Source organism: Streptomyces sp. NPDC005784 (assembly GCF_042871525.1).
Taxonomy (GTDB): Bacteria; Actinomycetota; Actinomycetes; order Streptomycetales; family Streptomycetaceae; genus Streptomyces.
This window is the reverse complement of sequence record NZ_JBIAIQ010000030.1, coordinates 56,451-109,557: the sequence shown is the minus strand read 5'-3', so window position 1 is coordinate 109,557 and position 53,107 is coordinate 56,451. Positions and strand designations below refer to the sequence as shown.

Sequence of the window (53,107 nt, the reverse complement as noted above, 5' to 3'; positions counted from 1 at the left end):
TTTCCAGGTTCCCGCTTCCGCGTTTCCCTTTCCGGCGAGTCCGACTCTATCAGATCCTTTCGGGCCTGACTCCCAGTCAGCGGGGCTTGTCTTCGCGGCTGTTGGGCCGTTCCGACGTCTCAAACTTTAGCGGATCTTCCCGGCAGTTCCTAATCGGGCTGCCGTGCCCGAATCGAATTGAATTCGGGCACGCCGAATTCGCCCCGGTCGGGAGATCGTGCTGGTGGTTTGAGTGCCGCATCAGCGGCGGAGGTGTCGTCGCAGAACCGTTCCGGCCCCGTGGCAACTCGAAGAACCTTACGGATCCGCCAGGGCAGTGTCAACCTCTCCTGTCAAGATCTTTTAATCGAGGTCGCTGAGCCTGCCGCCCGCGTCCGGCTGGGCGTCCTCCACCCGTCGCAGCAGGCGGGTCAGGACCTCGCCCAGGACACCTCGGTCCTCGGCGGAGAGGTCCTGGAGCAGGTCCTCCTCGAAGACCGTGGCGAGGCGCATCGCCTCCAGCCACTTCTCGCGGCCCTCGTCGGTCAGCTCGACGATGACCCGCACACGGTTCGACTCGTCGCGCTCCCGGGTGACCAGCCCCTCCGCGAGCATGCGGTCGATGCGGTGGGTCATGGCGGCCGGAGTGAGGCCGAGGCGCTTGGCGAGCTCGCTCGGGCCGAGGCGGTACGGGGCGCCGGCGAGGACCAGCGCCTTGAGGACCTCCCACTCGGCGTTGCTGATGCCGAGGGCGGCGGTCTGACGGCCGTAGGCGACGTTCATCCGCCGGTTGAGGCGGGACAGCGCCGAGACGATCTTCTCGACCTGGGGGTCGAGGTCCTGGAACTCGCGCTGGTAGGCGGCGATCTGTTCTTCGAGTGCCGGCTCACTGACGCCGGGGGTGTCGCCCATGGCCCGAGTATCGCACGACGCCGCTTGATGTCGAAGTCCTTCAAGGTGTAGAGTTCAGGTTCTAACTTTAGCTTCGAAGTCTTCAGGCCTGCATCCATGCGCAGGGAACGTGTCACGGACACGGGCCCGGCACGGACGGGCCGGCACGGCTTCACGACCAAGGCAGGTGAAAGTGACCAGGGCGATGGGCGCAGCGATGCGCCGGATCCACGTGGGCAACGCACTCAGCGCGTTCGGGCTCGGCTTTACCGTCCCCTTCCTCTACGTCTATGTGGCGCAGGTGCGGGGACTCGGCTCCATGACGGCGAGCATCGTGCTCGCCGTCTTCGCCGTGGCCGCTCTCGTCGTGCTGCCGTTCGCCGGGCGGGCGATCGTCCGGCGCGGGCCGCTGCCGGTTCTGCTCACCGCCCTGGTGACCGCCGCTCTCGGTGCGCTGAGTCTCGGTCTGGCGAACAGCGCGACGACCGTGGTGCTGTCGGCGGCGGCGCTCGGTGCCGGGCAGGCCGTGATGCAGCCGTCGCTCGCGACGATGATCGTGGACTGCTCCTCGGCGGGCACCCGGTCGCGCGCCTTCGCGACACAGTTCTTCCTGCAGAACCTGGGCCTCGGTGTCGGCGGTCTCATCGGCGGTCACATCGTCGACCCCGACCGGGCGAGTTCCTTCACGCTGCTGTTCGCGATCGAGGCGGCGATGTTCCTCGTGCTCGTCGTGATCATGGCGACCGTCCGGATGCCGCACGCGCCGCGGATCCAGGGGGACACGCCCCAGTCCAGGGGCGGCAGCTGGAAGCAGCTCCTCGGCAACCGGGCCATGGTGCAGCTGTCCGTGCTGGGCTTCGTGCTGTTCTTCGCCTGCTACGGACAGTTCGAGTCGGGTCTTTCCGCGTACGGCGTCGAGGCGGCCGGGATCTCCACGTCCGCGCTCGGTACGGCGATGGCGGCGAACACGGCGATGATCGTGGTCGCGCAGTTCGCGGTGCTGAAGTTCGTCGAGCGTCGCAAGCGGTCCCGGGTGATCGCCGCGGTCGGACTCATCTGGGCCGTCGCCTGGCTGGCGGCCGGGTACGCGGGCCTCGGGCACGGCAGCCAGACCATGGCCACGGCGGCTTTCGTGTCGACGTACGCGCTCTTCGGGCTGGGTGAGGCGATGCTGTCGCCGACGATGGCTCCGCTGGTCGCCGATCTGGCGCCGTCGGGCATGGCGGGTCAGTACAACTCCGCCTTCGCCCTGGTGAAGCAGCTCGCGCTGGCGATCGGCCCGGCGGTGGGCGGCCCGATGGGGGCCTCGCTGCACGGCCCGTACATCGCGACGTTCCTGTTCTTCTCGCTCGGCATCACCGTCCTGGCCGTGCGGCTCGGGCGGCAGCTCACCCCCGTACAGAATCAGCCGTCGCTCGCGAGGAGCCGGGTGGTCGCGCAGGGCGGGACCGCGCCGGAGCCGGTGCCGGCGAGCGCCTGACGGTCCGCGCCCGACGGTCGGGCAGCCGGACGGGCGGGACACCGACGGACGTACGACGGCCGCCATCACGTCACGACGTGGTGGCGGCCGTTTCGTGTACGGACTCGGCTCCTCGAATTGGGCTCCCCGAATTCGGTACCCCGCGGGTTCCCCGGATTCAGGTCCCCGGATTCAGCTCCCGGCGCGCGGGAGCACGAACTCGCACCACACCGCCTTGCCGCCGCCCGGTGTGCGGCGGGAGCCCCAGTTCGAGGCGATCGTGGCCACGATCGCGATGCCGCGTCCGGCCTCGTCGCCGGGTTCGGCGCGGCGGCGGCGCGGGAGGTGGTCGTCGCCGTCGGTGACCTCGATGATCAGGCGACGGTCGGTGCGGCGCAGGCGCAGCCGCATCGGCGGGGTGCCGTGCTGGAGGGAGTTGGCGACGAGTTCGCTGGCGGCCAGGACGCCGAGATCGTGCAGATCGCCGGGGAAGCGCCAGCTGGCCAGCACGCCGGAGGCGAAGGCACGGGCGCGCGGGGCCGCCTCCATGCCGCCGAGCAGTTCCAGGGCGGCATTGCGGAAGAGCTCGCCCTCGGGGCCCGTACGGGATGGGTGCTGGAGGACGAGGACGGCGACGTCGTCGTCGTGGTCGGCGGTGACGCCGGCCGCGCGGACCAGGCGGTCGCAGATGACCTGGGGACTGCCCGTGGCGCCTGCCAGGGCGCGCTCCAGGGAGGCGATGCCCTCGTCTAGGTCCTCGTCGCGGCGCTCGACCAGACCGTCCGTGTACAGGACGGCGGTGGAGCCTGGGCCCAAAGGCACCGAGCCGGAGGCATGCAGCCAGCCGCCGGTGCCGAGCGGCGGCCCGGTCGGCTCGTCGGCGCGGTGGATGATGCCGTTCTCGTCGCGGACCAGGATGGGCAGGTGGCCGGCGGAGGCGTACACCAGCCGGCCCTCGTTCGGGTCGTGGATGGCGTACACGCACGTGGCGATCTGGTTGGCGTCGATCTCGGTGGCGAGGCCGTCGAGGAGCTGCAGGACCTCGTGCGGCGGCAGATCGAGACGGGCGTACGCGCGGACGGCCGTACGCAGCTGGCCCATGACGGCCGCCGCGCGGATCCCGCGGCCCATCACGTCGCCGATGACGAGCGCGGTGCGCCCGCCGCCGAGGGTGATGACGTCGTACCAGTCGCCGCCGACCGCCGCCTCCGTGCCGCCCGGCAGGTAGGTCGCGGCGATGCGCAGGTCGTCGGGCTCCTCCAACTCCTGCGGGAGCAGGGAGCGCTGGAGCGTGACGGCGGTCTCGCGCTGGCGGCGCTCGCTGGCGCGCAGCCGTTCGGCCGCCTCCGCATGATCGGTGACGTCGGTGGCGAAGACGAGCACGCCGCGGCCGTCGCCCTCCGGGGAGGTGTCGACGGGGGTGCAGGTGAACGTGTAGGAGCGGCCGGTCGACACCTTGCGGGACTTGACGGTGCGGGGCTTGGCGCTGCGCAGGACCTGGTCGAGGAGCGGCAGCAGGCCGAGTTCGTCCAGTTCGGGCAGCGCCTCGCGCGCCGGCTCGCCGACGGGGCGCGCGCCGAAGGCCGCCGTGTAGGCGTCGTTGACGTACGAGACGCGGTGCTCGGGGCCCTGCACGAGGGCGACGAGCGCGGGGACGCGGTCGAGAACCGCGCGCACCGGGAGTTCATCGACGGCGAGCCCGGGAGGGGCGTCGTCGGTCAACCGCTCGACGCGGGCCGCCGGCACGGAGCCTTCCCCGCGCCGGTCCGGGGCGGCCGTGTGCGCGGCCCTGTGCTCGGTCCGCGCTGCGGCGCGGCGCTGCGTTCCGGGGAGCCGGGCGCTCCAGCGCGTGAAGTTCACAGTGGGGAAAGCCTCGTGTTAGAAGGGCGAGCGGTTCACCCGCCCAAAGTCGTGGACCTGTCTGGCAGTCTGACCGACCGGGCCGACAACCTTCAGACGCCGTCCCTGCCGGTGGAGTTCCTCGGTCCGGTCAGGACGACCCCTTCGGGTCGGTCGGAGGCTTTCCCCCGGCCGCCAGTTCGAACTCCGCACGGGGGTGTTCGAGCGAGCCGAGGGACACGATCTCCCGCTTGAAGAGTCCCGCCAGGGTCCATTCGGCGAGCACACGGGCCTTGCGGTTGAAGGTCGGCACCCTGCTGAGGTGGTAGACGCGGTGCATGAACCAGGCAGGATAGCCCCTCAGCTTGCGCCCGTAGACGTGTGCGACTCCCTTGTGGAGTCCGAGGGACGCGACCGAGCCGACGTACTTGTGGGAGTACGTCTCCAGGGGCTCGCCGCGCAGGGTGTGCGCGAGGTTGTCGCCGAGGACCTTCGCCTGGCGCACGGCGTGCTGGGCGTTGGGCGCGGTCTCCTTGCCGGGTTCCGCGGTCACGTCGGGGACGGCCGCAGCGTCTCCCGCGGCCCACGCGTGCGCGGCGCCGTCGACGGTGAGCTGGGGAGTGCACTTGAGCCGGCCGCGCCCGTTCAGGGGGAGGTCGGTCGCGGCGAGGATCGGGTGCGGTTTCACGCCGGCCGTCCACACGACGGTGCGCGTCGGGAAGCGCGCGCCGTCACTGAGGACGGCGACCCGGTCCGCGCAGGAGTTGAGGCGGGTCTCCAGGCGTACCTCGATGTTGCGCCGGCGCAGCTGGGTGACCGTGTACTTGCCCATCTCCTCGCCGACCTCGGGCAGGATGCGGTCCGAGGCCTCGACGAGGATCCATTTCATGTCCTCGGGCTTGAGGTTGTGGTAGTACCGCGCCGTGTAGCGGGCCATGTCCTCCAGCTCGCCGAGCGCCTCGACGCCGGCGTATCCGCCTCCTACGAAGACGAAGGTCAGGGCCGCGTCACGGATCGCGGGGTCGCGGGTGGAGGAGGCGATGTCCATCTGCTCGATGACGTGGTTGCGCAGGCCGATGGCCTCTTCGACCGTCTTGAAGCCGATGGCGTACTCGGCGAGTCCGGGGATCGGCAGGGTGCGCGAGATCGAGCCGGGGGCGAGCACGAGTTCGTCGTACGTGACCTGTTCCGCGCCCGCGCCCTCCTCCTCGGTGGCGAGCGTGGTGAGCGTCGCGGTGCGCTTGGCGTGGTCGATCGACCGGACCTCTCCGATGACGATCCGGCACCGGTCCAGGACCCGGCGCAGCGGAACGACCACGTGGCGCGGAGAGATCGAGCCCGCGGCGGCCTCGGGAAGGAACGGCTGATACGTCATATATGGGTCGGGCGAGACGACCGTGATCTCGACCTCGCCCCGCTTCAGTTCGGGCTTCAGCTTCCGCTGGAGGCGCAGAGCGGTGTACATCCCGACGTAGCCACCGCCGACAATGAGAATGCGCGCACGTTCCTTCACCACCCCATGACGCACTCCGCTCCGGAGTTTGTCCACAGCCCCGACAATTTGTGTGACCGGTCGCCGACAACGTGCAGAGTTGGCCGATTTGCCGGAGTTCAGGGAAAAACTGCAGGTCAAGGTGGGTGAGGGGGGTACTCGGAGGGGGCGCAACCGGGACGTACCCGGCCCGTACTCCGATCGGGGGGCGCTCTGTGCGGAACCTGCCCCTTCTGAATTGACCCCCTCTCAACTATGTTCGTGTGTCGACGGGGTGTAGGGGGATGCGCTCAGCGGGTCGGTACGACGGGCTCGCGCACAAGCTGTTCCGCACGCTCCGGTCTGTCGATGGCGGGGAGTGTCTCCGGGGGGAGACGTCATTACCGGGGGAACGCTTATGCACATTCAGGACTCTCATTGGTCTTCCGCGTCGGCCATCGCACCTGGTGGTGCGATCGGCGCGGCGACGAGCGGCAACGGCCGCGGTCCGGTGGACGGATCGCGCACGACGCCGCTGCGTGTGGACGCACAGCGCAATCTGGAACATGTACTGCGCGCGGCGCGCGAGGTCTTCGGCGAGCTGGGGTACGGCGCGCCGATGGAGGACGTCGCCCGACGCGCGAGGGTCGGTGTCGGCACGGTGTACCGGCGCTTCCCGAGCAAAGACGTCCTGGTGCGCCGGATAGCCGAGGAGGAGACCTCCCGGCTGACCGACCAGGCCCGCGCCGCGCTCGGCCAGGAGGACGAGCCGTGGTCGGCGCTCTCGCGCTTCCTGCGGACGTCGGTGGCCTCGGGCGCCGGACGGCTGCTGCCGCCGCAGGTGCTGCGGGTCGGCGTCGCGGAGGACGAGCCCGAGGCGGACGAGGCACGGGTGCCGCAGCAGCGGTCCCAGCTCGCGCCCGAGTTGCGGCTCGTCGAGCAGCGACCCGCTCCCGAGGACGAGCCGGTGATCGCCGCGGTGGACGACGCCGGCGCGGCGGCGCTGCTCGAAGTGGTGGGCCGACTCGTCGACCGGGCGCGCGCGGCGGGCGAGTTGCGCGCGGATGTCACCGTGGCGGACGTCCTGCTGGTCATCGCGACGGCGGCACCCTCGCTGCCGGACGCGGCGCAGCAGGCGGCGGCCTCGGCCCGGCTCCTCGACATCCTGCTGGAGGGCCTGCGCTCGCGTCCGGCGTGAACCGGACCGAACTGTTCCGAGTACGCGGGTGCTCCGAGTACACGGGTGCTCCCGGGCGTGGGTGCGATGCCACTCGCGTACCGGGAGCCTCTCTCGTTCATGCCGCCTTGCACCCCTGCACCTGTGCCGTCATGCCTTCACCGCGTCACCTCAAAGCAGAACGGCAACTTCCCCGCATGCGGCGACGGTTGACCGTTGAGCATTCCCCGAACAAGTGACAGTTAGTACTGCTGAGCGATAACTCCCCTCGGACGAGTGGTTGGTCCGTACGAGGAGGCTCCGATCGGGGAGCCTGTGGCAATCTGTCCCGGTATTCGGGTCCGAGTGTGCAGGCGGGGGCTTTCCGCGATGAGCGTTGACGGGCGGGACGAGTCACTCGGTGACGGTGGCGCCGACGGCGGCACGGAAACCGGCGGCCCACCGTCGGGGCAGGTACCGAGCCAGGGCGGCCCGCACGGTGGAAGCCCACACGGTGGAAGCCCGGAGAGCGGAAACCCGGACGGTGACGCGGCCGACCCCGGCGTACCTTCGCAGCGCGACCGGTGGGATCGGCGCGAGGGCAGCGTTCTGCCGCCCCCGCCGGACCTGGTGCCCCAGCCGGACCTGGTGCCCCCGGTGGACCTGCCGCCCCCCGACGCCGGTCTGATCGAACGGATGCGCGCGGGCGACGACACGGCGTACGAGGAGCTGTACCGCCGGCACGCCGGGGCCGTCCGCCGCTATGCCCGTACCTGCTGCCGCGACTCGCACACCGCCGACGACCTCACGGCCGAGGTGTTCGCCCGCATGCTCCAGGCCGTACGCGGCGGCAGCGGCCCCGAGCACGCCGTGCGCGCGTATCTCCTCACCACCGTCCGCCGGGTCGCCGCGAACTGGACGAAGACGGCCAGACGCGAGCAACTGGTCGACGACTTCGCGGTGTTCGCCGCACAGGCCGTCCGTGGATCCGAGATCTCCGGCGGCGACACCCTCGACCTCGGCGCGGACGTACGCGCCATGCACGAGGCCGAGCAGTCCATGGCCATGCGGGCCTTCCGCTCGCTGCCGGAGCGCTGGCAGGCCGTGCTGTGGCACACCGAGGTCGAGGACGAGTCCCCGAGCGAGGTCGCCACGCTCTTCGGCCTCGACGCCAACGGCACCCGTGTGCTCGCCAGCCGCGCCCGCGAAGGCCTCAAGCAGGCCTACCTCCAGGCGCACGTCAGCACCACGCTCACCATGGACGAGGAGTGCGCGCGCTACGCCGACCGGCTCGGCGCCTACGCCCGGGGCGGCCTGCGCACCCGTGCCGAACGGGGGCTGCGCAAGCACCTGGAGGAGTGCGCCAGGTGCCGCCTGGCCGCCGGCCAGATCAAGGAAGTAGCCGGCGGGATCCCCGCCGTCGTGCCGGTCGCGGTCATCGGCTGGTTCGGTGCCGCCGGATACGCGAAGGCCGTCGCGCTCATCGCCGGTGGCGCCGGAGCGGGAGCCGCGGGCGCGGCAGCCGCGGCGGGCGGCGGCTCCGGTGGGGCGAGCGCCGGAGGCGGCGCCGCGCTTTCCGAGGGGATCGGCGCGCCGGTCAAAGCCGGTGTCGCGGCGGGTGTCGTCGCGGTGGCCGCTGCGGTGGTGGCACTCGCCCTGGTCGGCAACGAGAGCCCCGCCCGGCGGCCCGAGGCAGGACCGGCCGCCTCACCCGCCGTCGAAGCGCCGGTGCCGTCGCCGACTCCGCCCAGGACATCCCCCGCGCCCAGTCCACCGACGGTGGTTCACAGGCCGGCGCCGACCCCGCCCCTCAAACCGGGGCTGAGGCCCGCCCCGAAGCCGACACCCAGGGCGAGCCCGAGCCCGCCCCCCACACCGGCTCCGGCTCCGACTCCCGCTCAGCCGCCGAAACCCACCCCGACGAAGGCCGGCCCGAAGCCCACGCCGGCCCCGCCGCCTCCCCCGCCCGCCCCGGTCGTCTACCAGTGGAGCGAGCTGGAGTACGACGTCATCGGCGACCACACCAAGCCGGAGATGAGGCTGGGCGAGAGCAGCTGGGTCTGGCAGCGCGACGGAATGAGGATCGCGGACACCCGGTACGCGCCCGGAGTGACCGTCCACGGCCGGTCCTCCGTCACCATCGAGTTCAACCGCAGTTGCAGCTCGTACGACGCGATGGTCGGTGTCGACGACCTGATGCTGGGCCTGGGCAAGGTGCGGTTCTCCGTCTACGCGGACGGGTCCCCCTTGTGGCAGTCGCCGCTGATCGAGGGCGGCGACCGGGCGGTCCCCGTCCATGTGAACCTCACCGGCCACCGGACGATCCGGCTCGTCGTCGAACCCCACAGCCCGTTCGACTCGGCGTCGCTGGGGGATTGGGCCGAGTCGAAGTTCCTGTGCCGATGACAGTTCCTGTGCCGATGACACCTACTCGGCGGGGAACTCCTTGAGCGCCTCGGTCAAGTCACTCAGCGCGTCCTCCTGCGTATAGCCGGCCCCCCGGGCGCGCTCAGAGTCGTAGCGGTCCTGGCCGAGCGCCGCGAGGGCTGCGGCTTCGGTGCGCCGGGCCTCGGCGCTCTCACGGGCGGGACGCAGATCCCCGCCGCGCCAGCGGGTGCCGGCGGCGAGCAGCCGGGTCGCGACCGGGTGGGCGCCCACCTCCGTGAGGAGCCGCGCCGCGACCTCGACGAGGCCCGACGCCACCACGTCGGCGCACCGCCCGTCCATCGCGTCCCGCAGCGCGGCGTTCAGCTTCCGCAGGCCCCGCGCAGGGCCGGACTCGGCGGCCGTGACAATGGCGTCGACCCAGTCCAGCGCCGCCATGAACTGCGGCGGCGGAGTGCCCCGGCGACTCTCCTCACGCGCGCTCTCGCACAGTTCGCGCGCGCGGGCGACGTCCCCGTCGTCCAGGACCACTTGGGCGCGCAGCAGATGGACGAACGCCCGGGAATCCATCACCCCGTACAGGTCGGCTGCGGCGCTCGCCTCGTCCAGGGTGGCCAGGGCCACGGACCGCTCGCCCGCGCGGTAGGCGATCTCGGCCAGCCGCGCCATCAGGAACGGCACCTCGGCGTACGCCCCCACCTCGTAGGCGAGTCGCAGCGCCTCCTCGTACTCGCCCTTCGCCTCGTCGAACCGGCTGCGCGCCATCGCCGCCTCACCGGCCGCGCTGCACACCTGGGCCCGCATCCAGCGGTCCCCCACCCGTCGGCTGAGCCCGCGCAGTTCCGCCAGGTCCTCGTCCACCCCGGGCATACCGCCCGGGGCGTCGACGGCCACGTGCGTATGGAACATCAGGGCGACACCGATCTCCCATTCGCCGCCGTACTCACGGCAGTTGGCGACCGCCTTGTCCATCGCGGGCCGTGCGTCGTCCGGATCGCCCAGGAAGTGCGAGGCCATCGGCCAGATGATCCCCGGCATGCGCGCCGCGTCCGGACCGCCCTTCTCGAAGGCGGCCCGCACCCGCCCCACGTACTCCCGCAACCGCACGTCCCCCCACTCGTCCAGCGGGACGACGTCCACCTTCATGAACAGGTGGAGCATGCGCAGCCGCATCCGCATGGCGCGCAGCGGGTGCCGCTCGTCGCGCTCGGGATGATCGAGAAGTGCGCCGACCGGATCTACGCCCTCGAGCTCGGAGAAAAGGCTTTCACCGGCGGCGGACGCGACACCGACGGCGGTCTCCGGGCCGGCGGCGGTCGACGCGCCACCGCTCGCGGCATGAGGCCCGCTGCCACCACGGCCACTGCTCGCGCCATGAAGCCCACTGCCACCACCGCCACCGCCGCGAATGCCGTTTCGGCCACCGCCACCGATTCCACCGACGCCATGGCTGCCACTGCCGGCTTGGCTGCCGCTGCCCGTGTCGCCGCCGGTCGCCGTCGCGCAGTCGCCGGCGGTCGTCGCACGGTCCCCGGCCGGCGCGTCGAGCAACGCGCCCAGTCTCAGGACGAGTTCCGTCCATTCGGCGCCCTCGCGATGGAAGTTGCGCAGCCACCAGAACCAGCCCATGTCGAGGACCAGGGCACCCGCCTCCTCCTCGTCATGGGCGGCGAGCGTGCGGTGGAGGGCCGCCCGGATGTTGTCGAGCTCGGTCTCCAGGCGCCGGATCCAGGGGAGTTGGCCGGCGGAGCGCAGCTGGGGCTCGGCCTCCTCCGTCAGGGCGCGCACCCACGCGCGGTGGCGCCGCTCGGCGGCGGCGCGCAGTTCGGGAACTTCAGCGGCGCGCTCGGTGGCGTACTCGTGGATGGTCTCCAGCATGCGGTAGCGCATCCCGCCGCCGGCACCGTCCTCAAGGGTCCCCGCGCCCCCCGCGGTCCCGGTGCCACCGCCGCCTTCCCCACTGCCCTCGCTCCGGCCGCCGCTCTCTCCGCCGTGCCGGCCACGCCCGCCGTGTTCGCCGTACCCGTCGCCGTATCCGCCGCCGCATGTTCCAGCCGTACCGTCCATGGCCGCCGTGCCGACCATGCCGTCCGGGGTGGCGACCAGGAGGGACTTGTCGACGAGCGCGCCGATGAGGTCGGCCGCGGGACCCGTGCACACGGCCTCCGCGGCCGCCAGGTCCCAGCCGCCCGCGAACACCGACGCCTCGCACAACACGGTCCGCTCCCGCTCGTCGAGCAGATCCCAGGACCAGTCGACGACGGCACGCAGGGTCTGCTGGCGGGGCAGCACCGTACGGCTTCCGGAGGTGAGCAGCCGGAAACGGTCGTCGAGCCGGTCGGCGATCTGCCGGGGGGTGAGCAGCCGCAGCCGGGCGGCGGCCAGCTCGATGGCCAGCGGCAGGCCGTCGAGCCGTCGGCAGATCTCGTCCACGGCGGCGGAGTCGTGGAGCGCGGTGCCGGCGTCGGGGCGGACGACCGAGGCCCGCTCCATGAAGAGGCGGCGCGCGGAATCGGGCGGGAGCGGCTCGACCGGGCGCACCAACTCGCCTGGGACGCCGAGGGGTTCACGACTGGTGGCGAGGATCGTGAGCCCCGGGCAGCGGGTCAGCAGCGTCTCGGCGAGTTCGGCCGCCGCGTCGATGACGTGCTCGCAGTTGTCAAGGATCAGGAGCTCGCTGCGCGGGGCGCAGTACTCCACGAGCAGGGCGACCGGGTCGTCCTGCGGAACCGCCATCTCGTTGGTGATCAGCGCGGTCTCACGCAGACCGAGGGCGCTGACCACCGCGCCCGGGACCGCCTCGGGCCGGTCGAGCGGGGCCAGCTCGACCAGCCACGCCCGCGAAAGCCCGGCGGCGGCTTCCTCGGCGAGGCGGGTCTTTCCCGAACCACCTGGTCCGGTCAGCGTGACCAGGCGTGCCCCCTGCACATCCGAACGGATGGCCCCGAGCTCGCGTTCCCGCCCGACGAACGAGTTCAAACGGGGACGAATGTTCCCGGTTCGCTGAGCACGGGAGGGGTCCCCGGAACTGAGACCGGCGGTCGGCCCGGACGGCGCGGCAGCACCCGTGCCGGATCGGGGCCCCTGCGGCCCGCGAGCATCCGACGGGTCCAGCAGCGCGGCGTGCAGGGCCCGGAGTTCGGGCCCTGGATCCGCGCCGAGACCGTCCATCAGCCCACGGCGCACGTCCTCGAACGCGGCCAGCGCGTCGGCGCCGCGGCCGGTCTCGCGCAGCGCGCGGATGAGCAGAACGTGCAGCGCCTCGTCGTACGGGTGGGCCGTCGTCAGTTCCTTCAACTCCGGTACGACGTCGGAGGCGCGGCCGAGTCGCAGGTCCGCCTCGACGCGACTGCGCGTCGCCTCCAGACGCAGGGCCTCCGGGCGGGTCGCGGCGGTGCGGTCGGGGAGGTCCGCGAGGGCGGGGCCGCGCCACAGGGCGAGGGCTTCGCGCAGTCGGGCGGCGGCGGTACGGGCGTCGTCGTGGTCGAGCGCGGTCCTGCCCTCCGTGACGAGCCGTTCGAACACGAACAGGTCCACGTCGTCCTTGGCGGCCCGGAGCCGGTAGCCGCCGGCCTCCGAGGCGACCGCGTCCTTCCCGATGGCCCGGCGGAGGCGGCCGACCAGTGCATGCAGCGCGGCCGGAGCGTCCTGGGGACGATCGTCCGCCCACACCTCGTCGATCAGGGTGTCCGGGGTGATCGTGCGGGCGGGGTGGCAGGCCAGGGCCGTGAGCAGCGCGCGTACCCGGGGGCCGCCCACAGTGACCAGGGCCCCCCGGTCGTCCTTTACCTGGGCAACCCCCAGAATCCTGTACCGCACGCCCCTATTCTCACCGTCTCACCCCGGCGAGGACACCGCGTTACCCCGGCGAGCCCACCACGACCGCCCTCACCTTCCCGAGTCCCCCTGCCCCCGGCACAGCCACAGCCTTTTTCGCCCCCTCCGCCCCTGCCCTTCCCGTACCTGGGGCTCCGCCCCGGACCCCGCTCCTCGAACGCCGGAGGGGCTGAATCCTGCCCCGCTGTCGAAACCGGAGCCGGGCGCCCGAAGGGATCAGGCCCGCTGAGCCCCCGCCCCCAACGCCCTCCCCTGCGGAACGATCCCTGCAGGAACGGCCCGCTGCCGCGCCGGCGTGCCCGTCCAGCAGGTCCCGCGCCGGGCCAGCAACCGCCGCAGCCACAGTTCGAGCGAGACGAGATCGGCCAGCCCGTCGAGGGGCAGCGGTGCCCCCTCCGCGGCCGCGCGCAGCGCCTTGCGGACGACTCGCGCCTCGACCAGCCCCGCCTGCGCGAGCAACGGTGTGTCGAACAGGGAGATCAGGGAATCGGCCGCCACCCGCAGCCCCGTACGGGCCGCCGCCGCGGAGGACGCGTGGGACGGCGCCCCCCACCCGGGAGGCAGCTCGGCGACACCGGCCCCCTCCAGCACCGTGCGCAGAATCGCCCCCCGCGCCCCCGGCTGCACCCGCAGCGCCTCCGGCAACGCACGGCACGCCCGGACGACCTGGTTGTCCAGGAAGGGCGTGTGCAGCCGCTGGAAGCGGATTTCGGCGGCCTGCTCCAGGACGCGTACGTCCGCCGCGTGGCGGGCCAGCGCGGCACGCGCGCGGAAGTCCCCCGGCCGTTGCCCGGGACCGACGTTCGGCCGCCCCCCGCCGGCCTGGAGGCGAACCGATACTTCAGCCAGCGCCTCCCCGGTCAGCCAGCGCGCCGCGGGCCCGGGTCCGGCCCAGCTGAGCGCGGCCAGCGACGCGCCCACCGCACCTCCGGGGTCCTCGAACCGCCGCTGCAGCAGCTGCTCGGCGAGGACGTCGACTCCGGTGCGGTAGGGCGTACGGGCGAGCTTGCGCGCCGCGCCGTAAACGCGCGCGGGGACCATCACCGACCCGTCGGCCTTCGTCAACGCGGCGACGGGCCGCACCAGATGGCGCCGCTTGCGGTCCATGAGCAGGTCGGCGAGGCGGGCCGGATGGGCGTCCAGCACCTGCCGCGCGCCGTAGCCCGTGAAGTGGTCCGCGCTGCCGGAGGCGAGCCGCGCGCGGTGGCGTGCCGCCGTCACCAGGGACGGCCCCGGCTCGTCGGTCAGCGGCCCCTCCAGGTCGGCGTAGGGAAGGGTCTCCTCGCCTCCGGTGACGACCACGTGGTGCAGCCGGGGATTCGCGGCCAGCGTCCCGGCCCGCTCCAGTTCCGCCTCGCGTCCCCGCACGGCGAGGTCGTTGAAGGTCACCGCCAGGAGCCGTTCCCCGGCGCCGGTGCCGTGTCCGAGGACCGTGCCGGGCGCTCCGGGAAGCCCTGCGGCGAGCAGTGCGAGGGTCCCCGAGGCGGGCCCTCCGGAGAGGTCGGCTCCGATGCCCGGCACCGGCGTCCCGCGCGCGGCGCGCCGCTCGGCGGGTCCCATTCCGGGCACGGGCCCGGGGTCCACATCGGCACCGGGCACATGGCGGGGAGCGGACAGGCGTGCGCGGACGGCCTCCACGAGGGCGTCCCGTACGGCGTCCACGGCGATCGTGGGATCGGCGGTGGGCGCGGCGACGGCGAGGGAGGCGACGGGCTCGTACCCGGCGATCTCGCGCGCCCCGGCCCTCAGGATGAGTGTGTGTCCCGGCGGAATGCGGCGCACGCCCTCGTACGGGGTGGAGTCGTGCACCGCGGCCGGTACGTCGGGGGCGGCGAGCATCGCGGCCAGGTGCCCGAAGTCGAGGTTGGCCTCGATGAGGTCGGCGAGCGGGAGCGCGGCGGTCGCGTAGGCCGTACCGCCCGCCCAGGGGGTGTAGAACACGGGCCGCGCGCCGGCGAGATCACCGCAGACGGTCACCCGGCGGCCGACCTGGACGACCGCGGTGTAGCTGCCGGACCAGTTGGTGAGATGGCGAAGTGCTCCGCCGCGCGCGGCGAACAGTCCGACCCGCAGTTCCTCGTCGGAGGCACCGCAGATGCCGAGGACGGCGATGCGGTTCTGCGCGTCGGCCTTCACCACGCGGACCTCGTCGGGGCGCCAGTCGCCGACGGCCCACAGCGGATCGGGATCGCCCCACAGGAGTTGGGAACCCACCGGGTGCACGGTCTCGCCGTCGTTCCCCGTGGCGCCCGCCGAGCCGATCGCGGACGCTTTGGCGACGGTGCTGCTCCACCCCACCAACCATCGCATCGCCGCCTCCACAGGCTGTGGACAACCAGTGCACCGTACGAACTCGGCACCATGCTGCCACGAAGGAGGCGTGTGGGAGGGTTCCTGCGGCGGCTTGTGCTCCCCGAAGTGCGCCCCCGTGCGAACGTCCGCGCCGCCGCGAGACGGCCGCACAACCGGCAAATGCCGTGCAGGCAGGGCCTGTTGGGGCACTCGGGTGCCACCGCGCGCACCCAAGGGGAATCACCCCCGAACGGCCCAGGAACCGCAGCCGATCTGCCGCCGAACACCCCCGAGCCGCCGCCGATCCGTCGCCGAACAACCCCTGAACCGTCCCCCGCCCGGCAGTTGACCCGCCGCTTGACGGAGCAGGGCGACCACGACACCGCCGTCACCCGCCCCGACACCGCGTGCGAAGCGATCGGATGCAACGCGAGGCAACGAGACATCAACTCGGCCGCGGAGAAGGCTCCCGGCACCCCGCGGCACCCAACTGTCGACGCGACCGGCGGCCGGTCCGGCACCCGGGCCGACAACGCGGCCGACGCGCCCGCCGACACCCGACCTGCGCGCCGACGCCCCCCGCGACCACCTCTCCCGCATCACCCGACCCCCAACGGGTCGACGCGAATGCGCCCCCGATACGCTCCCTCAGGACGCCCTTAGCGCCCTCAACTGACGTGGTGGGAGCCCTAATCACCCTCAGGGGTGGCCATCGATTTTCGGCCAAATCGGTGATGGACGGACAGGCGCGGACACGCTCCGTACAGGCCTTGCGCACCGCTTCGGCAACGCACAGTCCGGGAGGCGGAGTTCGCCTCCCGGACCGGTCCGCCGCCCGCGGGGATGTAGGCGGCGGTGTCCCCCAGCCCACTGGATCCAGTACAGCGGGCCGACCCACGCACGTTCCATGGAAGCGCTCCCCACCGTGGCCGGAGAAGAGCGCACGGACGGGCGCACGGCCACACAACAGGAGCACGCCGCGACAGTCCGTACAGTCGTACGGACCACAATCCCGCCAACCGGACGTACGCCCCTTAACGCTGGGGATCGGGCGAACTACGCTGGGTTTACGAATGCCGCGTGGTTATGCCATTGCGGCAGCCGTCTGTGTCGAGGGGTGGCGCATGTCCAGGGAGCAACGCGGGCCGAACGAAAAACTCGGCGCCGTTCTCGCCCTCGCGGGAATCAGCAACGCAGGACTCGCGCGTCGCGTCAACGATCTTGGCGCTCAACGCGGGTTGACTCTTCGCTACGACAAGACGTCGGTGGCGCGCTGGGTGTCGAAAGGCATGGTGCCGCAGGGCGCCGCGCCGCACCTCATCGCGGCCGCCATCGGCCAGAAGCTCGGCCGTCCGGTGCCGCTCCACGAGATCGGGCTGGCCGACGCGGATCCCGCGCCGGAAGTGGGCCTCGCCTTCCCCCGTGACGTCGGGCAGGCGGTGCGGTCGGCGACGGAGCTGTACCGCCTCGACCTCGCCGGGCGCCGGGCCGGCGGCGGCATCTGGCAGTCGCTGGCCGGCTCCTTCGCCGTGAGCGCCTACGCGACTCCCGCCTCACGCTGGCTGATAACCCCGGCCGACAGTTCGGTGGCGCGCGAGGTGAGCCCCGGTGAGGGCTCCGGAGCACCGCTGAAGGTCGGCCACAGCGATGTGCTGAAGCTCCGCGAGGCGGCGGAGGACGCCAGGCGCTGGGACTCCAAGTACGGGGGCGGTGACTGGCGTTCGTCCATGGTGCCGGAGTGCCTGCGGGTCGAGGCGGCACCCCTGCTGCTCGGCTCGTACACCGACGAGGTCGGCAGAGCGCTGTTCGGCGCGTCGGCGGAGCTCACCCGTCTCGCGGGCTGGATGGCCTTCGACACGGGCCAGCAGGAGGCCGCGCAGCGCTACTACATCCAGGCGCTGCGGCTGGCCCGCGCGGCCGCCGACGTGCCCCTCGGGGGCTACGTCCTGGCGTCCATGTCCCTCCAGGCGACCTACCGCGGCTTCGGCGACGAGGGCGTCGACCTCGCCCAGGCCGCCCTGGAACGCAACCGCGGACTCGCCACCGCCCGCACCATGAGCTTCTTCCGGCTCGTCGAGGCACGTGCCCACGCGCGCGCGAGCGACGCCCAGGCGGCCGGCGCGGCGCTGAAGGCGGCCGAGGGCTGGCTGGAACGGGCCCGTGACGGCGACAACGACCCGTCCTGGCTCGGCTTCTACGGGTACGACCGCTTCGCGGCCGACGCCGCCGAGTGCTACCGCGACCTGAAGGCACCGCGCCAGGTACGCCGGTTCACCGAACAGGCGCTGTCGAAGCCGACGGAGGAGTTCGTGCGTTCGCACGGACTGCGCCTGGTGGTGTCGGCGGTCGCCGAACTGGAGTCCGGCAACCTGGACGCGGCGTGCGAGCAGGGCGTGCGAGCGGTGGAGGTCGCGGGGCGCATCTCCTCCGCGCGCACCACCGAATATGTGAAGGACCTGCTGCACCGGCTGGAGCCCTACGGCGACGAACCGCGCGTGGTGGAGCTGCGGGAGCGGGCGCGTCCGCTGCTGATGGCCCCGGCCTAGAGGCTGACGGCGCCGGCCCAGAACCGACGGGTCCGGGGTGGACAGGGCGCCACGGCCCCGCGGCGCAAAAAAAGCGCGGGGCGCGGTTCTCGGGTTTGAGGGCATTGTCAGTGGCGCAGTGCACTATCGAAGCCGGGAGGTGGTGCAGATGCGGAGCGCGTACGACTGCGATGTGCTGGTGATCGGCGGCGGGATCGTCGGCCTGTCGACGGCGTATGCCATCACGCGCGCGGCGCCGGGCACCCGGGTGACGGTGCTGGAGAAGGAGCGGGGGCCCGCCCGGCACCAGACCGGGCGCAACAGCGGGGTGATCCACAGCGGGATCTACTACCGCCCCGGCTCCCTGAAGGCGCGGTACGCGGTGCGGGGCGCCGCCGAGATGGTCAAGTTCTGCGCGGAGTACGACATCGCACACGCCGTCACCGGCAAGCTGATCGTCGCGACGGAGAAGTCGGAGCTCCCCCGGCTGCACAGCCTGGTGCAGCGCGGCCGGGAGAACGGCATTCCGGTCAAGGAGCTGGGCCCCGCCCAGCTCGCCGAGCACGAGCCCGAGGTCCGCGGCCTCGCCGCCATCCATGTCGGCACCACGGGCGTCTGCGACTTCGTGGCGGTGGCGCGCAGGCTCGCGGAGGCCTCCGGGGCGGAGATCCGGTACGGGGCGCACGTGGTGCGCGCCGACCGCCGCCCCCGCCTCGGTGTCGCCGTGCGCACGTCCGACGGGACGATCGTCCGCGGACGGGTGCTCGTCAACTGCGCGGGACTGCACTGCGACGAGACGGCCCGGCTCATGGGGGACGACCCCGGAATGCGGATCGTGCCCTTCCGCGGCGAGTACTACACGCTGGCGCGGCCGGAGCTGGTGCGGGGCCTGGTGTACCCGGTTCCGGACCCCGCGTTCCCGTTCCTCGGCGTCCATCTCACCCGGGGCATCGACGGCGGCGTCCACATCGGCCCCAACGCGGTGCCCGCGCTCGCCCGGGAGGGATACGGGTGGGGGGTCGTCCGGCCCCGGGAGCTGGGCGCGACCCTGTCCTGGCCGGGTTCCTGGCGGATAGCGCGACGGCACTGGCGCTACGGAGCCGGGGAGCTGCGCCGGTCGCTGTCCAAGGCCGCGTTCACGGAGGCGGTGCGGCGGCTGCTGCCCGCGGTGACCCCGGAGGACCTGATTCCCGCCGCCGCCGGGGTCCGCGCCCAGGCGGTCCTGCGGGACGGCACCCTGGTCGACGACTTCCTGATCAAGGAGGGCCCGAGGACGGTGCACGTACTGAACGCACCGTCCCCCGCGGCCACGGCCTCCCTGCCGATCGGCCGGGAGGTCGCCCGCCGTGCCCTGGCGGCCCTGGCAGCGGCCTGAGCGACCCACCCGGCGACGACGGGCCACTCCTGGACCCCGGCGCCGCAAGGGACCGCCCACCACCACCGACCCGCCCGCACTGCGACCGGGCACCCGGCGCCGCAAGGGCCCACTCATCATCACGATGAGCCGCCCGACGGCCGCCCGCCCGGCCCGCGACGGACCGCCGTCCACCGTCACGGGCCTCCCGGCACCACGACGAGGCACCGCGACAGGTGTCCGGCGTCCGGGTCCGACGACCGACGAGCGGCGACCGGCGACCGGCGACCGGCGCCAGGTTCAGGCGTTCGGCGACCGGCGACAATCGACGGGCATCGGGCGACAGGGGCACCTGACGTCACCAGGGCTGCCCCCAGGCCCCCGCCACCCGAGGGGGCCGGCCCCCGCACCACGCACCCCGCGACAGGCGTCAGGCGTCGTGGGCACCCGGCGTCACCAGGGCTGCCCCCAGGCCCCCGCCACCACGAGGGGGCCGGCCCCCGCACCCCGCGACAGGCGTCCGGCGTCCGGCGTCCGGCGTCCGGCGTCCGGCGCCAGGGTCAGGCGCTCGGCGACAAGCGACGGGCATCAGGTGTCAGGGGCACCCGGCGTCACCAGGGCTCCCCCCGGGCCCCCGCCACCACGAGGGGGCCGGCCCGCACCCCGGCGCCCGTAAAATCGACCCCACTGTGTCTGACTTCCTCGACTCCACCGAAGAGACCCGGCCCGCCTCCGCCGAGGACGGCCCGCCGCGTCACCACCGCGCCAAGGGCGGGCCCCGCTTCCCCGACGGTCCTCAGGCGGATCCCGCCGGCTCGCACTTCGAGCGGCGGATCCGGAGCTTCCAGCCGCGGCGGAGCCGGGTGACGACCGGGCAGGCGGACGCGTTGCAGCGGCTGTGGCCCAAATGGGGCCTGGACATCGACGGGCAGCGGACGCTCGACCTGGCGGAACTGTTCGGGACGGACGGCCCCGTCGTGCTGGAGATCGGCTTCGGCATGGGAGAGGCCACCGCGCAGATGGCGGCCGAGGACCAGGAGACCGGAATCCTCGCCGTGGACGTGCACACCCCGGGCCAGGGCAACCTGCTCAACCTCGCCGAGCGGAGCGGCCTGACCAACGTCCGGGTCGCGAACGGCGACGCGATCATCCTGCTCCGCGAGATGCTCCCGCCCGCGTCCCTGAACGGCCTGCGCGTCTACTTCCCCGACCCCTGGCCCAAGAAGCGGCACCACAAGCGGCGGCTGATCCAGCCGGAGTTCCTGGATCTCGCCGCGACCCGTCTCGAGCCGGGCGCGCTCGTGCACTGCGCGACGGACTGGGAGCCGTACGCCGAACAGATGCTCGAAGTGCTGAGCGCGCACCCCGACTTCGAGAACACCCGGCCGGACGGCGGTTTCGCGCCCCGTCCGGAGTTCCGGCCCCTCACCCGTTTCGAGGGCCAGGGACTGGACAAGGGTCATGTGGTGAACGACCTCCTGTTCCGGCGCGTACAGCATCGAGACCAGCACACTCAGGGCGACTGACCCGCACACACCCTCCGGCGTCCCACGGGAATTCCCGTGACCTCCGGTTACTCTCGCGGGCCACGCCCTCCCTCGTTAGGGTCAATGCCGTGGCCATCCATCCTCCGTACCCGACACAGCCCGGCGGCCCCGCCGGACGTGCGCCGATACATCCGCACTGGTGGCAGCGCAGATGGGTCCGGTACGGAGCGCTGATCACCCTGCTCTCGATGTCGGGTCTGGTGATCCTCGCCCTCGTCCGCGAACAGACCGGAACCGAGGGCTTCCTGGTCGGCCTCGGACTGGCCGTGTTCCCCGTGCCGCTGCTCGTAGCCGCCTTCCGGTGGCTGGACCGGGTCGAGCCGGGCCCCTGGCGCAACCTGCTCTTCGCCTTCGCCTGGGGCGCCTGCGCGGCCGCGCTCATAGCGATCGTCGCCAACAGTTTCGCGACCCGGTGGATCGCGATGGCGACCGCGGATCCGTCCAGCGCCGACACGCTCGGCGCCACCGTCATAGCGCCCGTGGTCGAGGAGTCGGCGAAGGCGGCGGCCGTCCTGCTGGTCTTCCTCTTCCGCAGACGGGACTTCACCGGGATCGTCGACGGTGTCGTCATCGCCGGGATCACCGCCACCGGCTTCGCGTTCACCGAGAACATCCTCTACCTCGGCACCGCCTTCGGCTCCGACCAGCTCAGCGGGGAGAGCGGGCTCACCTCCGTCACCGCCGCGACCTTCTTCGTCCGCGTGGTGATGTCGCCCTTCGCGCATCCGCTGTTCACCGTGCTGACCGGCATCGGGTTCGGCGTCGCGGCGCTGTCCGCCGAGCGCCAGCATGTGCGCCGTGTGCTGCTCCCGCTCACCGGACTGCTCCTCGCGATGGGCATGCACGCGATCTGGAACAGCTCGTCGGACTTCGGCGAGTTCGGGTTCTTCGGGGTGTACGCCGCGTTCATGGTGCCCGCGTTCGGGCTGCTGACCTGGCTGGTCGTCTGGACCCGGCAGCGCGAACTGCACACTGTGCGCACGGAGCTGCCCGCGTACACCGTCGCCGGGTGGCTGGGCCCGACCGAACCGTGGGCCCTCGGCTCGATGCGGGCACGACGGCTCGCCCGCGAGTACGCGGGCCACCACTTCGGGAGGACCGCAGCACGCTCGGTGGCGGAGTACGAGGCGTACGCGACCTCGCTCGCGTTCCTGCGCCGCCGGGGGCGCAGCGGCCGGGCGGGCGCCGATTTCGTCGTACGGGAGCGCGAGTTGCTCGCCGAACTGTGGCGCCGCCGGGAGATCGCCCGTCCGGCCCTCGCCTACGCGGCCCGCGCGACAACACCGCTGCCCGCGCCACCGCCCTGGCCGGCCCACGGATACGGGTACATCGCCCCGCCCGCGCAGCCATACGGACCACCGGCACAGGCGTCGGCGCCGGCTCCGTATCCCGCGTACAACCCGTACCGCACGTAGGCGCGGAACGGCGGCCCCGGCAGGCCCGGAAGACGCCACCCCGGCGCGGGGCACCACCGTCATTCACCGGCGGTGTCGCGCCGTCGGCACGGCCCCTGCTTACGCCGAGGCCTTCGACAGCCGCGTCAGTTCCTCGTCCGTCAGCACCAGGTCCGCGACCCCCAGCAGCGCCGGGAGCTGCTCCACCGTGCGGGCTGAGGCGATCGGCGCGCCGACCGTCGGCTGTGCGGCCAGCCAGGCGAGGGCGACCGTCGGCACCGCGACGCCATGGGCCCCGGCGATCTCGTCGAGGGCGGCGAGGACCCGCGGCCCGCGTTCCGTACCGAGGTGCTTGGCCGCGCCCGCCGCCCGGGGCGAGTCGACCGTCGTTCCGGGGCGGTACTTGCCGGTGAGGAAACCGGAGGCGAGAGCGAAGTACGGGACGGCGGCCAGACCGGCCCGGGAGGCGACGTCCCGCAGGGCGCCCTCGTAGGTGTCGCGCGAGACCAGGTTGTACTGCGGCTGGAGCGCGACATACCGCGCGAGGCCCTCGCGGTCGGAGAACTCCAGGGACTCCTGGAGCCGCTCCGGCGAGATGTTGGAGGCGGCGATGTGCCGCACCTTGCCGGCCCTCACCAGTTCGTCGAGGGCGCCGATGATCTCGTCGACCGGCACCTCGGGCTTGTCGAAGTGGGTGTAGTAGAGGTCGATGTGGTCGGTGCCCAGGCGGCGCAGCGACGCGTCGGCCGCGGCCTTGATGTTGGCACCGGACAGCCCCGGGTACGCGGGGTGCTGGCTGACCTTGGTGGCGACCACGATGTCCGCACGGTTGCCGCGGGTCCTCAGCCACTTGCCGATGATGGTCTCGGACTCGCCGCCCTCGTTGCCCTCGACCCACGCCGAGTAGGAGTCGGCGGTATCGAGGAAGTTGCCGCCGGCGGCCGCGTAGGCGTCGAGCACGGCGAAGGACCGGGTCTCGTCGGCCGTCCAGCCGAAGACGTTGCCGCCGAGGGAGAGCGGGAAGACCTCGAGGTCGGACGAACCGAGCTTGCGAAGAGAAGTCATGTACGACGTCAACACCCGTGCCGGATGCACGTATTCCGGACTCACCCGGGACGGGCCGGTGCGCGCAAGCGTCCGCGTCTGAATGACCGGCGGTCCTGACGTCGGGGGGATGACGTCAGGACCGCCGGAGATCGGGGAGGACACGCGTACGGCACGCGTCAGGGGTCACACCCGTCCGCGTCGGACGCCGTACGGCTCATACGGCTCAGGAGCCCGTACGGATCAGGGGTTGAGGCCCTTGCTCTGGAGCCACGCCATCGGGTCGATGCCGGTGGCGGCGCCGCCGGGGTGCACTTCGAGGTGCAGGTGCGGCCCGGTGACATTGCCCGTCGCGCCCACGCGTCCGATGACATCGCCCGTGGCGACCTTCTGGCCCACGCTGACACTGATCGACGACTGGTGGCAGAACCACAGCTCCGTACCGTCGTCGAGGGTGAGGATCGTGCGGTAGCCGTACGATCCGGCCCAGCCGGCCTCGGTGATGGTGCCGCTGTGGATCGCCTTGATGAGCGTGCCGGTGGGCGCCGCGAAGTCGAGACCGGTGTGGTAGCCGGAGGACCACATGGAGCCGGCCTCGCCGAAGCGCGAGGTCAGGGTGTACGAGGAGGTCGGCAGCGAGTAGCTCTTGGCGAGCTCGGCGAGGCGCTCGGTCTCGGCCTTCGCCTTGGCCGCGTCCTCCGCCTTCTGCTTCGCGGCGGCGGCCTTGGCCTCCGCGTCGTCCTGCTGCTTGGCGGCAAGCGCGACGGCCTTCTTGGCGGCGGCAGTCTGGGCTGCCTGCTGAGTGGCGCTGTCGGCCTGGTTCTGCTGCGACTGGGCCTGCTGCATGATGCGGGAGCGCAGCGCCTCACCCGCGTCCGTGGCACCCTGCGCCGCGTCGGCGCTGGTCAGACCGGCGCTGGTGAGCGGAGTCGTGGAGCCCTTGGGGGCGCTGGATCCGCCGTCCGATATCAGGGCCTTGGCGGACTGGGTGACCGACGACAGGTCGGGCAGCGAGATCGAGACGGGCGGCTTGCCCGGCGCGGCGCTGGCGATGCCACCCGCGCCGACGGCGGCTATGACGCCGACGCCGAGAACCGTGGAGCTGCGGGCGAGTCCTCCGCCGCGCTGCTTGCCCGTGCGGTGCCGGCCGCGGACGGGAAGAACGGAATCCTCGGTGGGGTTCCACTCCTCCCAGGGGCCCTCGTCCTTGCCGTAGCCGAAGGTATGCGTGTCATTCGGCGCGAACGAGGTCGGCTGAGCGGGCCGGTCGGATGCCACGTGGGCGCACTCCTTTGCTTCCTTGCCGCCTACCGGGTTAGCTGACGGGTTCGGAGCAGGAAGGTCTCCTACGCGCGTATAGCCACCGCGTTCCCACGGCGGAATACGCTCGATTCACCCCAAGTTGATGGTTCCCCGGTTCCCTTGCGGGATTCGGCGCGTGCGCACGGAGCCACCTCTTGTGACGGCTGTAACGACCGCGCTGCGTTATCGAACGTTAATAGACCCAGGCACCGAATTCCAAGCTGTTCGGACTGATCATTAACGGCTTTTGGCCAGGACTTTGGGGTCATGAGCGGTGAAAAACGGGCGAGTTGACCTTATTCCGTCGACACGGGTTTCCTTGACGGTATGTCAGTTTCTATGCGGAGGGAGACGGTCCGGTCACCGTTCGTGACCGCGGCTGAAAAGGCTGTACATGTTGCGCGCGAAGGGCCTCCCGAGCTCTGCGGAATTCCCCTCGACGAACACCCGTCGACGAGCACGCGTCAAAAGCGCCGGACGGCGAGCAGCGCCATGTCGTCCGTCAAGGCGCGCCCGTATGCCGGCGGACCGCCTCGGAGAGGGCGGTCAGCAGCGCTTCGGGGCCGGGAAGGACCCGTCCGGCCAGCCACGCGGCCGGATCGTAGAACTTCCCGCGCGAATCACGGGCCTCGGAGAGCCCGTCGGTGTGCAGGAGCAGCATCGCCCCGCGCGGAAAGCGGCTCTGCACCGCCCGGTCGGGCCAGGTTCCCAGCTCGCTCATCCCGAGCGGCAGCGCGAAGGGCTCGGCGGTGAGCGTGACGAGCGTGCCGTCCGGATGCAGGAGCAGGGGCGGCGGATGGCCGCGGTTGACGATGCGGACGACGTCGTCGTCGGGCGGGATCTCCGCCAGGACGGCGGTGGTGAACTCCTCGAACGCGTCGGGGCTCTCGTGCAGGGTGCCCGGGCGCGTCAGCGCCCGCTCCAGGCGCCGTGCGACCGCCTCCTGCTCGGCCGCCTCCCGGAACGCGCCGACCACCACGGCGACGGCGGCCACCGCGGTCATCCCCTTCCCCCGTACGTCCCCGACGACCAGCCGCACGCCGTACGGGGAGTCCTGCACCGCGTACAGGTCGCCGCCGATGAACGCGTCCTCCTGTGCCGCCTCGTAGCGGGCCGCGACATCGAGGCCGTCGATCCGCGCCGCGGGCTCGGGCAGCACGGCGCGCTGCGCGAACTCGGCGATCTCCCGGACGGAGGCGAGCCGTTCGTCACCGCGCCGGACGACGATGTTGAGGAGGACGGCGAGGACGGCGGCGGTCGCCACGGTGACCGTCTCGGTGACCGCGTCGACCTGCAGGACGATGCCGAGCAGACAGTGGACCAGGAGCACGGCGCCGACGGCGCCGGCGCCGGTGAGGAGGGTGCCGCGCAGCGAGTAGAGGGGCGCGGCGACCAGGGGTGCGGCCGTGAAGAGGGGTGCCGCGGTGAATTCCGACGGCGTGAAGTAGTCGTAGAGGATCCCGGCGGCCACGAACAGCGCCGGCAGGGTGCGGACGAAGGCGCGCGCGAAGAAGATCCTGCGGGAACCCGCTCCCGCCGGACCGGGCGGCGCGGGCGGCGCGGCGTTCCCGGGCCCGCGGCCACCACCGGACGACGGCCCGTCGGCCCGGTCATGGAGTTCTCCGGTCCGCTGCTCACCTCCTGGCTGCCCCACCCGTCCAGAAGACCCGGAGCGCGGACGGCGGGCGACCGGTGTGGCCCGACCGGGGGATGCCGCCGACTGCCGGAGGAAACCCGCCCGGGGACAAACACCAAGGGCCGGAACTCGTTTCCGAGTTCCGGCCCTTGGCCTTGAGTAGCGGGGACAGGATTTGAACCTGCGACCTCTGGGTTATGAGCCCAGCGAGCTACCGAGCTGCTCCACCCCGCGTCGTTAAGACCAGTGTACGCCATCCGCGGGACCCGAAGCACACACGTTTAAACGCACCGCTTCAGCGGCTGGTCCGGCAGATGCCCGTTGGGTGCCTTGGCCCGGTCCGCGTACTCGGGGAGGACGACGACGTCGGCGCCCGCGGCGGCGAGGAGCCCGTTCCCGTCTGCGTCCGTGACGAAGGTGTCGGGCTCGCGCCAGGCGGTGACGACCCGGCACACACCGGCGTCGAGGATGAGCCGGGCGCACGGCGCGGGCCGGGAGGCGCGGTGGGCGCACGGCTCCAGGCTGCTGTAGACGGTGGCGGCGGCCAGTCGCGGATCGGCGGGGTCGATCTTGGCGAGGGCGGCCTCCTCCGCGTGCACGACGGGGTCGTCGCCCTCGCGGGAGTGGCCCCGGGCCAGCTCGGTCCCGTCGGCCGCGACCACCACGGCGCCCACGCTGAACGCGGTCTTCGACGGCGGGCACAGTGCCGCCAGCTCGCAGGCGAGCTCCAGCCAGCGCCGGTCCGCCGCGGAGGCGAGGGGGCCGGTGCCGGGCGCGGTGGGGACGTACCGGATGAGCACGACGTCCCCGACGGGCCGTGTCTCCACCAGCCGCAGCCGGCCCAGGGGATACGCGCCGGGCCCGAACAGCCGCGGCGCGTCCGGCTGCCCGACGAAGAGGGGGGCGACGGCGAGCTGCAGTTCGTCGGCGAGTCCCTCGCGCACGAGCTGGGTGTGGACCTTCCCGCCGCCTTCGACCATGAGGCGGCGCACCCCCCGTACGTCGTGAAGGTGTTCCAGCAGCACACGCCAGTCGAGGTCGGGCCCGGTCGGGACGACGTCGACGCCGACGAGGCCGTGCAGCAGGGCGGCTGCCCGCGGCGCGCCCTTGTCCGTCGTGTAGACGACCTTCTCGCCGCCCGTGTGCCAGAACTGCGCCTGCGGGTCGAGATCACCGGAACCGCTGACGGTGACCTTCAGCGGGTACTCGGGACGGCCGCCGGCGACGCGGGCCGCACGTCGTTCGGCGGAGTTGACCAGGAGCCGTGGATTGTCCGTGCGCAGCGTGCCGGCGCCCACCAGGATCGCGTCGCTGGACGCCCGCACCTCGTCGACCCGGTCGAAGTCGGCCGGGCCGGAGAGCAGCAGCCGCTCGGGGCCGATGTCGTCCAGGAAGCCGTCGAGGGAGACGGCGGCGGACAGCAGGACGTAGGGACGGGGCATCGGGACGCATCCTCCGGTCACACGGGCACAGTGGTTCAAGTTTTAAACAATACCTAGACTGGTCTCATGACGACCCGCTGGCTCTCCGCCGCCGAACAGCGCGCCTGGCGCTCGTACCTCTCCGCGACCTCCCTCCTGGAGGACGCCATCGACCGCCGACTGCAGGCCGAGGCGGGGATGCCCCACCTTTACTACTCCATCCTGGCCAAGTTGTCCGAGGCACCGGACCGGCGGCTGCGGATGACCGACCTCGCCGAGGCCCAGAAAATCACCCGCAGCCGTCTGACGTACGCGGTGACCCGGCTGGAAAAGGACGGCACCGTACGCCGGGAGGGCTGCCCCACCGACAAGCGCGGGCACATGGCCGTCCTCACCGACGAGGGCTTGGCCCTCCTGGAGCGGGTGGCGCCGGGACACGTCGAGACGGTGCGAACGGCGATCTTCGACCATCTGACGCCTGAGCAGGTGGAACAGCTGGATGAGATCTGCGGAACCATCACACGGGCGATCCAGGACGGGAATTCCGGGGCGGCCGGGGAAGATCTGCCGTGGCGGCGGCGTTCCTGCTCCTCGTGAAGGACGCGCGCGAGGCGTGAACCCCATTGCTTGAAGTTTGAAGCAGATGTAGGGTCTCCTCCCGAGACAGTGCTTCAAATCTGAAGCACAATCTCGTACGGACCCGCTGGACGGAGAGACAAGATGCGCGACCACCCCACCGCCACCGTGCGCACCCGCGTCCGCGTGCCCCTGCGCTTCGGCGACGGCTACTCCGTCGACGCGGAACTCGTGACCTTCCACGGCCTCGACGACAACAAGGAGCACCTGGCCGTCGTCCTCGGCGAGCCCGGCGAGAACCCACTGGTGCGGCTGCACTCCGAGTGCCTGACCGGCGATGTGTTCGGCTCGGCCCGCTGCGACTGCGGACCCCAGCTGCGCGAGGCGGTGGAGCAGATCGCGGACCGGGGCGGTGTCCTGCTGTACCTGCGCCAGGAGGGCCGCGGCATCGGCCTCTACAACAAGCTCGACGCGTACGCCCTCCAGGACCAGGGTCTCGACACCTACGCCGCCAACGCGGCTCTCGGCCTGCCCGAGGACGACCGCGACTACACGGCGGCCGCCCAGATGCTCCGGGCCCTCGGCATCGACTCCCTCGACCTGCTCTCCAACAACCCGGACAAGGCCGAGCAGCTCCGCGACCTCGGCATCACGGTCTCCCGCCGTGTCCCGACGGGCGTCTTCACCACCGCCCACAACGTCCGCTACCTGCGCGCCAAGGTCCTCCAGACCCAGCACACGCTCCCACTGCCGGAACTCACGGAGACCACGGAACTCACGGGACTCACGGGACTCACGGCGGGCTGACACCCCGGCACCCCGACTCGCGGGCCTGCGCCACACGTTCCCTCGGGCCGGCAGCGGTCCAGTAGGTCGGCGTGAGACCCCCCGGAACGAAACTAGCCCCCGGCTCAGATCGCTCTGAGCCGGGGGCTCTTCCGTAGACCCTGTGGGACTCGAACCCACAACCAATGGATTAAAAGTCCACTGCTCTGCCAATTGAGCTAAGGGTCCCCGCACCGGACAACACCGACACGGCGCACCGGCCCGCGCCGATGCATCCCCGAGCATAGCGGGACGTGGCCGGGACGCCGATCGGGTATCGGGTCCCGGCCGCGCCAAAAGCGCACAAGGTCAGGGATCGACCGGTTCGGGCGCACCCTTGCGGGCGGCCTCGCGGGCGATCGTGCGCTGGTGGTCGGGGTTGAGGAACCAGTGCCGGGCCGAGGCCAGCCACCAGGCCGCGGCGAAGCCGAGGACGACGAGGACGGCGATCGGGGCGTAGTTGAACGTCTCCCAGGTGACCGGGGAGACCTGGGGCAGCATGAACAGGATCGTGATGACGGCCACCCAGACGATCGCGATCACCCCCACGGGGCGGGACCAGCGGCCCAGATGCCAGGGCCCGCGCTCGAAGGCGTCGCCCTTGCGCACCCTCAGCAGCGTCGGGATGACGTAGGCGACATAGAGGCCGATCACCGCGATCGACGTCACGGCCGCGTAGGCCGCGTAGTTGATCAGGTACGGCAGGCCGAGCAGCAGGGCGCCCAGCGCGGCCAGCCAGACCGCCGCCACGGGGGTCCGCGTGCGCGGGTTCACCGTGTGCCACACCTTCGAGAACGGCAGCGCTCCGTCGCGCGAAAAGGCGTAGATCATGCGGCTGTTGGCGGTCACCGACGCCATGCCGCAGAAGAGCTGGGCGCCGATCACGACCAGCAGCAGGAGCTTCCCGGTCGTCGCCCCGAGCGCGTCGAGCAGGATCTGCGCCGGGGGCGCGCCCGTCGCCGAGCCCAGCTCCTTGTCGTACGACTGGATGGCGAAGTTGAAGCCGAGGAGCAGGACGAATCCGGCGATCCACGAGGTCCAGATGGACTGCACGATGCCCTTCGGGCCGGCCGTGGAGGCGTCGTGGGTCTCCTCCGTCATATGGGCGGAGGCGTCGTACCCGGTGAACGTGTACTGGGCCATGAGCAGCCCGATGAGGACGACATAGACCCCGCTGCCCCAGCCCGTGTTGTTGACGAACTTCGTGAACACGAAGTCCGCCGACTGGTGGTGGTCCGGTACGAAGGTCAGCGCGCCGACGATGACGGCGACACCGATGACGTGCCACCACACGCTGATGCTGTTGAGCAGGGCGACGATCCCCACGCCGAAGGTGTTGAGCAGGCCGTGCAGGACCAGGATTCCGGCGAACAGGAGGACCGTGCGGCCCGGCGTCACCACGAAGTCGAACTGGAGGTTCAGATAGGCGCCGAGGAAGGACGCGGCGCCGAAGTCGATGCCCGCGGTCACCGCGACCTGGCCGAGGACGTTGAACCAGCCCGTGAACCACGCCCAGGCTGCCGCGCTGCGCTCCGGGGCGAGCCGGTGCGCCCAGAAGTACAGCCCGGCGGAGGTCGGGTAGGCCGAACAGATCTCGGCCATCGCGAGTCCGACGAACAGCGTCATCAGACCGACCGCGACCCAGCCCCAGGTGATCACGGCGGGACCACCGGTGTTCATGCCGAACAGATACAGCGTCAGACAGCCCGACAGGACCGAGATGATCGTGAAGGAGACCGCGTAGTTGGAGAACGCCGACATGCGGCGGGCGAGAACCTGTGTGTAGCCGAGCTGGGCGAGCCGCTCTTCGTCCGACAGCCCAGTCGCTCTGGCGTCATCTGTCATGCCCCCAGCGATTCCCTCGCCGGGGGCATGACATGCGCTACGGGGAGAGCAAGCTGGCCAGAAAAGGCCCTTGTAGCCCTGCCAGCCACCGACGATCTTCACGCGCGGGCCGAACGAGCTGGTTCCCGTACCGGCGTTGCGGTAGACGTTCCCCGAGGTGTCGCGCTCGACCAGGTCGTTCTTGCCGTCGCCGGTGATGTCGCCGACCCCGACGATCGCGTTGCACGACGCGCCCCAGCCGCAGAACACCTTCACCCGGTCCTTCAACAGACCCGCCCTGGTGCCGTCGTGGCGGTACAGCGTCTCCGCCCTGTCCCGCGCGAGGACGTCGCCGATCCCGTCACCGTTCAGGTCCCCGGCGCCGACGATCTTCGTGGGGAGCAGGAACGCGTTTCCCACGGCTCGCCCCCGGAAACGACGATGTGGCCCCCATCCGAACCGGGTGGGGGCCACATCACTTCACTGAGCTACTGGGCGTCAGCCGTTGCGCTTCCAGCGCGGCTTCTCGTCACGGCGGAAGGTACCGGTGCCGGTGCCGGTGCCCGTCGTGCGGTGGTCGTCGCGACGCGCGGCCGGGCGGTCGTGGCCCGAGCGGAAGCTGCCGCCCGCGGGACGGTCGCCCTGACGGTCACGGTTGAAGGGGCGGTCGCTGCCCCGGTGGCCGCCACGGTCGTCACGGTTGAAGCCGCCACCACGGTTGTCGTCACGACGCTCGAAGGAACGGCCACCGCGGTCGTCGCGGTTGAAGCTGCCACCACTGCGGTTGTCGTCACGACGCTCGAAAGAACGGCCGCCACGGTCATCGCGGTTGAAGCTGCCACCACTGCGGTTGTCGCGGTTGAAGCCACCACCACTGCGGTTGTCGTCACGACGCTCGAAAGAACGGCCGCCACGGTCGTCACGGTTGAAGCTGCCACCACTGCGGTTGTCGCGGTTGAAGCCACCACCACTGCGGTTGTCGTCACGACGCTCGAAAGAACGGCCGCCACGGTCGTCACGGTTGAAGCTGCCACCACTGCGGTTGTCGCGGTTGAAGCCACCACCACTGCGGTTGTCGTCACGACGCTCGGAGGAACGGCCACCGCGGTCGTCGCGGTTGAAGCCGCCACCACGGTTGTCGTCACGGCGGAAGCCGCCACGGTCGTTGTCGCGACGCTCGTAGTTGCCCCGCTCGTCGCGGCGCTGACGCGGCTCGTACGCGGGACGCTCGGCCGACTCGGCGACAACGGCCTCGGCGGCCGGGGTCTCGGCGACGGCCTGCTCGGCAACGGCCTCGGCGGCAGCGGCGACGGCCACCTCCGGGTCCTCGCCCCGCTCACGCGCGGCACGGGCGACCAGACGGTCGGCCTCACCGCGCAGCTCTGCGGCACGACGCTGCGCGCGCTCCAGCTCCTTGGTGAGCTGGGTGACCTCACGCTCGGCCTGCTGGGCGGCGTCGCCCGCGGACTGGGCCTGGACCTCGGTCATGGACCGGGCGCCGGTGATCTCGGCGACCTCGGGCTCGAAGGCCGTACCCGAGTTGATGATGTGACGTGCGGCGTCGACGCCCGCGTCCTCCATCAGCCGGAAGATCTGGCGGCGCTGGTGCGGCAGCGACAGCGAGACGACGGTGCCGGAGCGGCCCGCGCGAGCGGTACGGCCGGAGCGGTGCAGGTAGTCCTTGTGGTCGCCGGCCGGGTCCACGTTCAGGACCAGGTCGATGCCGTCGACGTGGATACCGCGGGCGGCGACGTCGGTCGCGACGAGCGCGTTGACGTAACCGTCCTTGAAGTCGGCCAGCGTCCGGGTCCGCGCGCCCTGCGTCATGCCGCCGTGCAGCGCGTCGGCCTTCACACCCGCGTCGCGCAGCTGCTCGGCGATGCGGTCGGCGCCCAGCTGGGTGCGGACGAAGATGATCGTGCGGCCCTTGCGGGAGGCGATCGCGGCGGTGACCGGCGCCTTGTCCTTGGGCTTCACGATGAGGATGTGGTGCGACATGGTCGTGACGTTGCCCTGGGCGCTGTCGACCTCGTGCGTGACCGGGTTGGTCAGGTAACGCTTGACCAGCGTGGAGATCTCGTTCTCCATCGTGGCCGAGAACAGCATGCGCTGGCCGCCGGCCGGGATCTGGTCGAGCAGCTCGGTGACCTCGGGCAGGAAGCCCAGGTCCGACATCTGGTCGGCCTCGTCGAGGACGGCGATCTGGGTGTTCTCCAGCGAGCAGGCGCCGCGGTTGATGATGTCGCGCAGACGGCCCGGGGTGGCGACGAGGACGTCGACGCCGCGCTCCAGGGCGTAGATCTGGTTGCCCATCGACGTACCGCCGCAGACGACCTTCATCTTCAGGCCGAGGACGTCGCCGTACGGCTGCAGCGCGTCGGCGACCTGCATGGCCAGCTCACGGGTCGGCGTGAGGATGACGGCGCGCGGCTTCTTCTTCTCGGTGTGACCGCCGGCGAGCTGCGCGAGGGTCGGCAGACCGAAGGAGAGGGTCTTGCCGGAGCCGGTGCGGCCGCGGCCGAGGATGTCCTTGCCGGCCAGGGCGTCCGGGATGGTCGCGGCCTGGATCGGGAAGGGGCTGGTCACGCCGTTCTGGGCGAGCTTGCGGACGATGCCCTCGGGGAGACCGAGGTCTTCGAAGGTCATCTCGGGGGCGGTCTCGACGGCCTCGACTGCCTCGATGACCTCGACGGCCTCTACGGACTCGATGGCCTCGATGACCTCGACCGCGTCGTTGTTCTCGTTGTTCTCGGGCACGACGACGTGATCAGTACTGGAAACAGACATGCGAAATGCGAACCTTCCGGAGTTCTTCGGCACGCGCCCAAACTCCGTGAAGTCGCAAGCGACCGCCTCTATGCGGTCCGGCCACGGCAAGGGAGAGTACGCGCCACGCGGCGCTCTCTGCGGCGGCGCCGGGCAAATGGGATCAAACGATCTACTACCATACGCACCCTTCCCCCATGAAGGCAAACTGAGCCCCATACGACCAGGTGAGGATGCGTTCTTAGCCACCCGCTCGCATCAACAAAGCTACCTCGGCCGCGCCGATCGCGCTGTTGAACGGGCCACATCCACGGCCCCGATCGCCGTGAACCCCGCCACATCCGGCACGTCCACCACATCCACGAGACCCGGCACGGCGGCCCCGCGGCGGCCCTACGACGTCCACAGCGACCGGCACCACCGGCTCACGCCATCCACAGTGGCCGACTGCGGCCGGCACCGGCGCCCCTGCGACGCCCATGCGACCGACACCGAAGCCCCCGTGTGGCCCCTGTCCCCACCTGGGCCCCGACCCCGCCCCCGCTACACGGGTAAGCCCGCCTCGGGGGCGGGTTCCCGCTGGACGAGCTGCGTCACCGGCTGCTCGTGTGCCGACGACGACGGCTCCGCCGAGCCGGGGTCGGGCACCGGCGGCGACGACACGGGCGGGGGCTCGGGGGTCGGGTCCGCCGTCGTCCGCGTGGGACTCGGTTCGCCGGCCGGCGGCACGGAGTCCGTGGACGGCCCCCCGCCCTTCTCCGGCACCTTCACGGACGGCTTCGCACCCGGGGACGCCGACTCCGACGCGCCGTCGGACGCGGACTCCCCCGGCTTCGCCGAGGCCTTGTCGCCCTTGCCGCCCTGTCGGCTCTTCCCGCCGTACGACCCGACTCCGCCGCCTCCCGCCACGGTCCCGCCGCCGGGCGCCTCGCCGGCCCGTCGCCCGGCCGAGTGCGAGGGCCCCGGACGCCCCGCGTCGTCGCCGACGCTCATGCAACCGGCGGCGGCGGCAACGGCCATGACGGTGGCGACCAGACGGACGGGTACGTACAAGGCGCGCACGGGCGGCCACCTCCGAACGGGGTGTCCCCCGCTCTGGAGGAGCCGGGAGCGTGGGGAGAAACGGGAGTTCCCTCTGTCCAACTCCCGCCGCCCGCAAGAGGACACGCGCCCCCCGGGCCCAACCGGGCCCGAGGGGCGTACGGGAAGCTCGTACTTCCTGCGCGGCGAGTGCGATCCGGGAGGTGCCTCGGGTCAGCCGACCGCCAGCGGGGCCTCCGGGGCCAGCGCGGCCGCGATGCGCTGGGCGACCACTTCGGCCATGTTGCCGTCGGGCGTGTCCTTCGTCTTGGTGGCGTTGACCGCGATGGCCAGACGGTCGGACGGGAGATACGCCTGGATCGCCGCATAGCCCGAGAACGACGGGTTCTGCAGGACCCATCCGTTGATCACGATGACACCGAGCCCGAAGTGCCTGGCCTCGGTCTGCTCCAGGCAGATCGTGGCGGGACAGGTGGCGGTCGCGTGCCCGAGGCCGACCGTCCCCGGGTTGATCAGGGTGCGGTAGGAGCGGTGCGAGAGGAGTTCGCCGCTGCCGATGGCCGCCGCCGAGCGGGCCAGGTCACAGACGTGCGTGGTGATGACCGCGCCGGGCGCGGTGGTCCACGACGGGTTCCAGAAGGTGGACTCCTCGTACAGGCCGCGCTCGGACGTGAAGGCGTGCAGGACCGGACGCGGGATGTCGGGGGTGAAGTTGTTCCGGGTGTTGTCGAGACCCAGCGGACCCGTGACCCGCTCCCTCAGGAACCTGTCGATCCGAGTGCCGGTGATCTTCTCCAGAGCCTGGATCAGAAGCAGGTAATTGGCGTGGGAATAGCTCCAGTTGGTGCCCGGCTCGTACCAGAACGGGTGGCTGTAGGGGTACGCGAGCAACTGCTTCGGGGTCCACTGGCGGAACGGGTGGGCCTCCAGCTCGGCCAGGAAGGCCGGGTCGGTGACGTAGTCGTGCAGCCCGGTGGTGTTGGTGGCCAGCATCCGCAGGGTGATCCGGTTCGCCTTGGGCAGAGTGGGCAGCCAGCGCTCCACGGTGTCGTCGAGGCGGACCTTCCCCTCCTCGACCAGTTGGAGGAGGGCCGTGCCGACGTAGGAGAAGGCCACGGAACCGGCACGGAAGTGCATGTCCGGCTGGGCCGGGACACCGGTCATGGACTCTCCGAGCGCATCGGTGAGTACCTCGCGCCCGTCGCTGGTGACCTTCAGCTCCACGGACTTCAGATGGAGTTCGGCCTTCGCCTTGCGGGTGATGTCGAGAACCTCACGGGCCTCGCCGTCGAGAGGTCTCGCGGTCCTCACGCAGTCGCTTCTGTCAGAGCGTCCGGGCCCCCCGGCGAACGCCGGTGCGGCGGCGGTGCTCTGGACCGTGACGGCGAGGAGGGCGGCGCAGAGGAGGGCCCTGCGGGCAGCGCGCACACGCGTCCGCGGTCGCGTCGGGATAGGGATGCGGGTCATGCCCGCACTATGTCCGGATGATTGACGGCAATTCGACAGAACACTCCGGAACTGGTATGAGACACCCCATGTGGGGCAGGCGACCGGCTTCGCCTCCACCGGATCCGGCCCTTCGGACCCTCCGTCGCACGCCGCCGGTGGCGCGCTGTCCCCGACAATGGCCTTGTGCTGGAGATGACGCGCGAAACCTTCGAAGAGCTCGTGAGCCAGGCGCTCGACCGGATCCCGCCCGAGCTGACCCGGGTCATGGACAACGTCGCCGTGTTCGTCGAGGACGAGCCGCCGGCGGACGACCCCGAACTGCTGGGCCTCTACGAGGGCACCCCGCTGACCGACCGCGGCGAGTGGTACGCCGGGGTGCTCCCCGACCGCATCTCGATCTACATGGGCCCCACGCTGCGCATGTGCGAGACCTCGGACGCCGTGGTCCACGAGGTCGCGGTGACCGTGATCCACGAGATCGCCCACCACTTCGGCATCGACGACGACCGGCTGCACGAGCTGGGCTGGGGCTGACCGAAGCACGAACGGGCCTGCGCCCGAGCGCAGCCCGCCTCCCCTCACAAACCCGGCCCCACCCCGCCCCCGCCCCCGACCTCGAACCCGGACCCCGCCCGCCCTGCCTCAGACCCGGCCCCGGCACGCCCGGCCTCTAACCGGCCACGGACCGCCCCCGGCTTCGCACCCGGACCCCGCCCGGCCTCAGACCCGGCCCCGGACCGCCGCGCCTCGGACCCGGACCCGGCACGCCCCGGCCTCAGACCCGGACCGGCACGACCACGCCCTCGGACCCCGCCCGGCCTCGAACCCGAAGCCGGCACGAGTACGACCGCGGGGCGCCCGCACACCCGTTCCGCAAGGGCGATGGAACTTCGCATACCCGCCCCAACCCTTGGGCATACGGGACCAATGGCCCGCGTCCGCGTTGCCGCAACCACCACCGTCCGCCGTATGACCGACCGCGCCCGCCCGGCGCTGCACGCGCTCACCCGCCGCCGCCACGGCCGCCGCAAGGGCCCGGTGCTCGAGCTCGCCGCCCGGCCGAACCCGTACGCCCGCGCCCTCGGACTTCTCTGCGTGGTGCTGCTCGGCGCCTGGCTGGGACTGCTGGTCGTGGGCGACGTCCGCGTCCCGGTCGGCCCCATGAACACCACCATGACCCTGCGCCCCTCCCTCACCGGCGGCACGAAGATCAACATCTCCCCGCTCGGCGCACTGGAACTGCGCAGCCACGAGGCCCCGCTGCGTCTCGACGTGGACGTGGACCGGCTGGACCCGGAGCGCTCCCAGGCCCTCGTCGACCACCCGGAGCGCCTCGCCGGACTCCAGGACGAAGTCGTGCGGGACGTCGAGCACGGCACCCTCGACCTGGCCGTCCGCTCCTGCATAGCGGTGGTCGCCGGCGCCTCCGCCCTCGGTCTCGCGGTCTACCGCCGCCCGCGCCGGGCCCTCACCGCGGGCGGCCTCGCCCTCGCCCTGCTGACCGCCTCGGGAGCGACCGCCTTCGCCACCTGGAACCCCGAGTCGGTCCTGGAGCCGAAATACTCCGGACTCCTCGCCTCCGCGCCCTCCCTGGTCGGCGACGCCCGCAACATAGTCAGCGAATTCGACGTCTACCAGAAGGAGTTGGCGCGTCTGGTGACGAACGTGACGAAGCTGTACGACGTCACCTCCACCCTCCCCGTCTACGAGCCCGACCCGACCACGATCCGGGTCCTGCACGTCTCCGACATCCACCTGAACCCGGCGAGCTGGAAGATCATCGCCTCGCTCGTGACGCAGTACTCCATCAATGTGATCGTCGACTCCGGCGACACCATGGACCACGGATCGGCGGCCGAGAACGGCTTCCTGGACCCGATCCGGGACCTGGGCGCCCCGTACGTCTGGGTCCGCGGCAACCACGACTCGCGCGAGACACAGCGCTACCTGGAACGCATGAAGAACGTGCACGTCCTCGACGACGGCCGCGCGGTCACCATCGCGGGCCTGCGCTTCGCCGGCATCGGCGACCCCCAGTTCACCCCGGACCGCGCGGTCGCGCCGGGCGGCGACGCGGCGGAGGATCTCGCGGGCGCCCGGCTGGCCTCGGCCCTGCGCGACCAGCTCGCCGCGGGCACCCCGGTGGACATCGCCGTCGCCCACGAACCGTCGGCCGCGCGCGGGACGGACGGCCAGGTGCCCCTGGCGCTGGCCGGTCATCTGCACCACGAAGGGATGGAGGTCATGAAGTACGGCACACGGCTGCGCGTCGAGGGCTCGACGGGCGGCAGCGGGCTGCGCGCGGTCGAGGGCGCGTACCCGGACCCGATCGAGGCCTCCGTCCTCTACGTGGACCGGGACACCCGCCGGCTCCAGGCCTGGGACGAGATCAGACTGGGCGGGCTGGGGCTGACGACGGCCGAGGTCAGCCGCCATCTCGTGAAGGAGAACCAGCCCGGGGCCACCTCGTCGCCGACGCCTTCTCCGAGCCCCTCCGGGACCTCCCCGTAAACCGTTTTGGCGATACCCGCCGCCATCCCATATGCTCATGACGTCCCCGACGCGCTGCAAAGCGCGCAGGCGGGCCGATAGCCCTCATCGTCTAGCGGCCTAGGACGCCGCCCTTTCAAGGCGGTAGCACGGGTTCGAATCCCGTTGGGGGCACGTAACACCGTGTGCGACACTTGCTTCGCTTGTTCGCACACAACAGCTTGGTCCTGTGGAGCAGTTTGGAGTGCTCGCCACCCTGTCAAGGTGGAGGCCGCGGGTTCAAATCCCGTCAGGACCGCTGAGGTTTCTCCGGAAACCTCGTGGCTGGGTAGCTCAGTTGGTACGAGCGATCGCCTGAAAAGCGATAGGTCGCCGGTTCGACCCCGGCCCCAGCCACAGCAAAGGCCTCGATCTTCGGATCGGGGCCTTTTTTCGTATGCCCCGAAGCTGTCCGGCTCGCGCGCCGCCGGTGTCCCGCCCGGCCCGTCGTCGACTTGGCATGCCTCACGCATGGCGCTACGTTCTGGCCGGCGGACGCGACCGCGCGGACGCCATGTCTCGGACGGGGGAACGAGTGGTATCGAACGGTGACAGGTCGAGACCGGTGCACGAGCTGGATCTGGAGCGCTACCGCGCCCGCTACGGGCTGACGGCGGTCGTCATGAGCAACCTCGCGATCGTCGGCGTCGCGGTCTTCGGGGTCTGGCAGCTCCACGGCAACGATGCGGTGAGCGTCGGCGTGCTGACCGCCGCCTTCACCGCGGTGAGCGGCACGACCACGGCCTACCTGGGCATCAAGGCGGTCTCGAACACGGCCAGGGCCATGGCGCAACCGCAGGCCCCCGCCCCAGCAGCAGTCCCGGGAGCGGCAGCAGCCTCGGAAAAGGTCCCGGGATCAGCCGCGACCTCAGCCGCAGTCCCAGCGCCGGCGGCGTCCCCGGACGCGGCCCGTCAACAGCCGCAACTCCAGGAGTAGCCCCGGGGCCGACAGCCCGCCAGGCCTCGCGCGTACCGCGGCCGGGGCCGCCGGACCGGGTTCCGCACCACGACGCCCGCTCCGCCGTGCCCGCCGAGATCGGTGCGGGTCACCAGGGGCGAAGCCCGGATGGCCGAGCGCGTACCCGGCGTCTCATCCGTACGACCTTCCGCCGTACAACCTTTCGCCCCACTGATCGATCTTGCGTGGCGGGACGTTCGGTAATCCGCCGACACGACCTGGTGAGAGGGAGTGGATATGCGGAGAACCCGGTTGGCGATCGGGCTGGTCACGTCACTGGTCGCCGGCATCACCGCCATCGGCGTGGGCGGTCCGACCGAGGCCGCCGCCGCACCGGTGGCGGCACCGCGCGTCGATTTCAACGGCGACGGCTACGGGGACATGGTGGTCACCGGAGGCGGCGCGGCGTCCGTGCTCTACGGCGGGCCGGGGGGACTCAGCACCGCGCGGAAGGTCAGGATCACCAAGGACTTCCCCGGCCTCCCCGCCTCGGTCGCCACGGCGCCGGGCTTCGCCGGGAACGTCACCCCGGGTGACCTGGACGGCGACGGCTACGACGACCTCGTGATCACGGTCTCCTACCGGGCGCCCGTCGTGGTGTGGGGCGGCCCGCGCGGTCTGTCCGGCGGCACCCTCTTGGCCGACGGCAGTGCGGACGACGTGATGGTCTCCGGGGACTTCGACGGGGACGGGCACGAGGACCTCGCGGTCCACGACAACTACGCCGGTTTCCACATCGCCAGGGGCCCGTACTCCCGGGCCGGCGAACCGGCCGCGGTCGACTCGTACACATACCAGGACATCGACGCCGACTTCGGGGGCCAGAACCTGGTCGCGGGCGAGGTGAACGGCGACGGCGCGACCGACCTCATCCTGCTCGGTTCGATCCACCGGACGCCTCCGAAGGAGGGGTACTACGTCGGGGCGGTCCTGCTGCTCGGTTCACCCGGCGGGCTGCACAGCCCGCGCCGGGTCTCGGGCCTGGGCGGGAGCGCGACGATCGGCGACGTGGACGGGGACGGCTTCGGCGACGTGATCCTGGGCGCATTCCTGGAGGGCTACAACCCCGCGGGCGTGGTGGGCGGTTCCATCGTCGTCAACTACGGCAGCGCCACCGGCCTGAGCACGACCCGTCCGGCGGTGCGGATCAGCCAGGACACCCAGGGCGTCCCGGGCACGGGCGAGGAGTACGACCGCTTCGGCTTCGCCCTCGCCACCGGTGACATCGACCACGACGGTTACGCCGACGTCGCGGTCAGCTCCCAGCAGGAGAGCATCTCCGGAGTCTCGACGACCGGCGGGGTGACGGTGCTGCGCGGCTCCGCGAAGGGCCTGACCGCCACCGGCGCGGTCGCCTACAACCAGAACTCCCCCGGCGTGCCGGGCGCGAACGAGCCCTACGACAGGTGGGGGAGCAATCTGCTGCTCACCGACATGAACCGGGACGGCCGCAGCGAACTCGTGGTGGGCACGGAGTTCGAGAACCAGGACGTCGGCAACGTCTGGTACTTCCCGTCCAACGGTTCGGCCCCCACCGCCAAGGGCCTGGTGTCCTTCAGCTACCGCACCCTCGGCGGCACGGACAAGAGGAGCACCTATTTCTCCCGGGACATGGCGTCCTGACGGCACGGCTCGCACGGCACCGTGCGGCAAAGAAGGGGCGGACCCAAAAGGGTTCGCCCCTTCTTTGCCCGAGGTGAGATCCTGGACCGCGTATGTCTACGCACCCTGCCCCCGCCCTCGGCGATCTCGCCGCCCGTCTGGCCCAGCTGTCCCTGCGCGACGCGCACCGACTCGGGCGCAGGCTCGAAGGCGCGCGCAAGATCCACAAGCCCGAGGCCCGCTCCGCCGTGTTCGCCGAGATCGAGGCGGAGGTCGCCAGGGGCGAGGTCCGTATGGCCGAGCGCCGCGCCCGCGTTCCCGCCATCACGTATCCCGAGCAGCTGCCTGTCAGCCAGAAGAAGGACGTGATCGCGGAGGCCATCCGCGACAACCAGGTGGTGATCGTCGCCGGTGAGACCGGGTCCGGCAAGACCACCCAGATCCCGAAGATCTGCATGGAGCTGGGCCGTGGCGTCCGCGGCATGATCGGGCACACCCAGCCCCGTCGTATCGCCGCCCGTACCGTCGCCGAGCGGGTCGCGGACGAGCTGGACACACCGCTCGGCGAGGCCGTCGGCTGGAAGGTCCGCTTCACCGACCAGGTGAACCCGGACGCCACCTTCGTCAAGCTCATGACGGACGGCATCCTGCTCGCGGAGATCCAGACGGACCGCGAGCTGCGCGCGTACGACACGATCATCATCGACGAGGCCCACGAGCGGTCCCTCAACATCGACTTCCTGCTCGGCTACCTCGCCCAGCTGCTGCCCAAGCGCCCCGACCTCAAGGTCGTGATCACCTCCGCGACCATCGACCCGGAGCGTTTCTCCCGGCACTTCGGCGAGGCCCCGATCGTCGAGGTGAGCGGCCGGACGTACCCCGTGGAGGTGCGCTACCGCCCGCTCCTGGAGGAGGACTCCGAAGACTCCGACCGCGACCAGATCACCGCGATCTGCGACGCCGTCGAGGAGCTCCAGGCCGAGGGCAAGGGCGACATCCTCGTCTTCCTGTCGGGAGAGCGCGAGATCCGCGACACGGCCGACGCGCTGACGAAGAAGAACTACCCCCGCGCCGGAGGCGCTCATGGGCAGGGCACCGAGGTGTTGCCTCTGTACGCCCGGCTGTCGCACGCCGAGCAGCACCGCGTCTTCCAGGCGCACACCGGGCGCAGGATCGTTCTGGCGACCAACGTCGCCGAAACCTCCCTGACCGTCCCGGGCATCAAGTACGTCATCGACCCGGGCACCGCGCGCATCTCCCGGTACAGCCACCGCACGAAGGTGCAGCGGCTGCCCATCGAGCCGGTCTCGCAGGCCAGCGCCAATCAGCGCAAGGGCCGCTGCGGCCGTACGTCCGACGGCATCTGCATCCGGCTGTACTCCGAGGACGACTTCGTCGCCCGCCCGGAGTTCACCGACGCCGAGATCCTCCGTACGAACCTCGCCTCCGTCATCCTCCAGATGACCGCGGCCGGCCTCGGCGACATCGAGAAGTTCCCGTTCATCGACCCGCCGGACCACCGCAACATCCGCGACGGCGTCCAGCTCCTCCAGGAACTGAACGCGCTGGACCCGACGGAGAAGGACGCACGCAAGCGGCTCACGCCGACCGGCCGCAAGCTCGCCCAGCTGCCCGTCGACCCCCGGCTCGCCCGGATGGTCCTGGAGGCCGACAAGAACGGCTGTGCCCGAGAGGTCATGGTGATCGCGGCCGCGCTCTCCATCCAGGACCCGCGCGAGCGGCCGTCGGAGAAGCAGGCGCAGGCCGACCAGCAGCACGCCCGCTTCAAGGACGAGACCTCCGACTTCCTCGCCTTCCTCAACCTGTGGCGCTACGTCCGCGAGCAGCAGACGGAGCGCGGCTCGTCCGCGTTCCGCCGGATGTGCAAGCAGGAGTACCTGAACTTCCTGCGCATCCGCGAGTGGCAGGACATCTACAGCCAGCTCCGGACCGTCGCCAAGCAGATGGGCATCCACCTCAACGAGGAGGACGCGCCCGAGCAGAGCGTCCATGTGTCCCTGCTCGCCGGTCTGCTCTCGCACGTCGGCATGAAGGACGTGAAGGAGACCGGCGGGGAGAGCGGGAAGAGCACGGGGAAGAACGAGTACCTGGGCGCGCGCAGCGCCAAGTTCGCGATCTTCCCGGGTTCGGCGCTGTTCAAGAAGCCCCCGCGTTTCGTGATGTCCGCCGAGCTCGTCGAGACCTCGCGGCTCTGGGCGCGCGTCAACGCCCGCATCGAGCCGGAGTGGGTCGAACCGCTGGCCGGCCATCTCCTCAAGCGGACGTACAGCGAACCGCACTGGGAGAAGGACCAGGCCGCCGTGATGGCGTACGAGAAGGTCACGCTGTACGGCGTGCCGATCGTCGCGCAGCGGAAGGTGAACTACGGGCGGATCGACCCGGAGGCCAGCCGTGAGCTGTTCATCCGCAACGCGCTCGTCGAGGGCGACTGGCGTACGCACCACAAGTTCTTCGCCGACAACCGCAAGCTCCTCACCGAGGTCGAGGAGCTGGAACACCGGGCCCGCCGCCGGGACATCCTGGTCGACGACGAGACCCTGTACGACTTCTACGACCAGCGGGTGCCCGAACACGTCGTGTCCGGGGCGCACTTCGACTCCTGGTGGAAGCACAAGCGCCACGAGGAGCCCGAGCTCCTCGACTTCGAGCGCTCGATGCTCATCAACGACCGGGCCGGGGCGGTCTCGAAGGACGACTACCCCGACTCCTGGCTCCAGGGACGGCTGAAGTTCCGGGTGACCTACCAGTTCGAGCCGGGCGCGGACGCGGACGGCGTGACCGTCCACGTCCCGCTCCAGGTCCTGAACCAGGTCACGGACGAGGGCTTCGACTGGCAGATCCCGGGGCTGCGGGAGGAAGTGGTGACGGAGCTGATCCGTTCCCTCCCCAAGCCGATCCGGCGGAACTACGTTCCCGCCCCGAACTTCGCCCAGAAGTTCCTGGAGCGGGCCGTACCGCTCCAGGAACCGCTGACGCTGACCATGGCGCGCGAGCTCAAACGCATGGTCGGAGTGCCGCTGACGGCCGACGACTTCGACTGGTCACGGCTCCCCGACCATTTGAAGATCACCTTCCGGATCGTCGACGAGCGACGCCGCAAGCTCGCCGAGGACAAGGACCTGGAGGCCCTGAAGGTCCGGCTGAAGCCGAAGGCGCGCCAGGCGATCTCGCAGGCCGCCGCGGCGACGGCGGAGCGCGAGGGCGGCGAGTCCCTGGAACGCACGGGGCTGACGGACTGGACGATCGGCTCGCTCAAGCGTGTCTTCGAGACACGCCGGGCGGGCCAGCCGGTGAAGGCGTACCCCGCGCTGGTCGACGACGGACCGGCGGCGAACACCGTCTCCGTGCGGCTCTTCGACACGGAGGCCGAGCAGGCCGAGGCCATGTGGAGGGGAACCCGCCGGCTGATCCTGCGGAACATCCCGGTGAACCCGGGCAAGTTCGCCTCGGACAAGCTGACCAACGCCCAGAAGCTCGCGCTGTCCGCGAATCCGCACGGCTCGGTCCAGGCCCTCTTCGACGACTGCGCGATGGCCGCCGCGGACAAGCTGATCGCGGACTTCGGCGGCCCGGCGTGGGACGAGGAGTCCTACCGGAAGCTGTACGACAGGGTGCGCGCCGACATCGTCGACACGACCGTGCGCACCGTCGGGCAGGTGCAGCAGGTGCTCGCCGCCTGGCAGGCCTGTGAGCGCCGCCTGAAGGGCGTCAGGAGCCCGACGCTGCTCGCGAACCTCACGGACGTACGGGGGCAGCTGGACGCCCTTGTGAAGCCCGGTTTCGTCACGGCGACGGGGCTGCGGCGGCTGCCGGACCTGATGCGCTATCTGGTCGCCGCGGACCGCCGTCTCCAGCAGATGCCGACCGGCGTCCAGCGGGACACCAGCCGCATGGAGAAGGTCCACGAGATGCAGGACGAGTACGCCTGGCTCCTGGAGCAGCTGCCGCAGGGCCGGCCGGTGCCCTCGTCGGTCCTGGACATCCGCTGGATGATCGAGGAGCTCCGGGTCAGCTATTTCGCCCACGCGCTCGGCACGGCGTACCCCGTCTCCGACAAGCGGATCGTGAAGGCGATCGACGCCGCCGTCCCGTAACGACGCCTGCGCGTGTGGTGAGTTCGACCCCGGGCCCGCCCTCCTGTACAGTCTCTTTTCGCAGCACAGCGCAAGAAAAAGTCGCTGCGAAACCAGGTCCTGTGGAGCAGTTTGGAGTGCTCGCCACCCTGTCAAGGTGGAGGCCGCGGGTTCAAATCCCGTCAGGACCGCGTGAAGAAAGGCCCGGAGCTTCGGCTCCGGGCCTTTTCGCATGTCCGCCCCCGGCCGCTTTTGCATGTGCGGTGCGGCCCGCGGCCCGGGACCACGCGCGCACGGTCTTCCGCCTGTCCGGGGCGTCGGGGCCGGTTCGTTCGGTCGTTCGCGTCCGCGCATCCGTCCGCGTCGGCGTCCGTGCGTCCGTCCGGGTTCGCGTGCGCACCGGTCCGCGTACCGCCCCCAGGGCCTCCGGGGGCGCCCCTGGGGCGCGTTCGCGTCCCTTGACGGCGTCACATTCCGCCGGTACCCCGGAATCCAGGGCCCTCGCCCTGCCGGCCCCCTGGAGGTGCGTATGGCGGTGTCCGCTCGGCACGAGACCCGGGCTCTGCTCCGAGCCCATCTGGCGGCCGCCTCCGGGTATCGCCACCTGACGCGGCACTGCCCGATCTGCCACCAGCTCGCGCGGCTGGCCATGGAACCCACTCCGCACGACGAGCAGGACCCCGAGAGCACTCCGGAGGACGAGAATCCCTCAACGTCGTGACCGGGGACCGCCGCCACGACCGTCACGCGGTGCGCGCCCGGGCGCGACACGACCTCTCGCGGCCCCAACTCCTCTAGCGTAGAAGGCTCGTGGGCGACAAGGACTGTGGCATGTGACAGGAGTCACCGCATATGTTTTCAGAAGTGTGGAACTTACCCCCCTCATACAACCAGTCAATTTAATATGTGCAATTGCACCCCTCGTCGAGGACATCCACAGCTGATCCGACACCCGCCCCCAGACTCCGACAAGGCCGCTCACAGGTCGGCCGTCGAGACGCGCGGACCGCACAAAAAAGATCGCGCTGGACCCGGCGGAGTCCAGCGCGATCTACGACGCACCCTGTTCAAGTGGCAATAAAGCTTGGGCGTGAGCTCTGTTGGGGCAGAACCCGCGTCGCTTGGAGCTGTGGTGTGGACGCCTCGACGGGTTGGGGGATCCGTTGACTTGTCCGGTTATGCGATGGTTCAGGCTTCGCTGCGCTGCTGCGGGATACCCGCAAGCAGTGCGCGGACCTCAGCCTCGCGGTAACGGCGGTGTCCGCCGAGCGTGCGGATGGACGTAAGCTTGCCGGCCTTCGCCCACCGTGTGACCGTCTTGGGGTCGACGCGGAACATCGTGGCGACCTCAGCCGGGGTCAGCAGCGGCTCGGCATCAGGGGTGCGAGCGGTCATGAGCGGCCTCCTCGGGAGAACCGAACCTTCTCGGTTCTTTCCTCTAAATTCTGCACCTTGACCCGCGTTGCCCGAAATGGCGGACGCGAGTCGAGTCGGTTATAGGACGAACGGCTTGTCCTCGGCACTACAACTACACCATCCGTCCAGCCGCGTCGGCCAAACCGATGGAATTGCCCTCCCAGGTGTTCATCAGCGACGGAAGCCGATGGACCATGCCATAGCGGACAGTCACGCCACTGTGACGATCAGTCACAGGGGCGATCAGGAGTCACCAGACCCCCCAAAGCGTGCAATGCCGAGATTCCCCCCCAAACGTGGGCGGAGGGAGCCCTCCCCCGGGCTCCTTGTCCTATTTTGACACGAGGAGGGGGAAGCGATGCAAGAGCCGGGTAAGTGCCGTCCGTCACGCTTGGCACCCGTTGACGTATAAGCCCGGATCGGGACCTACGTCCTGGAGTGAGGGTTCTTCAGCGTGTGAGGACCATACGCGAGTTCGAAAAGAACCTGTGAGAAGCAGATCACACCGAACAAAGGGGCTCAGCACCCCCTCCCGCCCCACACGTCCCCTGCGTACAGCCCGCACCGGCCCCGCCCGCCCGCGGCGTGCCTCAGTTCGACGAACGCCGGTCCCTGACCGACCGCCAGCGCTCCACCAGCCGGCCGTACGCCTCGCCCGCCTTCGCCCCGTCCCCGGTACGCAGCGCCTCGATGCCCTCGGCGACGTCCGCGGCGGAGTGGTCGTCCTCCAGCTCCCCGGCCGGCAGTGTGTGCACGAGCCCGCCGTAGTCCAGCTCGACCAGTGAGCGCGGATGGAACTCCTCCAGCCAGCGCCCCACGTCCACCAGGCCCTCGATGAGCGGTCCTTCGTCCAGTGCGTCCCTGAGCGTCCGCAGAGCCCGCGCCGTGCGCCGCCGCGCCTGCACCATCGGCGTCCGGTAGCGCAGCAGCGGCGCGGCTCCGCCGGGGCCCGTCCCCTTCTCGTACTCCCGCTCCTCGTCGGTGACGAGAACGAACCAGTTCAGCGGCACCTGCCAGGTCGAGGTACGGATCCACGGGCGGGCGTCGGGATTGCGCACCAGCCAGCGCTCGTAGTCCAGCGCGGCCTGACGGCGCACCAGCGGCGGCAGCACCGCGTCCAGCACGGACGCCGGGAGCTCCTCGCCCAGCTCGTCCAGGGCCTGCCAGCCGCGCAGCCGGGTGCGCCAGGGGCAGACGCACACCACACCGTCCACCTCGGCGACGAACGCGTCGCCGCTCTCGTGCACCGGCACGGGGACCGGCGGGGTGGGCAGCAAGTCGGCCAGCGAGCGGCGCAGTTCGTCCTGGTACGAGGGGCGCTCGGCGCGCCGGGCGTAGCGCGTCCAGTGGGCGCGCTCCGACTCGGGGAACGCGGCCAGTGGCTCGTACACCCGCAGATACGACGTGTACGGGACGATCACCGCGGACACCTTGGGCACGCCTGCTCCCTCCCCCGTCGACCACCGGGAAAACCAGCGAAAACCGCTCACGACCTGAATTGAAATCTATGCAAATCGAACCATGGCCGTACCCCGCCCGTAGGTGATCCTGAACACTGCGCCGAGGGCGGGTCGGCGCAGGCTCTAGTCTCATTCACACGGAGCCCGCCATCCGCACGGGCCCCGCACCCAACCGCCGTTTTTTACCTGGGAGTCACCACCGTGACCGACGTAACCGGCGCGCCTGCTGATGTACTGCACACCCTTTTCCGTTCGGATCAGGGGGGTCATGAGCAAGTCGTGCTCTGCCAGGACCGCGCCAGCGGCCTCAAGGCCGTCATCGCCATCCACTCCACCGCCCTGGGCCCGGCCCTCGGCGGCACGCGCTTCTACCCGTACGCGAGCGAGCAGGAGGCCGTCGCCGACGCCCTCAACCTCGCGCGCGGGATGTCGTACAAGAACGCCATGGCCGGTCTCGACCACGGCGGCGGCAAGGCCGTCATCATCGGCGACCCCGAGCAGATCAAGACCGAGGAGCTGCTCCTCGCCTACGGCCGGTTCGTCGCCTCGCTCGGCGGCCGGTACGTCACCGCGTGCGACGTCGGCACCTATGTCGCCGACATGGACGTCGTGGCGCGCGAGTGCCGGTGGACGACCGGCCGCTCCCCGGAGAACGGCGGCGCGGGCGACTCGTCGGTCCTGACCGCCTTCGGTGTCTTCCAGGGCATGCGGGCCTCCGCCCAGCACCTGTGGGGCGACCCGACACTGCGCGGCCGCAAGGTCGGCGTCGCCGGCGTCGGCAAGGTGGGCCACCACCTGGTCGAGCACCTGCGCGCGGACGGCGCAGAGGTCGTGATCACGGACGTGCGGGCGGACTCCGTACAGCGGATCCTGGACCGGCACCCCGTGGGCGTCACGGCCGTCGCGGACACCGAGGCGCTCATCCGTACCGAGGGCCTCGACATCTACGCGCCGTGCGCGCTGGGCGGGGCGCTCAACGACGACTCCGTTCCGGCGCTCACGGCCCGGATTGTGTGCGGTGCCGCCAACAACCAGCTGGCGCACCCGGGCGTGGAGAAGGACCTCGCGGACCGCGGGATCCTGTACGCCCCCGACTACGTGGTGAACGCGGGCGGTGTCATCCAGGTCGCCGACGAGCTGCACGGCTTCGACTTCGACCGGTGCAAGGCGAAGGCCGCGAAGATCTTCGACACCACGCTGGCCATATTCGCACGTGCGAAGCAGGACGGGATTCCGCCGGCCGCGGCGGCCGACCGGATCGCCGAGCAGCGGATGGCGGAGGCGCGGCGTCACTGACGCCTTCCAGGGCCATAGGCGCTTGTCAGGGACCCGTCGGCAGCCGGTTGGGAGAGAACTCTCACGTCTGTCGGCGGGTCGTGCGCCAAGAAGAGGTTAAAATCGCGGTTGACCAGCGAGGACAGGGCACCTCGCGGGTTCTGGGCGAAGGCGCGTGCTGCGGGCGACGTACCGTATGGGCGCGGGCTCAGGTACCGTGGAAGCCCTACGGACCGGTCTCTCCACGGAGAGTCCGTTCCAGATCATGAACGCGTGTCAAGACTCTGGGGCCGTCGAGCCCCGTATCCGAGGGGGTCGAGCCATGGGGCGCGGCCGGGCAAAGGCCAAGCAGACGAAGGTCGCCCGCCAGCTGAAGTACAGCAGCGGCGGGACTGACCTCTCGCGTCTGGCCAATGAGCTGGGCGCTTCGACTTCGAGCCAGCCGCCGAATGGCGAGCCGTTCGAAGACGACGACGAGGAAGACGACCCGTACGCACAGTACGCGGATCTCTACAACGACGACGATGAGGACGAGGACGACCAGTCCGGTCCTCAGTCGCAACGTCGCGGCGCTTGACGCAACAGCGTCCCTCGCAGTTTCCGCGATCTCTCTCGTAGCGGATCTCTCGGCGTGGGTTTCTGGTAGATCTCGCCTGGCGGATTTCTCGTAGCGACTGCACTTCACCCGGTCCGGGGCCTCAGCGCCGGACCGGGTTTCGTGCTGCTTCGGGGGCTTCGGCCCGCGTGGTCGCCGGCTTCGGCCCCCGTAGTCGGCTGCTTCAGCTCGCGTAGTCGCCGATGAGCGCCGCGCCCGTGGTGTGGTCCCCGCGCTCGGTGATCTCACCGGCGATCCAGGCGTCCACTCCGCGGTCCGCGAGGACGGCGAGGGCGACCTCGGCGGACTCCTCGGGCACGATCGCCATCATGCCGACGCCCATGTTCAGCGTCTTCTCCAGCTCCAGGCGCTCGACGCCACCGGTCCTGCCGACCAGGTCGAAGACCGGCGCCGGGGTCCAGGTCTCGCGGTCGACCACGGCGTGCAGACCGTCCGGGACGACACGGGCCAGGTTGGCCGCCAGTCCGCCGCCGGTGATGTGGCTGAAGGCGTGCACCTCGGTGCTCTTCGTCAGCGTCAGGCAGTCCAGCGAGTAGATCTTGGTGGGCTCCAGGAGCTCCTCGCCGAGCGTGCGGCCGAACTCCTCGATGTGCTGGTCCAGGCGCAGGTTCGCCCGGTCGAAGAGGACGTGCCGGACGAGCGAGTACCCGTTCGAGTGAAGACCGGAGGCCGCCATGGCGATCACCGCGTCACCCGTACGGATGCGATCCGGGCCGAGGAGCTGGTCGGCCTCGACGACGCCCGTACCGGCGCCCGCGACGTCGAAGTCGTCCGGACCGAGCAGACCGGGGTGTTCGGCCGTCTCACCGCCCACCAGGGCGCAGCCGGCGAGGACACAGCCCTCGGCGATGCCCTTCACGATGGCCGCGACCCGTTCCGGGTGAACCTTGCCCACACAGATGTAGTCGGTCATGAAGAGCGGCTCGGCGCCGCACACCACGATGTCGTCCATGACCATCGCGACGAGGTCGTGGCCGATGGTGTCGTACACGCCCAGCTGCCGGGCGATGTCGACCTTGGTGCCCACACCGTCGGTGGCGGAGGCGAGCAGCGGACGCTCGAACCGCTTGAGGGCGGAGGCGTCGAAGAGGCCGGCGAAGCCGCCGAGGCCGCCGAGGACCTCGGGGCGCTGCGTCTTCTTCACCCACTCCTTCATCAGCTCTACGGCGCGGTCGCCCGCCTCGATGTCGACTCCGGCAGCCGCGTAGGACGCGCCGGAGTCACTGCCCGTGGCAGGAGGGGACTGATCGGAGACAGAAGCCATTGCCTGGGATCTTTCGGGTTGGTGAAACGGGGCTCTGCGGCGCTACGGGCGACGGATGGCGTCAGCCGCGGCCGTGGCTGCGGGACCCGCGGCCAGCTCGGTCTCCAGGAGCTGCTTGCCGAGCAGTTCGGGGTCCGGAAGCTCCATCGGGTACTCGCCGTCGAAGCAGGCGCGGCACAGATTCGGCTTGTCGATCGTCGTGGCCTCGATCATCCCGTCGAGGGAGATGTACGAGAGGGAGTCGGCGCCGAGTGAGATGCCGATCTCCTCGATGGTCATGCCGTTGGCGATCAGCTCGGCGCGGGTCGCGAAGTCGATGCCGAAGAAGCACGGCCACTTCACGGGCGGGGAGGAGATCCGGATGTGGACCTCGGCCGCACCGGCCTCGCGCAGCATCCGGACCAGGGCGCGCTGGGTGTTGCCGCGCACGATCGAGTCGTCGACGACGACCAGGCGCTTGCCCTTGATGACTTCCTTGAGCGGATTCAGCTTCAGGCGGATTCCGAGCTGGCGGATCGTCTGCGACGGCTGGATGAAGGTCCGGCCGACATAGGCGTTCTTGACCAGGCCGGCGCCGAACGGGATGCCGGAGGCCTCCGCGTAACCGATCGCGGCGGGCGTCCCGGACTCCGGGGTCGCTATCACCAGGTCGGCCTCCACAGGGGCTTCCTTGGCGAGTTTGCGGCCCATCTCGACGCGCGAGAGGTACACGTTCCGACCGGCGATGTCCGTGTCGGGGCGGGCCAGATAGACGTACTCGAAGATGCAGCCCTTGGGCTTCGCTTCCGCGAATCGCGAGGTCCGCAGACCGTTCTCGTCGATGGCGACGAACTCGCCCGGCTCGATCTCGCGCACATAGCTGGCGCCGCAGATGTCGAGGGCCGCGGACTCGGAGGCCACCACCCAGCCGCGCTCCAGGCGGCCGAGGACCAATGGGCGGATGCCCTGTGGGTCACGGGCCGCGTAGAGGGTGTGCTCGTTCATGAAGACGAGCGAGAAGGCCCCCTTGACCTGGGGGAGGATCTTGGCGGAAGCCTCTTCTATGGTCAGCGGCTTGCCGTCGTCGTCGACCTGGGCCGCGAGGAGCGCGGTGAGCAGGTCGGTGTCATTGGTGGCCGCCACGCGAGTGGTGCGGCCTTCCTGCTTGGGGAGGTCGGCGACCATCTCGGCGAGCTGCGCCGTGTTGACCAGGTTGCCGTTGTGGCCGAGCGCGATGGAACCGTGCGCGGTTGCACGGAACGTCGGCTGGGCGTTCTCCCACACGGAGGCACCGGTGGTCGAGTAGCGGGCGTGACCGACCGCGATATGACCCTGGAGCGAACCGAGCGAGGTCTCGTCGAAGACCTGGGACACAAGGCCCATGTCCTTGAAGACGAGGATCTGGGAGCCGTTGCTGACCGCGATTCCCGCGGATTCCTGACCCCGATGCTGGAGGGCGTAGAGCCCGAAGTAAGTGAGCTTGGCGACCTCTTCGCCCGGAGCCCAGACACCGAAGACGCCACAAGCGTCCTGGGGGCCTTTCTCACCGGGGAGCAGATCATGATTGAGTCGACCGTCACCACGTGGCACGGCTCCGAGTGTAGGCGAGATCGACCACTGGTCCGAATTGGGGATACGGGCCCTCAATGGATCATTCGTCGGCCACCGCGCTGACGACAGTGCCATTCGCGCTGGTCAGCGCGATGCCGCGATGATCCAACGCGTAGGCGACCTTGCCGTCGAAGAGCCCCAGAAGCGTCTTCTCGGTCCTCATGAGTGAGTCTTGGCACATCATGCGGGTGGTCCTGGCCGGACCGAGGGTGATATGTCCGTCGCCGACGGTGGCCTGGGCGGACGCGTGGTTGCAGCCGAGCCGGCCGTCGAAGGTGCCGTCCGCGCGG

General features: G+C 70.9%; 34 protein-coding genes, 6 tRNA genes, 1 pseudogene and 1 riboswitch (1 of these 42 running past the window's edge). Of the genes and pseudogenes, 21 read left to right on the top strand and 20 right to left on the bottom strand.

Annotation, left to right across the window (positions count from 1 at the left end):
• Positions 1-342 precede the first annotated feature (342 nt).
• Complete coding sequence (locus ACFYR3_RS34100) at positions 343-891, bottom strand: MarR family transcriptional regulator (RefSeq protein ID WP_355858679.1); 549 nt, start codon at positions 889-891, stop codon at positions 343-345.
• Between the two features lie 184 nt (positions 892-1,075).
• Here ACFYR3_RS34100 and ACFYR3_RS34095 point away from each other — a divergent pair, with 184 nt between their 5' ends.
• The gene (locus ACFYR3_RS34095; RefSeq protein WP_355858676.1) at positions 1,076-2,350 is read left to right on the top strand and encodes an MFS transporter; all 1,275 of its coding nucleotides are present in this window, start codon (positions 1,076-1,078) and stop codon (positions 2,348-2,350) included.
• Between the two features lie 171 nt (positions 2,351-2,521).
• Here the strand turns inward: ACFYR3_RS34095 and ACFYR3_RS34090 are convergent, their stop codons facing one another.
• Both ACFYR3_RS34090 and ACFYR3_RS34085 read right to left on the bottom strand, forming a co-directional pair.
• Positions 2,522-4,189 (bottom strand): SpoIIE family protein phosphatase, encoded by a 1,668-nt coding sequence (locus tag ACFYR3_RS34090; RefSeq protein WP_355858673.1) that lies wholly within the window; start codon positions 4,187-4,189, stop codon positions 2,522-2,524.
• A 130-nt stretch (positions 4,190-4,319) separates the two neighbouring features.
• A complete protein-coding gene (locus tag ACFYR3_RS34085; protein WP_389285781.1) occupies positions 4,320-5,684 on the bottom strand; it encodes an NAD(P)/FAD-dependent oxidoreductase in 1,365 nt (454 codons plus the stop codon).
• A 373-nt stretch (positions 5,685-6,057) separates the two neighbouring features.
• Here ACFYR3_RS34085 and ACFYR3_RS34080 point away from each other — a divergent pair, with 373 nt between their 5' ends.
• The gene (locus tag ACFYR3_RS34080; protein WP_355858667.1) at positions 6,058-6,837 is read left to right on the top strand and encodes a helix-turn-helix domain-containing protein; all 780 of its coding nucleotides are present in this window, start codon (positions 6,058-6,060) and stop codon (positions 6,835-6,837) included.
• A gap of 348 nt (positions 6,838-7,185) precedes the next feature.
• On the top strand, positions 7,186-9,201 hold the full coding sequence (locus tag ACFYR3_RS34075) for a sigma-70 family RNA polymerase sigma factor (RefSeq protein WP_389285779.1): 2,016 nt from the start codon (positions 7,186-7,188) through the stop codon (positions 9,199-9,201).
• 21 nt (positions 9,202-9,222) lie between these two features.
• Here the strand turns inward: ACFYR3_RS34075 and ACFYR3_RS34070 are convergent, their stop codons facing one another.
• Together ACFYR3_RS34070 and ACFYR3_RS34065 are read right to left on the bottom strand one after the other, a co-directional pair.
• Positions 9,223-12,999 carry a BTAD domain-containing putative transcriptional regulator gene (locus tag ACFYR3_RS34070; protein WP_389285777.1) on the bottom strand — a complete coding sequence of 1,259 codons (3,777 nt, stop codon included), beginning with the start codon at positions 12,997-12,999 and terminating at the stop codon, positions 9,223-9,225.
• A 234-nt stretch (positions 13,000-13,233) separates the two neighbouring features.
• Positions 13,234-15,327, bottom strand: coding sequence for an asparagine synthase-related protein (locus tag ACFYR3_RS34065; RefSeq protein WP_355852844.1), 2,094 nt, complete (start codon positions 15,325-15,327; stop codon positions 13,234-13,236).
• 1,106 nt (positions 15,328-16,433) lie between these two features.
• Between ACFYR3_RS34065 and ACFYR3_RS34060 the strand changes: the two genes are divergently transcribed.
• The 4 genes from ACFYR3_RS34060 to ACFYR3_RS34045 all read left to right on the top strand — a co-directional run bounded on the left by ACFYR3_RS34060 (position 16,434) and on the right by ACFYR3_RS34045 (position 22,150).
• Positions 16,434-17,855 carry an MFS transporter gene (locus ACFYR3_RS34060; protein WP_355852847.1) on the top strand — a complete coding sequence of 474 codons (1,422 nt, stop codon included), beginning with the start codon at positions 16,434-16,436 and terminating at the stop codon, positions 17,853-17,855.
• 148 nt (positions 17,856-18,003) lie between these two features.
• Complete coding sequence (lhgO, locus tag ACFYR3_RS34055; RefSeq protein ID WP_355852850.1) at positions 18,004-19,209, top strand: L-2-hydroxyglutarate oxidase; 1,206 nt, start codon at positions 18,004-18,006, stop codon at positions 19,207-19,209.
• 668 nt (positions 19,210-19,877) lie between these two features.
• Positions 19,878-20,714: a tRNA (guanosine(46)-N7)-methyltransferase TrmB gene (gene trmB, locus ACFYR3_RS34050; protein WP_355852853.1), complete on the top strand. Its 837-nt coding sequence runs from the start codon at positions 19,878-19,880 to the stop codon at positions 20,712-20,714.
• 89 nt (positions 20,715-20,803) lie between these two features.
• The gene (locus ACFYR3_RS34045; protein ID WP_355852856.1) at positions 20,804-22,150 is read left to right on the top strand and encodes a PrsW family intramembrane metalloprotease; all 1,347 of its coding nucleotides are present in this window, start codon (positions 20,804-20,806) and stop codon (positions 22,148-22,150) included.
• 99 nt (positions 22,151-22,249) lie between these two features.
• Here ACFYR3_RS34045 and ACFYR3_RS34040 read toward each other — a convergent pair whose 3' ends face one another.
• The 5 genes and pseudogenes from ACFYR3_RS34040 to ACFYR3_RS34020 all read right to left on the bottom strand — a co-directional run bounded on the left by ACFYR3_RS34040 (position 22,250) and on the right by ACFYR3_RS34020 (position 27,553).
• Positions 22,250-23,194, bottom strand: coding sequence for an aldo/keto reductase (locus tag ACFYR3_RS34040; protein ID WP_355852858.1), 945 nt, complete (start codon positions 23,192-23,194; stop codon positions 22,250-22,252).
• A 222-nt stretch (positions 23,195-23,416) separates the two neighbouring features.
• Entirely contained in the window at positions 23,417-24,451 is a 1,035-nt protein-coding gene (locus tag ACFYR3_RS34035) for a M23 family metallopeptidase (RefSeq protein ID WP_355852861.1), read from the bottom strand.
• Positions 24,452-24,462: 11 nt separating this feature from the next.
• Positions 24,463-24,620: riboswitch (cyclic di-AMP (ydaO/yuaA leader) on the bottom strand.
• 319 nt (positions 24,621-24,939) lie between these two features.
• Positions 24,940-26,129, bottom strand: a pseudogene (locus tag ACFYR3_RS34030) (PP2C family protein-serine/threonine phosphatase).
• A gap of 142 nt (positions 26,130-26,271) precedes the next feature.
• Positions 26,272-26,345: transfer RNA gene (locus ACFYR3_RS34025), tRNA-Met, on the bottom strand.
• Positions 26,346-26,392: 47 nt separating this feature from the next.
• Positions 26,393-27,553 carry a dihydrofolate reductase family protein gene (locus tag ACFYR3_RS34020; protein ID WP_389285773.1) on the bottom strand — a complete coding sequence of 387 codons (1,161 nt, stop codon included), beginning with the start codon at positions 27,551-27,553 and terminating at the stop codon, positions 26,393-26,395.
• 66 nt (positions 27,554-27,619) lie between these two features.
• On the opposite strand from ACFYR3_RS34020, the gene ACFYR3_RS34015 reads away from it, so the two are divergent.
• Together ACFYR3_RS34015 and ribA are read left to right on the top strand one after the other, a co-directional pair.
• Positions 27,620-28,129 carry a MarR family transcriptional regulator gene (locus tag ACFYR3_RS34015; protein WP_355852867.1) on the top strand — a complete coding sequence of 170 codons (510 nt, stop codon included), beginning with the start codon at positions 27,620-27,622 and terminating at the stop codon, positions 28,127-28,129.
• Between the two features lie 123 nt (positions 28,130-28,252).
• Positions 28,253-28,915 carry a GTP cyclohydrolase II gene (gene ribA / locus ACFYR3_RS34010; protein ID WP_389285771.1) on the top strand — a complete coding sequence of 221 codons (663 nt, stop codon included), beginning with the start codon at positions 28,253-28,255 and terminating at the stop codon, positions 28,913-28,915.
• Between the two features lie 134 nt (positions 28,916-29,049).
• Here ribA and ACFYR3_RS34005 read toward each other — a convergent pair.
• From ACFYR3_RS34005 to ACFYR3_RS33985, 5 genes are all read right to left on the bottom strand, one after another.
• A tRNA-Lys gene (locus ACFYR3_RS34005) sits at positions 29,050-29,122 on the bottom strand.
• Positions 29,123-29,242: 120 nt separating this feature from the next.
• A complete protein-coding gene (locus tag ACFYR3_RS34000; protein WP_355852973.1) occupies positions 29,243-30,778 on the bottom strand; it encodes an amino acid permease in 1,536 nt (511 codons plus the stop codon).
• A 477-nt stretch (positions 30,779-31,255) separates the two neighbouring features.
• Positions 31,256-33,544 (bottom strand): DEAD/DEAH box helicase, encoded by a 2,289-nt coding sequence (locus ACFYR3_RS33995; protein WP_389285769.1) that lies wholly within the window; start codon positions 33,542-33,544, stop codon positions 31,256-31,258.
• A gap of 522 nt (positions 33,545-34,066) precedes the next feature.
• Positions 34,067-34,585, bottom strand: coding sequence for a hypothetical protein (locus ACFYR3_RS33990; protein WP_389285767.1), 519 nt, complete (start codon positions 34,583-34,585; stop codon positions 34,067-34,069).
• A gap of 192 nt (positions 34,586-34,777) precedes the next feature.
• Positions 34,778-35,875: a serine hydrolase domain-containing protein gene (locus ACFYR3_RS33985; protein WP_355852879.1), complete on the bottom strand. Its 1,098-nt coding sequence runs from the start codon at positions 35,873-35,875 to the stop codon at positions 34,778-34,780.
• A gap of 321 nt (positions 35,876-36,196) precedes the next feature.
• Between ACFYR3_RS33985 and ACFYR3_RS33980 the strand changes: the two genes are divergently transcribed.
• From ACFYR3_RS33980 to ACFYR3_RS33935, 10 genes are all read left to right on the top strand, one after another.
• Positions 36,197-36,547, top strand: a complete 351-nt coding sequence (locus ACFYR3_RS33980; RefSeq protein ID WP_355852882.1) for a metallopeptidase family protein — start codon at positions 36,197-36,199, stop codon at positions 36,545-36,547.
• Between the two features lie 393 nt (positions 36,548-36,940).
• Positions 36,941-38,524, top strand: coding sequence for a metallophosphoesterase (locus tag ACFYR3_RS33975; protein WP_356784506.1), 1,584 nt, complete (start codon positions 36,941-36,943; stop codon positions 38,522-38,524).
• 80 nt (positions 38,525-38,604) lie between these two features.
• A tRNA-Glu gene (locus ACFYR3_RS33970) sits at positions 38,605-38,677 on the top strand.
• Between the two features lie 49 nt (positions 38,678-38,726).
• Positions 38,727-38,801 (top strand) — tRNA-Asp (locus ACFYR3_RS33965).
• Positions 38,802-38,825: 24 nt separating this feature from the next.
• Positions 38,826-38,899, top strand: a tRNA-Phe gene (locus tag ACFYR3_RS33960).
• A gap of 208 nt (positions 38,900-39,107) precedes the next feature.
• Positions 39,108-39,479, top strand: coding sequence for a hypothetical protein (locus tag ACFYR3_RS33955; protein WP_355852888.1), 372 nt, complete (start codon positions 39,108-39,110; stop codon positions 39,477-39,479).
• A 258-nt stretch (positions 39,480-39,737) separates the two neighbouring features.
• Positions 39,738-41,123, top strand: coding sequence for an FG-GAP repeat protein (locus ACFYR3_RS33950; protein ID WP_389285765.1), 1,386 nt, complete (start codon positions 39,738-39,740; stop codon positions 41,121-41,123).
• A 92-nt stretch (positions 41,124-41,215) separates the two neighbouring features.
• Positions 41,216-45,217, top strand: coding sequence for an ATP-dependent RNA helicase HrpA (hrpA, locus tag ACFYR3_RS33945; protein ID WP_355852894.1), 4,002 nt, complete (start codon positions 41,216-41,218; stop codon positions 45,215-45,217).
• Between the two features lie 95 nt (positions 45,218-45,312).
• A tRNA-Asp gene (locus ACFYR3_RS33940) sits at positions 45,313-45,387 on the top strand.
• 338 nt (positions 45,388-45,725) lie between these two features.
• Positions 45,726-45,917, top strand: a complete 192-nt coding sequence (locus ACFYR3_RS33935) for a DUF6274 family protein (protein ID WP_355852896.1) — start codon at positions 45,726-45,728, stop codon at positions 45,915-45,917.
• A 467-nt stretch (positions 45,918-46,384) separates the two neighbouring features.
• Here the strand turns inward: ACFYR3_RS33935 and bldC are convergent, their stop codons facing one another.
• The gene (gene bldC / locus ACFYR3_RS33930) at positions 46,385-46,591 is read right to left on the bottom strand and encodes a developmental transcriptional regulator BldC (RefSeq protein ID WP_003949541.1); all 207 of its coding nucleotides are present in this window, start codon (positions 46,589-46,591) and stop codon (positions 46,385-46,387) included.
• Between the two features lie 611 nt (positions 46,592-47,202).
• Positions 47,203-48,051 carry a hypothetical protein gene (locus ACFYR3_RS33925; RefSeq protein WP_355852899.1) on the bottom strand — a complete coding sequence of 283 codons (849 nt, stop codon included), beginning with the start codon at positions 48,049-48,051 and terminating at the stop codon, positions 47,203-47,205.
• Between the two features lie 222 nt (positions 48,052-48,273).
• Between ACFYR3_RS33925 and ACFYR3_RS33920 the strand changes: the two genes are divergently transcribed.
• Both ACFYR3_RS33920 and ACFYR3_RS33915 read left to right on the top strand, forming a co-directional pair.
• Positions 48,274-49,368: a Glu/Leu/Phe/Val dehydrogenase dimerization domain-containing protein gene (locus tag ACFYR3_RS33920; protein WP_355852902.1), complete on the top strand. Its 1,095-nt coding sequence runs from the start codon at positions 48,274-48,276 to the stop codon at positions 49,366-49,368.
• A 301-nt stretch (positions 49,369-49,669) separates the two neighbouring features.
• Positions 49,670-49,924, top strand: coding sequence for a DUF3073 domain-containing protein (locus tag ACFYR3_RS33915; protein WP_037615441.1), 255 nt, complete (start codon positions 49,670-49,672; stop codon positions 49,922-49,924).
• A 202-nt stretch (positions 49,925-50,126) separates the two neighbouring features.
• Here the strand turns inward: ACFYR3_RS33915 and purM are convergent, their stop codons facing one another.
• From purM to ACFYR3_RS33900, 3 genes are all read right to left on the bottom strand, one after another.
• Positions 50,127-51,227: a phosphoribosylformylglycinamidine cyclo-ligase gene (gene purM / locus ACFYR3_RS33910; RefSeq protein ID WP_355852904.1), complete on the bottom strand. Its 1,101-nt coding sequence runs from the start codon at positions 51,225-51,227 to the stop codon at positions 50,127-50,129.
• Between the two features lie 42 nt (positions 51,228-51,269).
• Positions 51,270-52,796 (bottom strand): amidophosphoribosyltransferase, encoded by a 1,527-nt coding sequence (purF, locus tag ACFYR3_RS33905; protein WP_355852907.1) that lies wholly within the window; start codon positions 52,794-52,796, stop codon positions 51,270-51,272.
• Between the two features lie 61 nt (positions 52,797-52,857).
• Positions 52,858-53,107 carry the 3' end of an META domain-containing protein gene (locus tag ACFYR3_RS33900; protein ID WP_355852910.1) on the bottom strand. It continues 542 nt past the right edge of the window, so 250 of the gene's 792 nt are visible here — the last part of the coding sequence; its start codon lies beyond the right edge, outside the window; the stop codon is at positions 52,858-52,860.

Excerpts from the sequence above, each read along its gene's own strand:
- ACFYR3_RS34100 (WP_355858679.1), bottom strand. The coding sequence starts at position 891 with ATGGGCGACACCCCCGGCGTCAGTGAGCCGGCACTCGAAGAACAGATC.
- ACFYR3_RS34095 (WP_355858676.1), top strand. The coding sequence starts at position 1,076 with ATGGGCGCAGCGATGCGCCGGATCCACGTGGGCAACGCACTCAGCGCG.
- ACFYR3_RS34080 (WP_355858667.1), top strand. The coding sequence starts at position 6,058 with ATGCACATTCAGGACTCTCATTGGTCTTCCGCGTCGGCCATCGCACCT.
- ACFYR3_RS34075 (WP_389285779.1), top strand. The coding sequence starts at position 7,186 with ATGAGCGTTGACGGGCGGGACGAGTCACTCGGTGACGGTGGCGCCGAC.
- ACFYR3_RS34065 (WP_355852844.1), bottom strand. The coding sequence starts at position 15,327 with ATGCGATGGTTGGTGGGGTGGAGCAGCACCGTCGCCAAAGCGTCCGCG.
- ACFYR3_RS34060 (WP_355852847.1), top strand. The coding sequence starts at position 16,434 with ATGTCCAGGGAGCAACGCGGGCCGAACGAAAAACTCGGCGCCGTTCTC.
- lhgO (WP_355852850.1), top strand. The coding sequence starts at position 18,004 with ATGCGGAGCGCGTACGACTGCGATGTGCTGGTGATCGGCGGCGGGATC.
- ACFYR3_RS34040 (WP_355852858.1), bottom strand. The coding sequence starts at position 23,194 with ATGACTTCTCTTCGCAAGCTCGGTTCGTCCGACCTCGAGGTCTTCCCG.
- ACFYR3_RS34020 (WP_389285773.1), bottom strand. The coding sequence starts at position 27,553 with ATGCCCCGTCCCTACGTCCTGCTGTCCGCCGCCGTCTCCCTCGACGGC.
- ACFYR3_RS34015 (WP_355852867.1), top strand. The coding sequence starts at position 27,620 with ATGACGACCCGCTGGCTCTCCGCCGCCGAACAGCGCGCCTGGCGCTCG.
- ribA (WP_389285771.1), top strand. The coding sequence starts at position 28,253 with ATGCGCGACCACCCCACCGCCACCGTGCGCACCCGCGTCCGCGTGCCC.
- ACFYR3_RS34000 (WP_355852973.1), bottom strand. The coding sequence starts at position 30,778 with ATGACAGATGACGCCAGAGCGACTGGGCTGTCGGACGAAGAGCGGCTC.
- ACFYR3_RS33995 (WP_389285769.1), bottom strand. The coding sequence starts at position 33,544 with ATGTCTGTTTCCAGTACTGATCACGTCGTCGTGCCCGAGAACAACGAG.
- ACFYR3_RS33975 (WP_356784506.1), top strand. The coding sequence starts at position 36,941 with ATGGCCCGCGTCCGCGTTGCCGCAACCACCACCGTCCGCCGTATGACC.
- ACFYR3_RS33950 (WP_389285765.1), top strand. The coding sequence starts at position 39,738 with ATGCGGAGAACCCGGTTGGCGATCGGGCTGGTCACGTCACTGGTCGCC.
- hrpA (WP_355852894.1), top strand. The coding sequence starts at position 41,216 with ATGTCTACGCACCCTGCCCCCGCCCTCGGCGATCTCGCCGCCCGTCTG.
- ACFYR3_RS33935 (WP_355852896.1), top strand. The coding sequence starts at position 45,726 with ATGGCGGTGTCCGCTCGGCACGAGACCCGGGCTCTGCTCCGAGCCCAT.
- bldC (WP_003949541.1), bottom strand. The coding sequence starts at position 46,591 with ATGACCGCTCGCACCCCTGATGCCGAGCCGCTGCTGACCCCGGCTGAG.
- ACFYR3_RS33915 (WP_037615441.1), top strand. The coding sequence starts at position 49,670 with ATGGGGCGCGGCCGGGCAAAGGCCAAGCAGACGAAGGTCGCCCGCCAG.
- purM (WP_355852904.1), bottom strand. The coding sequence starts at position 51,227 with ATGGCTTCTGTCTCCGATCAGTCCCCTCCTGCCACGGGCAGTGACTCC.